The following is a 57,671-nucleotide window of genomic DNA, read 5'->3' on the forward strand; positions in this document are numbered from 1 at the left end:
ATTCGGTCTCGTATCCCTGCACCGTTCCTTCCTGATTCCAGCTCAGCGTATAATGCGTTGCGATCCTGGATTCCATCGGAAGACCGAAGAATGAAAATTCGGTATTCCCCGTATCGGTGAAAGATACAGCCCCGGACGTAAGCGATATGATGCTACTGTCGGTTGCGTTCTTCTTCACATCATACCGGATTTGGCCGATCCAATCCGTATCCAACAGGGATGCGGTATGGATGTCCTTCCAGGTCACTTTGACCTTTCCTGTTGTAGCGTCAATGTCTGCGCTAACCTGGGCTGGACTCAGCTTGTCCCCCGGTATGAGCTCCAGATTCTCCACTTTGGTGGGATCGAATTGGAAATCGATATGACCACTGCGGATTTGGGACGTCTTCACCCCGCCGATATCCAGCGTGTAGCCGCCTCCCGCATAGACCGTGTCCGGTGTATCGTACACTACCCTGGCCGCACCTGTATTTACGGTGAAGTTCCATTCCTCAGTCGTTTGGTTACCCGAGAGATCACGGACGGTGACCTTCGCCTGATGGACACCATCGGCAAGCGGAACGTTTGGCGTGTAATGAATTCTTCCTTCCGGCGGATACAAGGTATGCTGTACCAGACTGCCGTCCAGATAAAACCGGATTTTGTCCGGATCAATCAGGGTGGTTCCCGGATGTGCAACAGGATCATAACCTGCATCCTCGGCATACACGGTAATGGTCGGTGTATTCACTTTGATCTCCGCACCGTTAACGGGCGAGAAATTCTTCAGAACCGGCGGCTCGATATCGTCATGGGCCGGACCGTATAATGCACGAATTTCGTCCACGTAGATAGCTCCGGCGTCTTTTTTCGTTGCCTGCGTTTCCATGTAACGAACCGGCATGTCCATCACCAGTGGAAGAGTTCTTCCTTTGGGAACGGACGCTTCGAGATACTTCCATCCCTTGAAATTAACGCCGACCGTCTGATCGGTAAAATCGAGCGGGATCGCGCCTTTGCTGTCACGAATCTGGGCACGGAGCCAGTGCGCGTTGCCGTCTCCATACACCCACATGCTGATCTTCTCCGGATAGCCCGGAATTTCGATATTGTCTGCTGTACCATTTGTCTGGAGATAAGCGCCGGAGGTGCCGGTCATCCCTGTAAAATCATACTCCAGCTTCAATGCACCATTACCGGAACGAATATAGGTCTCATCGGTTTCAATGGATACCTTGGTTGATTTGATCTGCGCGCCGGAGCTTGGTTTATAACGGCTTAAGCCGTTCTCGAAATCCTCAAGCATCACCGGTGGAAGTCCTACGTTTACTTCGATTGAGGTCTCAATTTGACCGTACTTCACGAAGATTTTGCCACTGACGTCCTGCTTGTCCGTGGCGGTAAACGTTCCGTTTCCGTCAATCGTCCCGATATCGCCTTCGGTACGCCACTCCAAACGGCTATTGTCGGCCTGTACCACTTGACCATTACGAAGCGCCGAGACCTTGAGCGTCTCGGTCGAGCCGGAAGAGAAGGTCTTCACCGCGTCAGAGAATTTGAGCTCGGTCAGCTCATCCACGATTTCCAATCCGGCTGTTCCGGTCAGATTGCCGGATTGTACAGATACCTCGGTCACTCCCGATTGGTTGCCTGCCGTAAATTTACCACTGGCGTCGATGGACCCGTAGGCAGGGTCAACACTCCATATCGCGGTCTCCGTCATCTGGGACGGATGCAGATTCTGATCCACGGCTGCCGTCTTAAAGGCAGCAGAGGAACCTGTCAGCACTCGCTCCAGCGTCGGAGCCACAACAAGTTTGTTCGCAGCTCCCTCGGGTGCTGTGTTCACCAGCAGAATCCCGTTGGCTGTCTTGCGCTCCCCGCCGTCCGATGGCGAGTTGAGCACTTTGCGCGCCGTTTCCCCCGGCAGGCGGGCAACGAAGGTAGCCGAACCGCCTCCGTCCAGGTTCAATGCGTTAACCACGCCGAGCTCCTGCAGCATTTCACCGAGCTCGATGTAGTTAAGCCCTTCGCTAAAGCCCGGCTGGCGGCCATCAACCTCGAACAGCACAACAGAGCCATCGGCTTTAGTGCCAACCACCGTTCTCGGATGTACGGCCGGATCGGTATGCTGCTGGACTACGCCATCCTGCACCAGCATCACCGTTCCGCCGATTGCCATCGTGACGTCCTGCCACTCGTTATCCAGCTGAAAACTTGCGCTTAATTCATCCCCCACCTTCAGCCCGGCGAGTTTGTTCCGCTGCGAGCCCGAAGCGGACAGAACCACTTGATCCGGACCTATCGGCGAATTTCCCTGATCCTTAAGAATAGAAGCCACCTTCATAGTCAAGGACTCGCCGCTGGCAACTCTGCCGCTCACGATATCCAGAATAACCTCGTCTCCAAGGTTATTGGTCATTGTTGTGGCATTAAATTTTTCGGTATAGAGAACAAGTGCATCCGCGCCTCTTAAACGGTTGATGGAGGATAAGCTGCTTACGGTTCCGCCAATCGTCACGTTTTTCGTTAATTTCGGACTGCCATACAGGCTGGTCCCGTCCTTCTTGATCCCAAAGGCGTTCCTCCCGCCAGGCGGGTCTGTCAGAAGCTCCCCGTCACCCATGAACAATCCGAGCGGAATGCCCGTGGACATATCGTAGAAATCTCCGTTCACCGCCGCGATGACGCGGTTGTCCTTCTGGTCTGCATCGGATGCCATTTTGCTGACACCCTGCATGCCATAAACCTTGCCGTCCGTCAGGCCAGGCTGAAGCTCCAGATTCCCTTGCGATGGATTAAACTCCACCATGTGAACCTTCTGCTCGCCGCTGCCCTTTTGCATATTCGCCCATGTATATGTAGCGCCTGGCCCGATCTCCATCTGCCGCATATCTATAACCGATGGGGCGGTGGCTGCCGGATCAGCTGCAGCAGCTTGTCCTGCGGGAAACAGCAAAGACAGAAACATCACTCCGCTCAGCAGTGACGATATTTTCTTTTTACTCCTTAACATGTACATCAATTCCTCCTTCTCTATGCTTGGACTCCTGTTCTTCCCCGGTGTATATCTGTCCGCGAACGAAAGACCTACTCGGGAGTATAACGCTGGCTTGTTAATTCCACCTCCATTCTGTATTAAGACGAAGTTAACTCTGCCGCAGGGGGCTTTACATTCAGTCATTAGCTGGAAGGGCTGCAAAAAAGTATGCTGCCAATCCGTATCCACCGCCTCCTGTGCCCAAAACAACTTGTCTTTTCTCCCTTCATCATATTGAAATTTTATTTCAAATTACAATACATTAAGTAAAACTTTATTTTATTTTTTGGAGCAGGAATTCCCGGTCGGGTGGCGTAAAAGCAGTTTTTGTCGAATACGAGGAATGAAAAAAAGCCTTGTCGCCAGTTTCCGACATTTTTTCGCGGAGGCTTTTTTGAGTGCGCATAAAAAAACAACCGCAGCTAATAGCCGCAGTTGTTTTTGAGAATCCCTATTATTTTTTGCTGACGTTGCCGTTGGCATCAATCTTCGCGTTGTAGGACAATTTATTCAGCTTCGCAATGATGTTCTTATTGTAGGTCTTGTCCATCAGGTTCGGTTGACCATTGATAATCTTCACTGGCGTGATCCGGCTCGTGATCTTGGAGCCCTGAATCTCGAAATGCACCATCATCGACAGCAGTGTCTTATCCCCGCCCCGGGTCGAGCGGTTAAACACAAAGTTTCCGAGCGAATAATAAATCGGTTTGTTCTTGTAATACTCTATGCCCATCAATGTGTGGCTGTGCGATCCAACGATGATGTCAGCACCCGCGTCGATCATCTGCTTCGCCATCGTGCGAGCGTATTCTTCCGGATAGTCGGCAAACTCCTGATTCCAGTGGATATACACAATCGTAAAATCGTTGTTTTTCGCGGACTTCTTGATGTGCGTCAGCATCGGCTCCATTGTGTAGGCGGAAGCGGCACCCGGGTGGTTCTTGCCTGCGATCCAGGAATTGCCCGAGAGTACCCGGCTCACCCCGAGCACCGCGACTTTTTTCCCGTCAATGTTCTGCACGTAAGGCTTGAAGGCCTCATCCAGATTGTGCCCGGCTCCCGTGTAGCCGATCTTCTGGCGTTTCAGATGTGTGATGGTATCAAGCATTGCCTGCTGTCCATAGTCGAGAATGTGGTTGTTGGCGAGTGTTACGCCGTCGATGCCCGCATAGGCCAGGCCTTGGAGTGTTTCCGGCTTCGAACGGAAGGCAAAGGTTTTATCTGCTGCCTTGCCCCGAATGGAGACCGGTGTCTCCAGATTGGCGAATGCCATGTCAGCCTTTTTCAATATGGGAGCTACCTTCTTGAACGGATATAAATTACCGAACCGCTCAATCTGGTTACCTACATAACCGTCTAATAGAATGTCACCTGCAAACACAAGACTGATCGGTTTGTCCTTTGATTTATTCGCTTGCGTGGTATTCCCCGATTTATTCTTGGCTTCCTGTGCCTTGCTCTGACTCTCCTTCCCGTTTGCATCCGCTGCTGAAACCATGCTGACCGGGAGAATCATAACGAGAACCAGAATGAGGCAAAATAATCTTTTCATACCGTGCCGCCTTTCAATAAGAGATTCTAAGAAGCTAGCAATTCACCTTCATTATCCTATCATATATTGATATAAAAGGGTAATTTTATAAAATAACCCATTTAATAGATAGAATGTAATTGACTCCTGAATGCAGATTCATATTCTTAGTAATACTACCCAATGAATGAAAATCTATCATTTTCTATTCATAGACTTAGACTTGAAAAGCACGCAAAAAGTTTCAAACTTTGCAAATCATATTGAAAACATTATGAATACCTTATATATTTAGACTTATCGTAATGGATTGGAATGATTTGATTGCGTTTTGTAATAAAATACTGAGAAATCCCTTACATATAAGTAAAGCTAAAGGAGCTGCATTCGATGGATATTCATTCTAACGGGGAGAATTCTCCTCCCGTGATTGACGATACAGACCGCAGGATCATGGCGATTCTTGGCAAGAACGGTCGAATCTCGTACACAGATCTGGCCAAGGAAATCGGATTATCCCGTGTCGCCGTTCAGGCCAGGGTCAGTGCCCTGATGGACGACGGCATTATTGAACGGTTCGCGGCGGTCATTAATCCGGAAAAGGTGGGGATTTCGGTGTCTGCTTTTTTCAACGTGGAGGTCGAGCCCAAATATCTGCAGCAAGTGGCGGACACGCTGGAGAACGAGCCGTATGTAACGAGCCTCTATCATATGACCGGGCCCAGCAAACTGCATATGCACGGACTGTTTACCAATCATAAGGAAATGGAAATGTTTTTAAATGAGAAACTCTACCCGCTTCCCGGCATTACGAGTGTAGACACCCAAATCTTGATCAAGCGGTATAAAAGCCGCATGGGCATCAGGCTCTAACTCCCACAACAGAAAGGACTCATACCTTTGAGCAGTAAACATAGCAACCCCTACATGGAATTAACGTTCGGCATGGTCCGAACCGGAATACTCGGCTACGGCGGTGGTCCTTCCGTTATTCCGCTGATACGGCACGAAGCCGTTGTACGCTATCACTGGCTGAGCGACGATGAATTCGGGGAGGTGCTCGCGCTCGCCAACGCGCTTCCGGGCCCGATCGCCACGAAGATGGCAGCCTATCTCGGCTACCGGGAAAAAGGAGCCCTCGGCGCGGTTGTCGCCGTTCTTGCGCACATCCTCCCAACCTGTATCGCGATGATTGCCCTGCTGTCTGCCGTCACCTTCCTCAGCAGCTCCAAAGTGGTCGCCGGCATGATTGCAGGCGTGACGCCGGTCATTGCCGTCATGCTGGGAACGATGGCTTACGAGTTTGGCGAGAAGGCCGTGAAGGGCCTCGGCATTTATGCCGGAATCGGATTTTTTGCCGTATCGTTTCTCCTGCTGGAGAGTTTCCAGATTCATCCGGCCATTGTGATTATATTGTTCCTCGCTTACGGCACGGTGCATTTCAAAACCGTATCCAAATTGAAAAAACAAAGACGGGACAAGGAGGGATCCGCTTAATGGAAGAATGGCTGCAGCTGCTGATCAGTTTTTTCATTGCTAACGTGCTCGGTTATGGCGGCGGTCCCGCTTCCATCCCGCTCATGTACAAGGAGATCGTCACCAACCACGGCTGGCTGACCGATCCGGAGTTCTCCAACATGCTTGCGCTTGGCAATGCACTCCCCGGTCCGATCGCCACCAAAATCGCCGCTTTTGTCGGGTATGACGTATACGGCTGGATGGGCATGTCCCTTGCCCTCGCGGCTACGGTTATTCCTTCCGCCGTCGCCCTCATTTGGCTGCTGAATCTGCTGCAAAAATACCGCACGTCACCGGTCGTCAAAGGCATGACCCTCCTGGTCCAGCCAGTCATCGCCATCATGATGCTAACCCTGACCTGGCAGATGGGCAAAAGCTCCGTCATCTCCATCGGCCTCCTGCAGTCGCTCGGCATCGCCGCCGTCGCCTTCTGGGCCATGAACATCCGCAAAATCCACCCGGCCTTGGTGATCCTGGCCGCGTTTGCCTACGGGGGGTTAGTGTTGTCGCGGGTGGTGTGAGGGGCTTGATTCATTGCAAACCATATACTGCAAACAAATATACTTCATAGAACGCAACCAATATAATTCTTAGGGTGCTTAACAAAAAAGACTACGATATAACGTAGTCTTTAATGCAAGCCAGCAGCTTTTTCGAAGGGATAAATTGGGTTAACCGGGAAAAACTATCCTAAACAAATAGTGCTGGAGTGATGAGTGATTGTATAACATGAAGAAAGTAATGTCGGCACTATTATGTGCCATATTTTTGTTTGGATTACCGCACGGGGCATCGGCAGATGATCATGGAACTGCTGCCATGCAGGCGGCTGTAACTGAACAGCCAGTCGAACGCCAGGCATTGCAAACTCAAGCTTTGCAACAGCTCAGCAAGGACACGGATTTTGTAGTTTATGCTCCACAACTGCCGCACACCGATTGGAAACTGGAGATTCCAGTTCCTTATCCGCACCTTCCCGGGAACAAAATAATCACTTTCACCCGGTTTAGCTACTTTGACATGTCCGGAGACATTTATTTAATGGGAGTTGAACAGCATAAAGCCCGCGGTTACAAGACTACTCGGTCCATTACAAGCATCGATATTAAAAACAAGACCACTAAAACCAAACAGGTAGAATATGAATTTAAATTCGATCTGAGTGGCGAACCGGTTACATGGAACGATATCGAAGGGAGATTTAAGTCGTGGGCATCCAGTCAACAGAATGGCGGCTTTCTGACATGGATTCAAGGCGATACTTACATTGAAATGAGTAGCGTTGTGTTTACTAGGGAGCAAATGATTGAAGTAGCAAAATCAATGAAACCAGTTCAACAATAGGTCAGTCGTACTTTAAAAATGCACTTCCACAGAGTTATTGTTGTTTTTAAAGTTCCTAGTTCCCAGACCACGACGTGGTCCGCAGCTATTTAAAAGAGCGAGTTGAAGGTAAATAACCCTCGACACTCGCTCTTTTCATTTTTGTTGAGCTAATCCACTTATGGTGATTATGGAAGTTGCCTCCCGTACCGGACACAGGATACCTTATTTCTCGAAAAACAGTACTTTTGAGAGGGTGAACGGACCCATAGGACCTTATTTACTGTCTTACTTAGTATTTGTACCCGTAATCCGTGCATTAGCGGATCTGGTGTCCGGAACATTGTAAAAAAACGACTTATAATACGAAATAACGGATCTACAGTCCGATGCAAGCCGGCGGGTGACTTGAGTGACCTATTCCTCTACTACATCCCTACCTACTTCTCCACTACTTTCTTTACTACTTTCTCCACTTCGTTACCCACCAACTACTTTCCTCCCCATCACCACACCAACCTTACCCTCATGAACCTCCACCTTGTATTTCTTCACCCGAATGCGGTCGCTGAACAGCGACTTGCCTGTCTGCAGGTCGAACTCCCAGCCGTGCCAGGGGCAGCGGACAATTTCGCCTGCCCGACCGTATTCGTAGTCGTACACCTCCGAGGGAAGCGTCGTCCCGGAGACGAGCCCCGCACAGATCGGCGCCCCTTGATGCGGGCAGTAATTGAGAATCGCGTGGTATTCGCCATTGATCCGGTAAATGCCGATTTCGCGTCCTTCAATATTTACGACCGCATGCCCATCATCCGGAATATCCCCCTCCGCCAGCACGTAATGTATTCCCATTCTGCACCTCCTTGCCATTAACCGCTATTCGTTGAATTTCTTGCTCAATTAATTAGATATCTCATCACAATCATTGGCTCTAATGCTCAATTAGTTGGATATTTCATCGCAATCATTGGATCTCGTCGCTATTCGTCGGGTAAGTTCGTTATTCTCCTCGTGCGCTAGTTGAATGAGTCTGTCTTCCACCTCATGCACAATTAGTTGAATGAGTCCGTCCTCTACCTCGTACATAGTTACCTGGATGCGTAGTGTCCTCCACCTCATGCTCTATTGGTTGGATGCCGTAGTCTTCAACCTCGTGCCTTCTTCATCCATCCTCTCAATCCAGCCGGTACAGCTGCTTCGCATTCTCGTAAAAGATCTTCCGCCGCGCCTCGGGCTTCAGGCCCCGTAAAATATGCCCCGGCGAGTCGAAGTCCCAGTGCGGGTAATCGCTGGAATACAGCAGCATGTTCTCGGCATCGATCATATTGAAGAGATCGATGAGATGCTGCGGATTATCCGGCTCCTCAATCGGCTGCGTGGATAAGAAGCAGTGATCCCGGATGTATTCGCTTGGCATTCTCGTAAGCCAGGGCACAGTTGCGCGCAGCGCTTTATAATTTTTATCCAGCCGCCACATCAGGCCCGGCAGCCAGGCCACACCGCCTTCAACCAGAACCACCTTAAGGTTCGGGTACTTCACGAACACGCCCTCGCAGACCATGCTCACCAGATGGGCCATAAACATCTGGGAAAGGCAGGTGTGCCACTCAATGTAGCGTGCCGGGTAGCCGGCCGCGGTGGGAGCCGTCGAGCTCCCGCCGCCTTCCGCTCCCGGATGGAGCGCGACCGGAAGACCATGGCGCTCCGCCGCTTCGTAAATCGGATGATAGTGGCGCTGCCCGAGCGGCGAACGCGCCGCGCTGGAGATCATGACCTCCACGATATCCGGATGGCCGCCGATCCGGTCAATCTCGCGTGCCGCCAGCAGCGGATCCTGGGTGGCTACCGCCATCGCGCCCTTGAAGGCTTTATGTTTGCCGAGCCACTCGGCTATCAAATAATCGTTATAGGCCGAGCATATGGCCGCTGCGAAATCCGGGTCATGTGTCGACGAGATGTTGTAGACGACCCCCGTCAGTACAGCGTAATCCAGGTTGTAGCCTTCGATTAGCTGTTTAATCATATAGTCAGGGTCGGAGCCGGCTTTGCCTCCCCCCGGAGGGATCGAATCTTTTTTCATCACGCCGATCGGCGAATAGTAACCGGACCCGGCATAACCGATGCCGGATGCCGCTACCCGCGAACGCCAGGGCTCCTGCAAATACGGAAGCAGCGCCCGATCGTCCTGTTCGTTATGAACGTCGACATCGATAATTTGGTAGTCGTCCATTGCCTGATTCCTCCACTCTATCGCAGATTACTTGTCGCCGTATGTGCGTGTATACGCCGTGTTATACATAGCAAGGAGTTCGTCGGAACCAAGTTTCTTGGCCTGATCGATAAATTGCTGGTACGTCGTATCGTTAATTGGTGTTTTGCCGGTTACGAACTCCGTCACCTTCTGTTCCAGGAATTTGTTCAGATTGTTGAGTTTTGATTTTTCCAGTTCCAGCTCCTCTTCCGTCTTGACAATCTGCTTCGGTGCCGGGACGATATACTGCTCATACCTTGCGTTGATATCCTTGCTCTTCTCGCTCAAACCGCGCTCCCACACTTCACGGGATTTGGCGTTATTCAAGGTGATAAGGTCATACCATACGCCCCAATCCTTACGCAGGGCATTAAACGGAGATTCGCCGAACTCCTTGTTGTATACCGCCTTGCCGTCCTCCATCGTGTACGATTTGCCTTCAATGCCTAAGGACAGGTAGTTCGTTCCCTCTTCGCTGACCAAATAATCAAGGAATTGAACCGCGCGCTCCTTATCCTTGACTTTCGCCGAAATGGCTCTGCCGACAGTACCTACGACCGGACGGGAGAACTGGTAGTTCTTGATCCCTTCAGCGGCAAAAGAAGGAATGGCATCCAGCTCATATTCGGCAGTACCGGCACCGCGCGCCTTCGCTACAAGCGACTCCAGATCCGCCTTCCAGAAAAACGTAACCAGCGATTTGCCGGTTAATATTCGCTCCTCCCACTGCGCTTGCGTCAGCAGCGAGAATTCCGGATCCAGCAATTTTTCCGCGTACAGCTTGTTCAGAAATACCAGCATATCCTGATAATTCTCATGGTATGGAGCGAACGCGTATTGATCCGTTGTCGGATCGAGATTATAAAAGCCGCTGATGCCGGTGAATATGCGCCCGAATGTCGTATACAGTCCCGTATCCCCAACGATAGCGTTTGAGATGAGCGGATAGGAATCCGGAACCTTTTCCTTCAATATTTTCAGATACTGATAAAATTCATCCACCGTGGTGGGCGCCTGAATCCCGTACTGATCCATAATGTCCTTGCGGGCATACCAGATGAAGTTAAATCCCTTGCCTTCCGCATCCCCTTCCAGGACGGGTACCGTGTACAGCCCTCCATCCGTGCCCGTTGCCAGCGCTTTGGCTTCAGGATATTTCTCGTAAAATGCTTTGAGATTAGGTGCCCGATCCAAATAATCATTCAGGTTTAAGAATACCTTCTCCGGTCCATGCTCCCTGCCATCCTGCGTCGGTACCTGGATAAAATCCGTAGCGGTGTTCGTCGCAATCATGATCTGCCTTTTCTCCTCAAGTCCTTCCTGGCTTACGATTTGAAACTTCACTTTCACGCCCGTCTTGGCTTCAATCTCTTTGAAAATCTCCCAGTCATCCCGAACCTTCCCCTCCACCCGATCGTATACCAGCCATGAGAAGGTAACCGGTTTGTCAGGACTTAACGTCCCCGAGTCATCTTTGCTGCCACTGGTGCACCCCGTAACAAGCATCACACCAAGCAGCAGGATGGCAATCGCCGTTCTGAACCCCTTTCGCTGCATTTCCTAACCTCCTTTTATAATGACAACGTATAGAGATGGATTTTCATAAAATCCACAGCTACCCCTTAATGCCTCCAATCATCGTGCCCTGTACAAAATATTTCTGGATAAACGGATAGACGCACAGAATCGGCAGTGTGCCAATCATGATCATGGCGTATTTCAGCGTTTCCAGATGAGTCAGATCCCCTTCGCCCTGCACATTCGTACCGGCGATCAGGATATTGCGCATCATGATTTGCAGCGGGTACATATCCCGGTCATTCAGATAGATCAAAGCGCTGAAGAAGGAGTTCCATTGATTCACGGCCGTGAACAGACCGATCGTGACCATCACCGGTACGGATAACGGCAGTACGATCCGCACGAGAATCTGCAGGGACCCGCATCCGTCGATGGCAGCCGCGTCCTCCAGCTCCTCCGGCAAGGCCTCGAAGAATGTCCGCATAATAAACAGGTACCAGGTGCTGATCAGCGACGGAAGCACAATGGCCCATATCGTATCCAGCATCCCCAGCTTCTGAACGATCAGGAACGTCGGAATCATGCCCCCGCTGAACAGAAGCGTGAAGGCGGCCAGCAGCAAAATTACCCTTCGGCCGGGCAGCCACCGCTTCGCAAGCGGATATGCCATCGCGGAGGTCACAATCAGCGTCAGTACCGTCTGCACGAAGGTGTAACGAATGGTATTCCAATAACTCACCCAGAGATCGGGGTTATAGACAAGCTGCTCGTACGCGACCAGCGTAATCTTCTTCGGCCAGAGCAGCACGGCTCCACTCGCAACCAGGGCATTATTGCTGATGGAAGCCGAGAATACGTACACCATGGGGTAGGCCATTACAATAATCAGCACAATCATGAACAATACATTGAGTACATCAAACAGCTTCGAGGCTAAGCTTTCCTGCTTTTTCATCACGCACCTCCCTTACCACAGGCTGGTCTCCGAATATTTGCGTACCATCCGATTGGCCGCTACGACCAGAATGAAGCCAATCGCCGATTGGAACAGGCCCACCGCGGTTGCGAAGCTAAAATCGGCGTCGAGAATGCCCCGCCGGTACACAAAGGTGTTAATGACATCCGCCGTTTCGTAATTCATCGTGTTGTAGAGCAGCAATATTTTCTCAAAACTCGCCTCCATGAAATTGCCGAGCGACAGCACGAACAAAATAATCATGACCGGCACCATGCCGATGAATGTAATATGCCGGGCCTGCTGCCACCGGTTCGCTCCATCCATCCTGGCCGCTTCGTACAGTGTCGGATCAATCCCCGCAATGGCAGCCAAATAGAGAATCGTGCCCCATCCCACCTTCTGCCATATCTCGGAGCCCACATAAACTGTCCGGAACCACTCCGGCATGCCCAGAAACATGATCGGCTCGATGCCAAACGTCTTGACGAGCAGATGGTTAACCACGCCAGTTGTCGGGGACAGGAAGGTGACCAGAATGCCCGCAATCACAACGGTGGACAGGAAATGCGGCATATAGCTGATGTTCTGCACAAACCGTTTGAACCATTTCCCCTTCAGCTCATGAAACAGAACCGCCAGTATAATCGGCGCCGGAAAGTGAAAGAGAAGATCGTACACATTCAGCATGATGGTATTGCGAATCAGCTTCCATGCATCGGGGGTAACATAGAAAAATTCAATCAAATGCTTGAATCCAACAAACTTGCTTCCCAATATGCCCCTGCCGATCGAATAGTCCTGGAAGGCGATGATGATGCCGTACATCGGCGCGTACTTGAATATCAAGTAATACAAAATGCCAGGCAGCATCAGCAAGTAGAGCGCTTTATGTTTTTTCAGAACATAGCCGATTCGTGTTAGCTGCGCCAATAATCCCCACCTCCGATTGAAAGCATTTACATTCGTGTGTTGTTGTCCCCACTATACGAGCCGTGTTTCTCCCGCGTCTAGCATGCATCTTTTCCTCGAGACACTCGTTTTGCAGCGCCCATGGCGCAAGGCTTCCCGCTTGGTTCCATGCAAAAAAAGAGACTTCAGAAAATAATGCAGTCTCTTCTCTCCTATTGGTGGGAGCTCCGATATTTGGCCGGTGTGATGCCTTCGTATCGGCGGAAAGCCCGAATAAATGAATTCCTGCCCCAATATCCCACCTTCTCGGCAATTTCGTCGATTTTCAAATCGGTTTCGAGCAAAAACTGCTTGGCCTTCATCAGCCGGTATTTGGCAATATACTCCACGTATTTCTCGCCGATTTCATCCTTGAAGGTACGGCTGAAATGTCCGCTGGACATATTCATCAGCCCGGCAAAATACTCGATCGACAGCTCTTGATCATAATGCTCATGGATGTATTCCACGACCTCCATGAACTGTTGACTTCGGCTGCTTGATACCGGCTTCCGGAACAAAAACCCGTGAATATCCTGAAAGCAGTGCGTCAGCTCGTCCCATGTCATGCACCGATTCAATCGTTCGAATAGACAGGCATAATAAGGGACGTTCAATTCGCTCCGCTCCGATTCTACCGCTCGGATCCAGGTATTCAGCACATCTGCCAGCAAATATTTCATCTGCACAGCTGCCGCGTCCTTGCGCTTTCCCTCCTCCAGCAGAGTATTCACGGATTGGAGCAGCTTATCGTACTCCCTGGTTTTATACTGATTGTGAATCCGCTGGACCTCCTGCACGGACAGAAAAGGGTCCCATTGCTGCGTCTCCCGACAAGGCTGGCTGCTGCAAATTTCAACGGCAGAGTGCAGTCCCCGATACTTCAGCATGGCCAAGGCATGCTCATAGGACTGGTGCAGCTCTTCCATGGCGTGAACGGTTCTGCCGATTCCGATCGTCGCTCTGTAATAAGTGCTGTACTCCAGGAATATGCGGCGAATCTGCTCCGCCATCCTTACCGGATGGTCCTCCAACTGCGGATCAAACTGAACGATGCAGGCCAGTAAATCCGGCCTTGTCTGGCAAATCCATACCATACCGGGTGCAAGTCGGTGAATCTTCTCCTTGAGTTCTGTCAGCAGAAAAGTCTTGGTCGATTCCGACGTGGACTCGTAAATCGACGGGTCCATGTGGAATGAGATGCACAGGACGGCTCTTGCCGCAGCTTCGCTATACGAGAATTCAATCTCCTTCGCATAATACTCAATGGATAACGCGTCACGATACTGACCCAACAGTATTTTCGTGAAGAACTGCTCCTGCACGATGGGAAGCATCCCGCTCACCATCTGAAACAGCTCTTTATTCTCCGTCATGATGAACTGGGAATAGCGTTTAATGACATCGAACTCATTCCCTTCGTGGCGGATGGCCTTCCCCGAGAAGTGATGCGATCTCAGCCCTTCCTTGATTTCCCGAATCGGCTGATATAAGCGGCGGCTTAAATAATACGAAATCAGAGCGCCGACAATCAGGAAAAAGACAAGGAACAACCAGCTGATAAAGCGGGTAATATGCACCGGCTTCATTAAGGTGCCTAAATCGATCATGCTGATATAATGCCAGGACTCGTCGAAGCTTGAGGTCATGAAAGACATCCCGAGCTTGTCCGATATCGTAAATTGCGGGGCTATGCCCTCTGTGCGTATTCGCTGCTGCAGTGCATCCTGATCCTGCCCGGTCAAGCCGGTTTGGGATAACACTCTTCCCGTATGATCCACAATGGCTGTGCCCGTGACCCAGCTCTCCGGAACATGAATCTGCTCCTGAAGCTTGTCTCGTTTCACTTCGACCAGGAGATATACTTCAGGAGCGGCGGTGTTGAAGGGGTAGCTCATGGAAGCCGTTAGTGAGGCAGGGGAATCCAAGAAATCCATCATTTTCTTGCCGGATAATTCGGCTTCAAGCTGAGGACGACGGTTCAGGTCCGAGGGATAGCGGGAATGGAAGTAATACGCTTTATTCGTGTAGGTCTCGGCATCAATCATAAGGTCCTGGTGTACAAAATAATAATAAGCCTTATCGACCAAATCATCCGATTCCAGCTGCTGCAGCTGCTCCCGCAGCGAATGAAGCAGTTCCGGAAGCTGCTGACCATCCGGCGACGAAGACATCGGTGCAAGTAGCACGCTCCGCAATCTCGATGTGCTGAGGATATTGATCATGCTGGTCTTCAAGGACTGAAGCTCGGTATCCGTCTGCTCGGAGAATCGGCTCATCATGATGCTGTTGAAGCGCTCGGCATCCTTCTCAATAATTCGAACGACAAGCACCTGCGCGAGAACCGATGCCGCAATAACGGGAATGAGAATGAGGAGAAAATAGTTGGCGAACAACCTCCAATAAAGGGTCTGTCTTCTGGGAGGTGAAGAATAGGTGTCCCCAGGCCCAGCCGTTTGGACAGGCGGTGTCCTTCGTTTCATGATTGTCCCCCCTTTGCATTTCTAAATCGCAAGTCCAGCGGGCTTGCAGTTACGTTTACTATATTTTGATGTAAGTTATAATATTCGCCGCAGGAATCTAGGGAGGGAGGCTAACAGTAGATGGATACGTTGGATTGATCGATAAAATCTGAGAATAAAAAATATCTTCATTATGCTAAGCAGGGGCAGACCGCTTTCCTCCCAATCCATCTTGGAATTATTTCACAGCAAATTCTAATTTGCCTCTAACCCTCCTCTCGTTTTTCTGTTCTACAGTTAGAACATCAACAGACAACAGGAGGATATGATATGAAAATCGTTATGATTCCGTCAGGGTTTAAGGAATGCCTGGATGCGGAAGAAGTCGGTGAAGCGATGCGAATGGGCGTTCATCGTCTGAATTTGGATGCCAGCATCACCGTCATTCCGATGATTGATGGCGGCGAGGGCTTTGCCAAGAGCATCGTAAATATAAAGCATGGACGTCTGTATCACAAGGAAGTTACGGGTCCCGTTGGTCAACCCATTACGAGTTATTTCGGTGTTTACACGGAAAACAACAAGAAAACAGCGGTCATCGAGATGGCCGCAGTCGCTGGCTTAAAGCTAGTTCCAAGGGAGCAGCGGAACCCGCTGTGGACAACGACATATGGTGTGGGAGAGCTGATCCTGGGGGCACTCGACTTTGGAGTGGATCATATTCTGATTGGATGCGGCGATTCCGGCACTTCCGACGGCGGTGCAGGGATGGCGCAGGCGCTAGGAGCTGTTTTTACAGATGAAGCCGGGCAGCCGGTCTATATTCGAGGCGGCGGCGATTTGGCTAAAGTACGATCCATCGATCTGGCTGACTTGGACCCCAGACTCACGGATGTACACATTGACGTAGCCTGTAATTGGCACAATGTGCTGTGCGGACGGGACGGCGTTGCCCATGTTTTTGGTCCGCAGAAGGGAGCCACTGCTGAAGAAGTGGAGCACTTGGCAAGTGCATTCCAGCACTATGCCCATCTGATACACAACCAGCTTGGCGTGGATATCGCCTTGGCTCCCGGAAGCGGAGCATCCGGAGGTTTAGGCGCGGGCTTGGTTGCTTTTGCCAACGCGAAACTTCATCCCCGTTACGAGGTGATTATGCAATACATAAATATCGAGCAGCATATCCTGGAAGCCGATGTGGTGTTAACGGCCGAGGGCTGCCTGGATTACCAGACCCCCAACGGAAAAATTCCTTCGGAGGTTGCGCGAATAGCCAAATCCAAAGGAATCCCCGTGATTGCCATTACAGGAACCATTGGAGAAAATGCTGCCATTAATTATGAGAATGGAATCGACGCCTATGCAAGCATTATTCAGACGCCGGCCTCACTGGATCAAGCGATCTTAAACGCATCGCCGTGGATCGCAGACAGTACCGAAGCTGCTCTCCGGCATGTGCGTATCGGGTATCAGATCGCCCACCGTACGCTCAACGAAGGATATCGGCCATTATGAAGCCTGAATACATGCCATCCGCAGACCAGCCGCTGAACAAGGCTGGCCCCGGAGCGCCGTCTATCCGGCCTGCAAAAGGGTTATGGATGCTATCCGGTCTTGCAGGCTGCAGCATTTGGATCGCTTCAGTTGAACATTTATCGTATTCCGGTAAAATCGCCTTCATTTTTTTTATCATCGCCATGGCTTTATGGATTTTCACCAAGATGCCGGCGGGATGGATTGCGCTGGGGGCTCTTGTCTGCATCGTTGCCTTGAAGGGCGCCCCTCCTTCATTGCTTTACGAATCCATTGCCGAAGAAATCGTCTGGCTGATGATCGGTTCGTTTATCATCGGCGAAAGCGTCAAGACCAGCGGTCTGGCCGCTCGCTTCACTCGCTTTATGCTGCTGCGCGCACGCAAGCCCGAACATTTTTTATGGTGGCTCGCGTTCGTGATTCAGCCTTTGACTTTCTTTATACCGTCTACCTCCGGACGAGCCGCCCTGACACTTCCCATTGTGAGAGAACTGCACGCTTTATTGAAGAATGATCAGCAGAAAAAATCGGTTGCCATGCTTCTTCCCGTGATGATATTACTCGCTTCGTCTGCAACGGTCATCGGGGCCGGTTCTCACATCATTGGGATCGGGCTGTTAAACGGGGCAACAGGGGCGGACATCTCCTATGTAACATGGGTGATATGGGGAGCGCCTTTTGCGCTTGTCATGTGCGGGTTGGCTCTATTATGCGTAAAAATAATGTTTTGGAAGGATGAACCGCAAAGCAATATCATCCCTTCCGGATATCAGTATTCAGAGAAGCTTCCCCTGTCTGGCCGTGAGAAGAAAACCCTCGGCTTGATTGCCGGGATGGTTGTCCTGTGGATGACCGAAGGATGGCATGGCTATGACATTGCGTTCATTACGATGGCCGGTGCCGTGCTGCTCATGCTGCCTTCCATCGGGATTATGGAATGGAAGCAGGGGATGAAGAGCGTTTCCTGGAATTTGATCATGTTTGTGGCAGCTGCCACTGCTCTAGGAAAAGCCCTTGTTGAGAATGGCGTGGTGGATTGGCTCCAGCAGATTGTGTTCAGCGAGCTTCGTGTTCTGGAAACCGCCCCTCCCTTCATAACGCTGCTGATCATCATTCTGGTATCCGTTACTTCGCACCTGTACATCACATCCCATACCACAAGGGCCGTGGTGATGATCCCGGCATTTATCGTGCTGGGCCAGACGCTTCAGCTTGATGCTTCCGCCGTCGTTTTCTTGACACTGGTGGGCATGAATTACTGCATCACATTTCCGGTAAGCTCAAAAGCGTTGCTCTTGTATTACGAGGATGAGTCAGTCTCTTATCCCGCCAAGGACCTGGTCAAGCTCAGCATGGTATGTATGCCTCTATATGTGGGTGTCATGCTGTTATTTTACTACACATATTGGCAGTGGACAGGGTTAAGGCTGTGAAGGGTTATGTTTAATAAAGCCTCGAGTTTGGCAGAACAAAGAACGATGCTCCATGAAAAAACCTCCGGATCAAATGTTTCCATTCGAACCGGAGGTCCTCTAATTCATTATCATTCCAACCTATTCGTACTCAAACACCGCATCCGGCGTCAGCGTTACATTTGGAGCATAACTCGGCATCTGACCGGTCTCCTGCAAGTATTGCTCAACAATCCGGTTAGCATCAACCAGGGAGGTCAGCATCCAATCCTCATAGAGCTTGCCAAATTTCTTGAGAAGCCATTCTGACGTATATTCATTGGACAATGTAAACAGGGAATAGATCTCACGCACGGTATTGGTACGCTTGCGGCCATTATCATCCGTCCAGGTAACCTTTTTATTCAAGTCTACCTTGCGGATATCTTCTGTTTTGGTAGCCAGGATGCCATTCTTGTATTGAAAATAAATCCGCAAGGATTTTTCGTATTCATGGCCTTTAAGCAGTTTCCACCCAGCCATACTCCCGCTTGCATTGACTGCAGACATTTTGCTTTTACCAGAAGTTCCTCCTGAACTGGAGTTCTGCGCCTTCTTCTGCTCGCCCTTCACAACAAATTGTGCTGATCCCAGGGCGACGGTCATTTGCTGCTTGGATGCATCCCACTTTAGCTTTGCACCCAGCGCTGCGGTTAACAGGTCCGCTGACACCAGTGTCTCCCCCTTATTCTGGATCGGAGCTCCTTTCATGTTTACGGTTTTACCGTTGATCTTCGCCTGTTTACTACCGGCCTTAACAGTTATCTCCGTCTCCCCTATGGTAATATCAAAGGTCTTGGAAGCTGCCTGATACTGAACCGTGCCTCCCAAAGCTTCAAATACCCGCTTCAGCGGCAAATAAGTAATACCCTTCTCCTGCTTGGCGTTCTCGAGCGGCTTGCCAAGTCCCGAAACGATCTTGACCGATTGCTTCTTGCCGGTAATATCCACCGTCAGAGTGGCTTCACCCACACCTAGGATTTTGTAGGCTCCCTTCTCTACCGCTTTGATGATGTGCGGCTTATCTACAGACAAAGCGATCATATTGCCCGGAATCTTGTGTTTCTCTCCATTACCATACTGAAATTCAACAGTTGGAGTAATGGAGCTTCCTACCTTCGGCTTACTATTCGATACTTTTAGCGTAACGCTGGTAATGCTTGGAACTGGCACATCGTATTGTTGTCCGTTATCATACTCTATCCATGTGCCATCCATTAATTGTGCGAAAAAGCTTTTGGAACCTCCAATTCCCACAATCTGTTGAACCCCGCTGATCCCGTTCAACGGGTTCATTTCGAATGTTTGAGTGAACACATCCAATTTGGCATTCCACACAGTCCCATCCTTTTTCACAATAATCAACTTCTGTTCTTTACCAAAAGAAATGTCAGCTGCATCTTGAATCAGTTTTTGTGACAGGTAGGTTGTGCTGCCATTAATGCGAAGTGTACTGAACAGTACGAGCCTTCCGTCATTATATAAAATAGCGGCATAGTCGCCGGCCACTTTAATTTTGCGAATGGAGTTCACATCCGTCACTTGACCCAGGGCCACGGGCTCCGGCGTATAGGCGCTATTGTGATACAATACTGTCCCCGACTGGGTAACACCACCGATAATACCCTTATTCTCATCAAATATGGAAATCCCCTCAAAGCCCTTTACGGCTTGCGGTTTGGAACTATCCAGGCGGTTAACGTTGCCATCAGAGGTCAGCCAGTAGCCTTGTCCAACCTGCTTTACGTTACTCTGGCCCGCCACATTCTGAAAACCGGATTCTCCCCACATGACCAGTCCACCAGCATTGTTCACACCGAATCCGTACTCGCTTGATCCCGCAATCTGTTTCAGGTCCCCACCCATAGGAAGCGGGATTTTGGTCATTGGAAGACGGGTATAAGTAACCCAAGCTGTACCATCCTCCATTAAGGGTGTGCCATCAGGCAGCAGCATCGCAATCTTAGAGCTTGCCTTGCCCGACTCGCCATAAGCAGCTCCGGCAGCTGTCGGGACTATCATACACACCGCTAACAGCAGCATTAACATTTTTTTTAACATGCATGAACCTCATCTCTCTTAGAATGTATCACTTTCAAATCTAGTAATTTTGAACCAGGAATATTATACCATTCAATAGAATGAAACCATATTAAAATTTGGCAGCGTTGCTGATGGTGGCGGTGGTAACAGGGTAGCGTAGTGGTGATGGTGACATGGTGGTAGGTAGCGATTGTGATGGTGATGCTGCACGGTTACGTGGTGGCTGGGGGCACAGTCGTATGGCGGTGCTGGGGGCACGGTTGCGTGGTGGCAGTGGGGGCATGGTCGCATGGCGGTCCTGGGGCACCGTTGCGTGGCGGCGGTGGGGGCATGGTCGCATGGCGGTCCTGGGGGCACGGTTGCGTGGCGGCGGTGGGGGCATGGTCGCATGGCGGTCCTGGGGCACGGTTGCGTGGCAGCGGTGGGGGCGTAGCGGTGAGGGGAGGGTAACGGTGGTGGTGACAAGGTGGCGGTAGTGGTGGTGGTGTGACATGGTAGCGATGTGGCAATGGTGACGTAGTGGTGGTGGTGCTGCCGCTCTTGGGGCTAACGGACAGAGGATACGTTATTTAGCTGGAAAAGTGTTGTTTTTGAGACTAACGGACATGAGATGCGTTATTTGTGATATGAGTCAGCAATTTGTTTGTTTTATGAGGTAATAAGGGATCCTGAGTCCGTTAGATTCAAAAAAAGGGACTAAAAGAGGCAAATAACGGATCTGGAGTCCGTTAAGATGTCGGAACAGCGGCAAGAACCAGGGTTACTCGCGTAATAGTGGTGTTGGGGACCAACCCCAGAATCTTTGTACACGGGGCTTGCAATCACCACGGCAGCAGCACCTTCAACAGCCGTGATCCGGATTTCCGCAACCGATACATCCAAAAGCCCCAGTCACTTGATGCAGACACCAACCGTTGGGAGGGCGCCCCATCCTTTCATCGGTCTCCACAACTAACAGCCACTCCTTCTCAGGAACGAGCAGCAACTCCCTTGCTGTACCGGTTCTGAGGGCACGGGCAATCCAAGATTGATGTGCCAAATCGCAGAAAAAACGTCCCTAAAGCCTGTCTCCAGACTTTAAGGACGCCTCCCTATAACTCACTCAGTTCATACGCTCAAACACTTTGAAACTCCTGTCTTCTTGCAGAGCTACCAACATATCATCATTCACGATATAGATCTCCGTGCCTTCTTGAAGTTCATTCGACGATAGGTTCGTATCCGGGTATTGATCCGGCTCAAGCTGCTTCTGAATCCTACCCGCCAAGGTCAAATCTGCATCGGCAAAAACTTCCGCAGATTCGATGCCCTTTCCGATATACTCTTCATCGTTATAATTTAACACAGACGCATAACTCACTGACTGCTTGCTCCCGCAGCCCAAACACAGGATTAACAATAAACTGATGACAGGAATCCCTGCTAACTTTAGCCTGTTGCCCACTAGTCCTCCTCCTTTATAGCCTTTGCATTACCGTTTTTCTATAAAAAAGAGATTACAGCAGCTCATCCAGACGCGCCTCTAATTCTGCCCTATCATAACGAATGAATGCCCCATTCACCGTTCCAACCAGCACCTCATGCTCCGTTATGTTCAGCGCGCCATTTCTTGCATACTGCTCACGCAGGTCAACGTTGCCGGTGATCACATGCTGCAACCTTCCCAAGCTCTTGCCGGTCTCCTTGTTCAGCACCACCAGATCACTGCCAAGGCTTATAAGCAGGTAACGGTCCAATATTCCATAACTGCTGCCAACCAGATGGGATACATCTTCTTTTGCTTGCAACGAATGATCCATCTTCCAAATCACGCTGCCGGTCTTCTGATTCACAGCGGCCGGGATGCCGTTCAAGGTTAGATAGACTCTCTCGCCCTCAATAATTCCGCGGGAGGCCCTTCCCTTCAGCGTCCAGACTTCCTTCCCTTCAACGCTGTCATACAGCACGGTTTCGTAAGCGGTCGCCCCGCTGAAATACTTCCCGTTCAGCGCACGCTGCACCAGCAGATACCGCTCATCCAGCACCTCAAACCGTTCCATTTCGGAGGCTGGATAAACGCCCTCCCGCTCACCGGTCCTCGTATTGAACAGAACCCACTGGCTGCCCAGCAGCATCCATCTTGTCGTAAGGTCCGCTGGCGCTATCGGATCATAACGATATCCTCCCGTAAAATACGAATCCCAGGTCGGATCGTCCATTGTCCTTTTCCCAACGTTGACATACCATACGGCTTTGCCGGTTACAGGATCATACCCTTCAAGCACTCCGTTCTGTTCGATGAGTATGTACGGATCATCCCCCTGGCTTAACAGACGGTGGTCGCCAGTCAGCGTCTTTTTCCAGCGCAGCTTGCCGGTTTCCTGATCCAGCACACTCAGCAGACTCCGGGTTTCATGCAAATTAAGCGGTTCATCCAGAACAATCGCGTCTTGCACAGCCGTCATGGTCAGGCCAAATTCATTCTTCGGCTTAACCTCCCACAGCACTTTACCATCCGATAGCCGGATATGACGCACCCTGGCCTGATAATTTTTGATGACGGGATTGTAGGCCGAGAACATCGTGACATGCTCGCGATCCTTATCTATTACGGCCGTATACCAGCCAAAACCTGCATCCTCCTGCCACAGTTTCTTGCCTGTGCTTCGATCGATGGCATACAGGGATGAATGATCGTGCATGCCGCTATAACCGCCGTCATCTCCCTTGAGGAGCAATACGTCTTCATTGGCCTCCAGCAGGAACGTATAATTCAGATTGCCCTGATTTCTCCAGGCGGGGTCAGCCTCTATCGTATTCAGCGGCGGTACAGCGGCAAAATGATAGGTAAACTCGTAGTCATCACCAGCACCTCTACGCTCAAACACTCCCGTTGCAGGCATTGTCCATTCGCTAGCCACCAGCTTTCCGGCAGGTGAGAAGGTGGCTGTATAATGTACATCCCGCAGCTCATACCTCCAGGTTTCACCCAGGATCATCGGTTTACTGGAGCTCTGCTCCTGATTCCGTGAGGTCTCCCTCACCTGCGGTTCTCCGAGCAGTTTTTTCACATAAGAAGAGCTGGTTCCTTTCTTGAAAAGAAACTCCGTCAAGTTGCGCACCACATCGGTCGATAATTCAGACTCCCCATCCAACAGTCCGTCGGGCAACGTCTGTTTGCTTGCTATGTCCTTTCCTTGCACCCACATCATCGCCGGGCGATAGATCTGGTAATCATCCTTCCACTTGGCAGGAGGGATCATAACACCGTACCAGTCCTTCCACTGTGCGACCGCAACGAGTGACATTCCCGCAGCTGTTACCGGCCATCTGACCCCGCTCCCGGGAGCCAGGTATAGACTGCCGCCACTGCGCAATTGAAGCGAAAGCGGGGATATTTCTTGGCTTAGTGCTGCCTCCTTGGTCGCATACCATGTCGGGAGCCACAAGTCTCCTCGGGAATCGGATTGGATATAGGCCATATCCCCCTTCACGGAGCTGATCCGGAGCGCTTCTCCCTTGGCTCCATAATAACTTGCCTTAAGATCTGTCAGATGGCTGTTCTTGGTAAGCGCACTAGGAAAAAGGGCGGTCTTCTGCCGGATCGTGACCGTTTGACCTGCTTTAATAACGTCTGCGGCACCAGCAACGACAACACGAGCGCTCTCCTCCGTCCGCTGAGCCGGAACCCAAATGAGCGATATACTGACGGCTGTCGCTATGCCGATGAACCATCGCTTTCGGATCGATACACGTGAACTCACAGGAACCATCCTCTCCAATACAAGCGTATATATGGTAAACGCTATTATAAGACAATATGTTCCATAATCCAAAGAAAAAGCTCCCTTTCGCGAAGGGAGCTTTTTCTAGTTTCTCTCGTTGTTGCGTAAATAAAGTAATCCTCTCACCGGATACGGCGTGGTATTTTCAACGGAACACGACTTGCCGGCTTTCCCTTCATCGTCGTATTTCCAATCTCTTGCCCGAGTCATATAGTAAACGGCCCTGCGGCACCTGCTCCCCCGTCATTTGCCTTGTACGATGGGTCACCCCATCCCACACTTCACCCCATAACTTCTCTATAAAAGATGCAGAAGAGGCAGGCGAATCCTTATGCATTTCTGCTGTTGATCCCTTAAGGCTTTTGCCGCTTGGAGTTAACGCCTCTCTGTAAGACATCCGGTCCCCTCCGCATCCCGATACAAACAAGACCATAACAATCAGACCCATTGCCAACCATACCATCGTAAATCCAGCGTTCTGCTTCGCATGCTGCAACAAACTCATCTTCGCTGCCTCCTTATGTACTTCCTGAAGGAAAGTATAAGGAACATATCTTATCAACCAGGCTTCCAAATCCTTAACGATTGCTTAAATTAAACTGAACAATTACATCGGGCATGCGATTACCAGCGTGAAAACTTTCTTATCTTATTTGTCAACAAAAAACGCTCCCTTCAAAGGGAGCGCTCCGTCAAGTACCCGCCAGCCTGTTTAGCATCCATCATATGACTTTAGGGAAACGGGTTTCGAAGGTCGTTCTCCGCTCATCGCTCCGCACCCGGATTTCGCCGCCCTGGACCTCCACAATGCTCTTCGTAATCGCCAGTCCCAAACCGGTGCCGCCCGTCTGCTTCGAACGAGAGCCTTCCACACGGTAGAAGCGGTCGAATATGAAGGGCAGATCCCGCTCGGGAATCGGATCGCCATAGTTGGTGAAGCTGATGCTCACCTGATCCCGATCGCTTCGGACGGCGATGTCGATGATTTTGCCGGATTCTCCGTACCGGATCGCATTGGATATCAGATTCTCATAGGCACGGACAAGCTGCGCGCCGTCTGCCATGATGATGAGGTCTTCCTCTGCCGTTAGGTTGCATTCCATCCCGGATTTCTCCAGAGTCGGTACCGATTCCTCGATAAGCTGCCTGATGAACCGGACCATATCGATCTTCCGGATGTCCAGCGGGAGCCCATTATTAATCCGTGTATATTCAAACAGATCATCAATTAGCCTTTTCAGATTTTGGGCTTTCTCATAAGCGATATTTACGTAATATCGCAGCTCCACCTCATCCTGATATCGATCCTCCTCAATCACCTCAAGGAATCCCAGTATCGAGGTAAGCGGAGTTCGCAGGTCATGAGAAACCCCTGTAATCAGATCATTCTTGGTCTTCTCGGCGTAGCGCTCCTCCAGAATGGATTGATGCAGCTGCCTGCTCATCTGATTGATGCTCTCGGCTACCTCGCCCAGCTGACTGCCGGAATAAACCGGAATTTCGGTATCGAAATTCCCTTTGGCAATTTCACGAAGCCCGTGCGTAATTTCCTCCAGGTAAGCGTTCAACTGCTCAGTCATGTGATTAATGCTGGAAGCAACGCTGCCTAATTCATCCTGGGTTTTGAGCTCGATTTTGGAATCGAATCGACCGGCTGTAATTTCCTGAAGTCCTGTCTGGATCTTCTGCAGATCTAACACGAACCATCTTGTGGTCATATAATAGCTGGCAAAAAAGAGAATGATGCCCGTGAGCATCATGACTGGCTCCGAGCCAATGTTATTGATGAGCCAGGCAAGCGGCGAATTGATCGCCGGTATGCTGAGGATCAGCGTGCCTAATGAATAGAGAATAATAAGCAGGGCAGCCGTAATGCCGATGCTGCTGAGCAGCATGAGCATCATCTTCAGGCGGATGCTATGGAGCTTCATTACTTTCAAGTCTGTCACCTCTGCTTAAGTTTACTCTATCTTGTACCCGATTCCCCATACGGTTTTTATATACTCCGGCTGCTGCGGATCCTTCTCGATCTTCTCACGCAGCTTGCGAATATGGACCATGACCGTATTTTTCGATTCCATGAACGGCTCATTCCACACCTCGGTATAAATCTTGTCCATGCTCAGCACCAGCCCGCGGTTAATAGCCAGCATATGCAGCAGGGCAAACTCGCGCGGTGTCAGCTTGATCTCCTCGCCCGCCACCGTGACCCGGTGTGAAGCCACGTTGACAATCAGCTCATCGATCTGAATCTCGTTCTCGTTTCGTACCGATCTGCTGTTCAGGTGTTTGTATCTGCGCAGCTGCGATTTGATTCTGGCAATCAATTCGAGCGGACTGAACGGTTTGGTCACATAATCATCCGCGCCGATGCTGAGTCCTGCGATTTTATCAATCTCCTGGCTCTTGGCGGACAGCATGATGATTGGCGTGTTATTCTCCTCCCGGATCTTCATGCAAGCCTCTATCCCATCCATCTGCGGCATCATGACATCGAGGATGATCAAATCCACCTTCTGCGTTTTCAAAATCTCCAACGCTTCCAGTCCATGAGAGGCCGTGAGCAGCTTATAGCCTTCATTTCTCACGTAAATCTCCATTAATTTAATAATTTCGGTTTCATCGTCTACCATTAGTATCGTAACTAAAGACATGGCTCCTCCTTGATATGCAACTGACAGGAGAACGTCTACCAGACGCAAGCCTGTGCAGTCGAACCGCGCTGCGCGGCAGTTTCTATCCTGATGTTAGACAGCCATGCTCTCGCTTGGCATACGTCCTGGCTGCTACGAAGCGAACTATGAACCAGAGAGCGGCGCGGTAGGTTGATCGGCAGGCTTGACGAATTTCTTCGATTTCGGAATATTGCCGAATATTACCCAGGAGCCTGGTATATAGCGCACCGTAAGCTCGACAACGATCCATGAGCACCCTAATGCGGCTGCAAAACCCCCGGCATACCACAGATGGGTAATAATCGAGCTCCCCGTGGCAAGCGGGAATTCACGGTAGATGAGCAGGAAGAACGGATGAATTAAATAGATTCCAAAAGAAATGGCCCCCAGTCTCTCCAGCGCAGGTGTCCAGCCACGAACCCCGATCCGATAAAATAGAATAGCAAGCTGGAGCAGCACCAGCGCCCCCAAATAGGTATGTGCATTCCACATCAACTCGTACAGCGTAGAATTATAACTCGTTCCGTGCAGACGATTGTTGTAATAAATGTAGACATGACCAAGACCCGCAGCAGCCCACATTACCCACAGCATCACCCAAGCCGTAACGCGGTATGGCGTAACATTTGCACGGCTGATTACAATCCAGGCTTTCAGTTTCGGATAATAGATGCCGATAAAAGCTCCCAGCATGAAATAGGCCATGTAGGACAACGCCCAGCTTCCCTTATTCGGTACCTGCCAATAATACTTATTCATAAGTATAAACGTCCACTGGATGACCAGTCCAATCGGTATCGCCCATTTCGCAAGCGACGGCAGTTTCTTGAACAACCACAGCGCAAGCGGAAACAGCACGTAAAACTGAATGCTGATAAAGACAAAATATAGATGCGTATAGGCTTTGCCGGTCAGCAGCTTCTGGACAAAACTCTCCATCGTGTCGCCAAACGGTCTGCCTTGATAATACAGGTAGTGAAGCAGCACGAAGTAGAACACCGAAAAGAGCGTGTAAGGAATGATAATATATAACAGTCTTTTTTTGTAAAACCCGCCAATCAGCTTCTTCGTCGTGGGACGATCATAGTAATTGTAGAAGAGGACCAGACTGCTCAAAAATATAAACGTAGGCGTTCCGTACTTCATAAAGATATTCATGAAATTGTAGATAAAAAAATACTTGGACTCCGTCATGGCGGACACCGCATACGACGTAGAGTGAACGGACAGGACGCCGAGAATGGCAAATGCGCGTACCAGCTGCAGTTCGGGAAGACGCTCCCTTGGCAATACATTCGTTTTGTTCATAGAATTACCCTCTCATCTGAAGTCCGGTTATTTTCGTGTGTTAGACGAAACGGATTCATAAAGTATATAGGACAGTTCTTAACGCTATACTTCCAAATCCTTAACAATTACTTAAGATTCTGGTCCCTTCTCCTAACATAATTCTTCTTGATTGCATGAAGTCCTTGGACTTACAATTAAATTATCTTTCCAATCGGGGTAAAAATGGGAATATGGAAGGTGGTTCATATATATGAATTCACAGGAATACAAGCAATTTTATGATACCGTAGGAGCCTTGAACGGCTGGGACTTCAGCCAGATCAGATGTTCTTCAGAAGGCGTGGAATGGGATTTCTATGATCAGGTCAGTCGATTATGCACAGCTTCCGATGTTCTGCTTGATATCGGTACTGGCGGCGGAGAGAGCCTGTTGTCTACCGCCTCCCACGCAGCATTGCTGGTTGGGATCGATCTTTCCCACACCATGGTTGAAACCGCCCGGCGGAATATGCAGCGGACCGCGATTTCCAATGTACGCTTTGCACAGATGGAAGCTGAGTCACTCTCATTCCCTTCGGAATTTTTCAATATCATCTCATGTCGGCATTCCCCTTTCCACGCATCCGAAACTGCCAGAGTCCTGACGGAGGATGGCGTATTTCTGACGCAGCAGGTTCGCGAGTGTGATAAAGCCAATCTGGTACAGGCCTTTGGAAGAGGACAATCCCTTCGTCCGGACGGCAGCCTGAAGGAACAGTATACGAAGGAACTCCAGCTTGCCGGATTTCGCAATATTCATTATGCCGAGTATGATGCAGTCGAGTACTACGAGCGCGAGGAGGACCTGATCTTTCTGCTGAAGCACACACCCATCATTCCTCGATTCGGTCAGGAGAAAGATGATTTCCGTATCCTTCAGCAGTTTATCAGCGACCATCGCACCGATCGGGGAATTCGGACGAATGCCGCGCGGTTTATGATGATAGCCCGAAGATAAGAGAAGTCGAACCACTATCTTTTATCCTCCGGATATCCATACCCCATATCAGCCTGCCATTAAACACAAAGAGCGCACAAGGGACAAGGCCCTTGTGCGCTCTTTTTTTGAAGGAGAAATTCCCTATTATCTCAGCATGATTGAACCGCCATCTACCATCAGTGTTTGACCCGTCACGTAGTCGGAATCGGAGCTTGCCAAAAAAACGGCCACGCGTCCGATATCCTGCTCGGGATCCCCCATTTTTTTCAGCGGAATTTTATCGACCATGCCTTGGTATTCTTCCGGGAATGCCTTGCTCCACTGCTCAACGCCCGGCGTCAGTGCAATGGGACTGATCAGATTGACGTTGATGCCGTCGGCTCCCCATTCGTTGGCGGCCACGCGGGACAGCCCGCGAATGGCTTCTTTTGCTGCGGCATAGGAGGCTTGGTTCACCATGCCCGACAGACCGGCACCGGATGCAAAATTAATCACTTTGCCCCGAGTTGCCTTCAGATGAGGATAACACGTCTGCATAAAATAAAACGTCGGATAAAAACCGGTATCAAACGACAACGCCATCACGTCATCGGTTGTATCCACGATAGGTACCTGCTTGGATACATGTGCATTGTTAACGAGAACGTCGAGTTTGCCATAAGTTTTCATAACATCATCAACAATACTCTGAATCGAGGATTTATGGGTAATATCACCGTTGATAAACATCGAATCACTGAACTCTTTCAGTCTTTTCTCCGTTTCACGCCCTTTCTCCTCATTCACGTCCACAATCACAACCTTAGCGCCTTCCTTAGCCATGGCAAGAGCCATGCCGCTGCCGATGCCTCCGGCACCACCTGTAATTATAGCTACTTTATCCTTGAGTCTCATGCTGTATGCGCCTTCTTTCATCAAAATGATAGCCTCACTATCAACGATAGAGCATTTCGTGGAGAATTTCAAATTGCACCTATATTATCCCGCTGAAATATGGAAGCATATTTCTTATGCATCAAAAAAAAGCAAGCCTCTCACCAGGAGAAGCTTGCTGTCCATATTCGGATATGGTCATCACCGATCAGTGAATCTTATCGCTATTAACCGTTGACCAGCAGCTCTTTCAACTGCTTGATCTGTTTACGCTCTCCCGCAAGCACCAATGTCGATCCCGCTGTCAGGATATCGTCCGGACCCGGATTGATTCTCTGCTCTTTCTTGTTCACAATCGCTAATACATTAGCACCTGTACGTTGACGAACCTGTAGCCCCGCAATGGATTGTCCCACGCATTTGTAATGCGGCTCAATTCGTGCCCATTCGATGATCAGATCCTCCAGTGTCACCTCAATGGTCTCCAATGCTTTCGGTTTATACGTCATGCCGCCAATAATCCCGGCGATTTGTCTAGCCTCGTCATCTTCTAAGGTAATCTGGGAGATGCTCTCCTCAGGATTGTCATCTTCAAAGTGGTACAGCTCTCTTCGGCCGTCGTCATGTATAACAACAACCAGCTTATCCCCTGATCTCGCCTGAATAAGGAACTTCTTCCCGATACCCGGCAGATCAGATTCGCGAATAATACTCATGTGTAAATCCTCCGTTCTGGGTTAATTCAATCTCTAGATTATATAGATTAGTTGGGAGAAAGTAAATCATCTCGGTCGTCCTTATGCTTTCCTTTTTTTCACTTTCTCCACAGGATCGGTCCATTTGAATAATTGATTCATTCCACGGTACACGCGTTTTGATTCTTTCGCTAGAAGAGGCCCAAGAATCGCGAGAATCAGAACATAGAGCGCAGAGAATGGTTTCAGCATTGCGGACAGTCCGCCCGCGAGTCCCAGATTGGCAACGATAATCGTAAACTCGCCCCGTGCCATAATAGTCAACCCGATGTTAAGCGACGACTTATGCGACAGTCCAGCCTTGCGTCCCGCGATCATACCAGCAACGAGGTTGCCGATAATGGTCAGCACCACGGCGCCAAGTGCCAGCCATAACGCATTTCCCAGGGTGGTCGGATCGATACCAAGACCAAAACTGAAGAAGAATATTGCCCCAAAAAAATCACGGAAAGGAATAACCAGCTGCTCAATCCGCTCGCTATGCTCCGTCTCGGATAGAGCTAGTCCAAACAACAGCGCGCCGATCGCTTCGGCTACGTGCAGGGTCTCTGAGAACCCGGCAATAAAGAACATCGTTGAGAAAACAACAATAATGAAAATCTCGCTGGACGTAATATTCAGCAATTTGTTAAGTATAGGCGGGCCTTTTCTCGCAATGACAAAGAACAACAGCATGTAGCCAATGGAAATACAAACCGAGATGATCGTTGCTCCTACCGATGTCGCCCCGCCTAACAGCAGTCCAGACATGATCGACAAGAACACGGCAAGGAAAATATCATCGAACAAAATCATACCGAGAATAAGCTCCGTCTCCGCATTACCGGTGCGTCGCAGATCTACCAGTACCTTAGCCACAATCGCACTGGAAGAAACAGACAACATTCCTGCGATGATCAACGTCTCATACAGTGGCATATTGATCAGGAATCCGTAAGCAAGACCCAGTACAAAGTTCAATACTACATATACGGTTCCGCCTACCACAATGTTTCGTCCAGATTTGATCAATTTTTGAACGGAGAATTCAAGGCCGAGATAAAATAGCAAGAATAGGATACCCATCTGCCCCAGAAAATCAATGATTCCCTGGCTCTCGATAAACTTAAAATCCAGAATACCTATCGTTGGTGCATGTGGCCCTACAAGCATCCCCAGTACAATCAAGAATGGTATAATTGAGAACTTGAGTTTTCCGGCAATCGCAGAGGCTATAGCAACCAGAATCAGAGCAGTTCCAACCTCAAACATCATATGATCCATAGAAGACCTCCTCCTCCTCAAATTTTATTACTGGCAATCATTTCTATTATACATAAAAATGCATACATTTACAAAAATGCATCCATATTCTTTGGTTGACTCCGATTTAGATCATTATGTTCGAGCTCATAATAAATCTCATTATTTGATTAGTTATTTCATTGTTTCCATTAAATATAAATTCTATCCGAAAATCACAAACAATCCTGCAATAATGAATAAATATACATTATTATGCATGATACAACAGGTAAAAAAATCCATGTATCTACACTTAGCCACGCATCTCTACAACCGATATCCTTTTCGAACAGAAAAAAAAGAGCCTCATGGCTAGTGCCACGGGGCTTCTGTCATTTTCGTATTTATTTAAACCAGCCTTTTTCCTTAAAGCGGGTAATCGCCTCAATCCGGTTGCTGACGCCAAGTTTATCCAGAATAACGGAAATATAATTACGAACCGTCCCTGTTGTAATGAATAGCTGGGTGGCGATTTCTTTGGTGTTCTTGCCGTCTGCAATGAGACTGAGAACTTCCTTTTCCCGTTCCGTCAGCGGATTCTCTTCACCGGAATAGGCTTCGTCCACCAGTTCCGAGGCATATATCCGTCTGCCTGCCATAATGCTGCGAATGGATGCAGCCAATTCCTCGCTCGGGCTGTCTTTAAGCAGATACGCGTTAGCACCTGCCTTCACGGCACGCTCGAAATACCCGGGCCGGGCAAAGGTAGTCAAGATCATAACCTTACAGCCATAACCCTTCAACTCTTCGGCCGCCTCAAGCCCGTTCATCATGGGCATCTCAATGTCCATGATACAGATGTCCGGTCTATGAAGTTTGACGAGCTTTACGGCATCCTTCCCATTGCCCGCCGTTCCAACCACCTGCATATCTTCCTCCAGATCAAGCAGTGAGGCCAGAGCTCCAAGCAGCAGCCGCTGATCTTCGGCAATGACAATTCTGATCATATTCCCGCCTCCTTATCCGGCAGTCTGAGCACAGTAGGTACTCGAAGGACAAGCGTTGTACCCTCGCCAGAAGTGAACTCCATGCTTCCATTCACGAACTCAAGCCGCTCTCTCATGCCTCGCAGCCCATTACCGCGATTCTTCGTATCCGTCACAAATCCCGTTCCATTATCCTTCACCCTCGCAACCAGATCGCTTTCGGTGGATTCAATCGCAATGGAGCAGGTCGTTGCATTGCTATGTTTGACTATATTATTCACGGCCTCTTTCAGGCACATGCTGATTACATTCTCATTCATTAACGAAAGATTATCCGGCTCCAGCGTTCCCTCAAAGGTCAGCTCGATCTGAGCCGCCTTTAATATTTGCCGAATGCGGAAGAACTCATCCGTAAGCCGGGTGCCCCGCATCCGCGTCACCATCTCGCGCACTTCTTTCAGTGCGGTTCTGGCCGTCTGGCGAACATCGTCGATCTCGGCTTGGGCTCTTGCCGTATCTTGTGTCATCAATTTGCCGGCCAAATCACTTTTAAGACCGATGAGAGACAGCTTTTGTCCCAGTGTATCATGCAAATCGCGGGCAATCCGCTGGCGCTCCTCCAGCTTGACGAGTTCAGAGATCCGTTTGTTCGCATCCTCCAATTGGCCCTGGAGTTGATCATTCTTATTTCGGTTATAGTTGGTCACGGGAAGCAGAATTACGCCTACCACACTGACCAGAACAAACGGCAGCTGTGTTATAAAGAACGGATTCCGCGTTAATAATCCATAATTGACCGTAATGACTGTCGTTATCAGATGAACGGTATACAGCGTGAAAAAACCGGCCTTATTCCTGATATTCCCGATAAAAAATGCGAGAAACAACGAGAAATAGATGTAACTGAAAACCACAGACATCGTGATTGATATCAGAATCTGCAGACTCGTCCAGAAATATACAACCCAGCCTTTCGACAGAAAGGACAAGACATAGAAGGCAAAAAACATCACAATCATCAGAATACCGATGACAATCTGATAGGTAGACGTCGACCGGAAGATGAAATAAAACGGAAGGATGTAGAAGACAACCCATACATACGGGCTTAACCCCGTGCTTTTATGAAATATCTGATACCATTTCTGCATGGGGTCCCACCTTCCGTCGGTTCAAGCTGATGAATTACTCGCCCTGCACTCTGGGTCTCGGGCTTGCCAGGTTCTTTTCGGCTTTCTCCAATACTGATTCTTTTGACGTACGCAGCGATCGCCGTGCATCCTTAAATGTTACAAACAGTTTTTTCTCTTCGTCCCATAAACGGAAGCGAATGGACTTCAAGCTGGTTTTCAGCGTAATCGTTGTTGCTTTTTGAAGAGGAGGTGCTGCTTCATGCGCCTTCTCAAGGTTATAGTTAGGAACCTTCGGACTAAGATGATGAACATGATGGAAGCCGATGTTGCCCGTGATCCACTGCAGAACCTTCGGCAGTTTGTAATAAGAGCTGCCTTCAACGGCTGCGTTGATATAACTCCATTCTTCATCATGCTCATAGTACGTCTCCTCGAATTGGTGCTGTACATAGAACAGCCATATCCCCAGCATACCCGATACCATGAATATCGGAGCTTGAACGAGCAGGAATGCCTGCCATCCAATCGCCCAGCATAGCACTGCATACAAAGCCACAATCGAAATATTCGTTATATAGTTGCTGATCTTCTCCTTACGTCTCGCACCTTTACGGTTAAAACGATAGGAAACCAGAAAAATAGCGATGGGACCAAGGACAAACATGACGATCGGGTTACGGTAAACCCGGTAGTACAGACGCTGCCAAAAGGATGCCGCTCCATACTCTTCAACGGTTAGTACCCACATATCGCCGATTCCCCGCTTATCGAGGTTGCTGCTCGTAGCATGATGAATGGCATGCGTGTTTTTCCACTGCTCATAAGGACACAGCGTAATAACGCCCGTAATCGTGCCAAGGATTCTGTTCGCCCGGCGATTCTTGAAGAAAGACCCGTGAGTGCAGTCATGGAATATGATAAACGTCCGAACAACAAACCCCGAAGCAATAACGGCTATGGGAATGGTAAGCCAGTAAGATACAGATAAGCTTAGATAGGCGGCATACCATAGCAGTATTAAGGGAACCAGTGTATTAAGAAGCTGACCTATACTCGCCTTTGTGTCAATTTCCTCATAAGGGGCAACGTTCTTTTTCAAGCTGGACAGTTTGTTATCGGGCTTAGCCATAGTTGTCTTCCTCCTCGTAATGAAGCGCAAGGACGTTATGATCTCATTACGCACTTGTCTAACCTAATTATAAATAGTTTGTCATGTGCGTCGTAGTCATAAACGTCATTTCGGGAGTATGACAAATATCATATACCTGCCCGGGAGTCCGCCGGGAACCTCAAGCCGATCTGGCGTCTGGCTTCCTGCATGATTTCAGCGGTAATGAGAGAGTTGGCATGCGTATTAGTTGCACTTTCCCGTTCACCGCATTTTAATAAATCAATGAATTCCTGAGCTTCATAATACATGGATTCATGGGTTTGCAGTTGGGTTACGTTCTCAATCGTGCCGTCTCTATAGTGGATCTTCACATCATACGGCTGATTGATCTTATCGATGATCATTGTTCCATTCTCGCCCTGGATCTCGGCAGGAGCATAGGAATCACTGATCTTGGAATGCATGATGACGGCTTCCATTTCCGGATATGATAACAACAGACTCCCCTCCCCATCAACCCCGGTGGATAACATAAAGCCTGAAGCTTTCACGGAGTCCGGTTTACCGAACAGGGTAACCAGAGGGTACAGGCAATAGATGCCCAGATCCATCAGTGAGCCGTTGGAATACTCGGGATTGAATGCATTGAGAACCGTGCCCTGCTTATAAGCATCATAACGGGAGGAATATTGGCAGTAGCTTGCGAAGTAACGCCGAATGGGGCCCAGCTTGTACAGGTTGTCCCTTACGATTTTGAAGTTCGGCATTAATGTCGACTTCAAGGCTTCCATAAGCAGCACGTTATTGTTCTTGGCAGCTTCAATCATCGCAGACACTTCAACCGCATTGGAGGCCATCGGCTTCTCACAGAGGACATGCTTCCCATGGTTCATGCATTGTACAGCCTGCTCTGCGTGATAGGCATTCGGACTCGCAATGTACACAGCGTCAATCTCATCATCCTGCAGCATCGTCTCGAGACAAGTGTATACTTTTGGATCTGCATACTTTGCCGCGAATACCTTGCCCTTCTCTTCCGCTCGAGAATACACGGCGGCAAGAATAAACTCCTCGGTCTCCAGAGCCGCTTGAATAAACCGCTCGGTAATCCAGTTTGTGCCGATGATGGCAAAACGGATGGTCATCCTTAATCCCTTCCCCTCTTATCTTCATAATTGATTTCGTTACTCGTTTACACCCATCCTTCAAATGCAGCAATCTTCTCTCGTGCCGAATCCGGAATCGGCGTGCTCTTGCCTGTCGCCGTATCAATGAGCACAATGGTTCCGCGTCCGGCAGCCTTTAAGGCACCGTCCACCACAATCGCATACTGCACATCCATCGAGGAACGCCCGATCTCTGACACCCGGACATGAAGCTTGAGCGGGTCCTTCAAATACAGCTGTGCCAGATACTGACACTCCAGATCCGCAACAACCGATACGGTCTTGTCACTGAATAAATCCTCGGTTAATCCCAAATTCTCGAAATACTCAATGCGTCCCTGTTCAAAATACATGAAATAACTGACGTTATTCACATGACCCAGCATGTCAGTCTCGCAGTACCTTATCTTTATCGGAATTTCAAAGTGGAAAGTGTCCAGCCAAGTCTGAGGATCCGGTTGGATAAAGGTTGTTTTTTTCATGATGAGTCCCCTTTCTCTTTATAAGAGGCGAATGTATGTACAATTTAAAATCAGCCTTCTACAAGGATAATGAAAAAAAGTTACGTACGTCAACTAAATAGCCAAATCATGGATAACATACCGGATTTATAGGAAAAAGACCATCCACTCTGGCAGCAGGATCACTGGAGGGAAGGTCTTTAGAAAGTATACATGTGTATGTGATGTAAGTGAAGCCTCAACCTTGCTGTTCCAGCTTCCAAGCGCGGCGGTTGCCTACAATGGCTGTATCAATGCCTCTTCTTATAGTAAGTCAAGGCAAGCGCCAACGCCAAAACGGAGCCCTTCACGATATCCATTGCATAATAAGGAACGGACAGCATGATCAGGCCATTTTGCAAAATACCGATCAGCACCGCGCCCACAAAGGTCCCCAGTGCATTCGGTTTGCCCGCTCCAAACACCGAGTATCCGATGAAGGTCGCAGCGACTGCATCCATCAGATAAGGTCCGCCGGAATTGACCTCGGCTGTCATCACTCGGGCACCGAGTATAATCCCGCCGATCGCAGCGAACAGGGCCGAAACCAGGTACGCAGCCAGACGATATTTACTCACTGGAATTCCGGATAAAGCCGCCGCTTCGCGGTTGCCGCCGATCATGTACATATACCGCCCATGTTTGGTATAGGTCAGGAATAGGTGAACCACGATGACAACCAGCACCATAATAACAATGATCCAGGGAACTTGCCCGATCTTCTCGAACACCGCCGGAATTTTGCCGGTAGCAAAGTCCCCGCTGGGCAGAATCATATTCTGGGAGATCGTAGCGCCGCGGGTATACGTAAGAGCAACCCCTTGGAATATAAACATCGTCGCTAAGGTCATCAGCATATCATCGATCTTGAAGTTGATGACCAGGAAGGCATTGATCAGCCCTACAGCGAGACAGAACAGCAGTGTCAGGCCAATGCCGATGCCTATATTTTGCCCATGCCAGACGAACATGGATATGACCAGTGCATTCGCCAGGGAGGCCGTCGAGCCGACGGACAAGTCGAAGCCGCCTACGGCCAGCGAAACCGTCAAGCCCACGGCAATAATCGTAACAATCGAAATCGAACGGAGAATGTTAATGATATTGCTAGTATTCAAAAAGTTGTCGGCCACCGTGCCGAAGACGAGAATAAGCACAAATACCGTAATCAGTGTGCCGTATTTATATAGAAAATCAAATGCGAAGCTAGCCGCCGGCTTCTCCTTAACAGGTCTTGCTGTATTCATGTCAACCCGCCTCCTGTGCAATAAAGCAATATTTCCTCTTCATGGGATGACCGCGTCGTCAGCTCTTTAGTGATACTGCCGTCATACATCACATACACCCGATCAGTGATGCCAACGATTTCGGACAGCTCGCTTGAGGCGTACAGCACGCATTTCCCCCGCTTGGCAAGCTCGGCCACGAGATTGAATATATCTCGCTTCGCGCCAACGTCGACCCCCTTGGTCGGCTCATCAAAAATATACACATCCGCATCGACCAGCAGCCACTTTCCAATCGCCACCTTCTGCTGGTTGCCCCCGGACAGATTTCTCACCCGCGCCTTCTCGCTCGGGGTCTTGATCCCGAGACGCTCAATCATCTCTCGCGCCGCTTGTTTCTCCTTGCCAAAGCTCAGCCAGGACCCCCATTTGGAAAAATGGGACAGCACCGCGGCCGTTAAATTAACGGACACCGGCTCTTCAACGAACACGCCCTCGCGGCGGCGCTCCTCGGGCACCAGGGCAATGCCATACCGCACAGCGTCATGCGGCGAGCGGATGCGAAGCTTGCTGCCGCCCAGCCTGATCTCGCCGGTCGAAGTATCGGATGCTCCGAATATTGCCCGGCACAGCTCCGTTTTCCCGGCGCCCACCAGTCCCGCCAGACCGACAATTTCCCCTTGGCGGATATGGAGATTCACGCCGTTGATTTTGCCGCTGTCCAGCATGTTGTTCACCTCAAACCAGGTGGGACCGATTTCTCGCTCGATGCGGGGGAATTGCTGGTCCATCTTGGCACCCAGCATGTATTCCACCACCTTCGGCTGGTCGATATTCGCGATGCGATCGCTTTTCACCAGCTGGCCATCCCGCATAATCGTAATCTCGTCGCAGATTTCATAAAGCTCCGGCAGCCGGTGTGATATGAAAATAATGCTGACTCCATCCTCCTTCAGCTTGCGCACCAGCTTGAACAGCTGCTCGGTTTCGCTGTGGCTGAGCGGAGCTGTCGGCTCGTCGAGCACCAGAATCCGGCACTGCTTGGAGACGGCTCTTGCGATCAGGACCATCTGCTTCTCGGCCAGCGTCAGCTCCGAAATCAGCTTTTTGCCGGAGACCCGTATATTCATGCGCGCCAGGATGGATTCGGCTTCCTGATAGAGTTCCTTCCAGCGGATCAGGTGCCTTCTTCCCATATCATGAACCGTCCGGTCCAGCATGATGTTCTCCCCGACGGTCAGGTTCGGAATGAGTGCCGTATCCACCTCTTGATACACGATCTGAATGCCGAGATCCTTCGCTTCCTTCGGCGAACGAATCTGTACCTCGCGTCCATCCAGCCAGATTTCTCCCTCGTAGTGGTTGTACGCTCCCGATAGGATCTTCATCAGAGTCGATTTCCCCGCTCCATTCGCACCGATCAACGCATGGGCAGTCCCTGCGGTCGTCTGAAAGTCAACATCGGTCAACGCCTTAACGCCTGGAAAAGAAATCGAGATGTGCTTCATTTGAAGTAAGGGGGCCTCAGTCGACAGAGTGGTCGAAGTGACGGCTGTTGTCTCCATAACGCTTCGCAAGTGTATTCTTCCCTTCAAATAGGATAGGGCGCCCTTATCGATAACCGACAAGAGCGCCTGTAGGAATAATGCTGTTTATTTGCCGTTGGCAGCTTTCAGTGCCTTCATCCAGTCCTCTTCGAACTCGGTGCTCGTTCCCCAGCTAGGGATGATATCAGCCAGGTTCACCATGTTAACCGCTTCGGTTGAACCCTCAAGGCCGGAACGCTCAATCAATACAGGCTCCAGGTTGTAAACAGCAGGTGTTTCCTCTCCGGCAATTTTCTTGGCAAGCAAACGGACATTGATTGCACCGATCATTTTCGGATCTACGGCAGCCGTAGCCACCCATGGGCTGTCCTTCTTCTGAATCAGCTCCAGGTCCGCATTGGACACGTCGATGCCGTAAATCTTAACCTCGGTACGTCCGGCTTCCTCCAGCGCTCTGGCCGCGCCGATCGCAAACGCATCCCACGTTGCAAAGATCGCGTCGAGCTCACCTTTCGGATATTTCGTCAGGATGGCGGATACCGCATTTTGCGTTTCCAGGGAAGTCTGGTCGCTCGCTACGCCGAAGCGCTCCACTTCCTTAATGCCCGGGTTGTTCTTCAACGTTTCCTGATAGACTGCATTACGGCGTACCATCGGCGGGAATCCATCTACCCACAGGTATGCAATGTTAGCATCCGGTCCTTGCTCCTCAACCAGCTTGTCCAGCGCAAGCTTCGCGAGCTGCTCATCGTCTTGCGAGGTCTGCGTAACCCCTGCAATGTCTCCGATCTCCGGCAGGGAGTCGAAGGTGACAACCGGAATCCCTTTATCCGTGATCTTCTTCACATCTTGAACCGATGCAGGATCGTCTCCATGCGATATAATAAATCCATCGTAATCACTGTCAATGGCCTGCGCGATGGCATCATGGAATTTGGCGGAGTCCCCGTTCGCCGAGAAGGTATCTACCTTAAAGCCGAGAGCCTCGCCTTCCTGCTTCGCACCAGCCAAAAATTGTGCCGTATGATCATCGCCCCCGATCTTGCGAACCACCATCAGCTTCACCGGATCCTTCTCGGCAATGCCTGCCGGCAGGTTCTCGACCTTGTCGGCCAGATTGCCTGCTCCCTTACCACTGCCGCTGCCTGATTCGGCACATCCGGTTAAGACAATCATAAACGCGAGCACCAGCGCCGTTAATTTCCTTACATGTTTACTGCCTTTCATGTTCTCTCTCCCCCTGTTTTCCGTAAAAAGGACTATTAATACAAGTAATCCTATAGGATTTAAACAAAGGCGTCAACTATTATTTTTTCGCTTTAATGCATTACACCATGCAGGCAAAAAAAATGAAAGTTATTTCTAACTCTCGGGCAGGCCTCCTTCGGGAAGCTTGCATTTTCTCAACGTCATTCCTTTGTTTATATATGTATCGGTAGCTGCAAGCCTGCATTTCAGAGCTGTATGTCATTCTTATGAAAAAAGAGAGCTGCGGGCTGCATACATTTCATGCCCGAGCTCTTTTTAGTGGACAAGCTGTTTAAGTGCATATTACACCTACAGGGTGTATGCCTTAATCCAAACGAACGCCCATCGTTTCGAGCCAAGCCTTCGCAATCAGGCCGTGCCCGGCAGGTGACGGATGCACGCCGTCCGGAGCCCAGAAGGCCGCTTCGCGGCGCACCGACGCTGCAGCGAACAAGCCGTCCAGCGGCACCAGCAGCGCACCGTATTCAACTGCCAATTCGCGTACCGCCGTAATTTTCGGATCCAGATCCTCGCGCCAAACTCTGCGATCCTCCGGATGCGGCAGCACAAACGGTTCTACGAGAACCAGCTTGGCGTCCAGCGCCTCTTTGGTGCGTTTGATCAATTTACGGTACCCGGACTTGAAATCCTCGGTGCTTGTCGGATCTCCGCTATCATACCGGCGCCAGGTGTCATTGATTCCGATATAGATGGATACCCAGTCGGGCCTCAGGTCCAGGCAATCCTCCTGCCATCTGCCATTCAGATCGATGACCCGGTTTCCGCTGATCCCTCTATTCAAAAAGGTTACATTCAACTCCGGAAATTTCATGCCAAACAACGAGTCGATCAATAGCGGATAGCCGTTGCCCAAGCTGCCGGAGAAGTTCCGGTCACGTCCGCAATCCGTAATGCTGTCCCCTTGAAATAATACAACATCCCCTTGCTGCAAACGATTCATTGCATTTCCTCCTCATCCGTATGGTGCTATTGTACGTACAATTGGAAACTCGTTACGCTCATTTCTCGTGAGAACGCTTCCTAGGATTACATATTTGCCATACAGGGCTCAATTCCTTTTAATGAATCATGCAAATCATCGATTTATGAGTGAATTTTTGGACTGCCCCGTTGAATCAGGAAGACGTCTATCGACGTACCTTCCTCAGAAGACAGACCGCATCTATATAAGTTGAACTAAAGATTCTCAGCCCGAGCATCACTACGAATACGGATTATTCTTCCGATCGCTGTTGCCCCCAGATTTCTATCAATCCATTAAAAATGGTTGAAATCCGGGTGCAGTATATGCTTCCGATGCGAGCTTTCCTTTGGAAAGCTTTCGGGCGACCGCTACCGCTCCTCCAGAATAATTCCGCCTTCTCCGTTGAGGTTCTTCTTTTCATTAGTTCAATCTATCCAGCCGAAGTTATTAGCGAAAGTTTTTTGCGAGATCAAGGCGGTAAACTTCTGAACTTCATACTCCTTATTCAACAAAAAACCTGCCCCGACTCCGGTCGGGACAGGTTCTATTATTGTACGATCAGGCTCCGGTTGGCATGGCCACCCAGTGGCCTTTCGATACCTCCACCAGCTCCGAATGCTCCAGATTATACTTGTCCTCACCGGTGCGTTCATCCAGCAGCACCCGTTTCTTCTGGGACTCAATCTTCGGATCGGGAACCGGAATGGCCGCCAGCAGAGACTTTGTATAATCATGCTGCGGATTGGAGTACAGCTCCTCGCTTTCTGCGAGCTCCACGATTTTGCCCATATACATAACAGCAACGCGGTCACTGATGTGCTTGACCATCGACAGGTCATGTGCAATAAACAGATACGTCAATCCAAGTCGGTGCTGTAGTTCCTCCAGCAGCTTTACGATCTGCGACTGGATCGATACATCGAGCGCGGAAAGCGGCTCATCACACACGATGAATTTCGGCTCTACCGCAAGCGCGCGCGCAATCCCGATCCGCTGGCGTTGACCGCCGGAGAATTCATGCGGATAGCGTGTGGCATAGGCCGGATCCAATCCGACCATATCGAGCAGCTCCTCGACCCGTTTCTTTCGCTCCTGCTTGCTGCCGGTCAGCTTGTGAACGTCCAGCGCTTCGCCGATGATGTCCACAACCTTCAATCTTGGGTTCAGTGAAGCATACGGATCCTGGAATATCATCTGCATATGGCGACGCATCGCCTTCATTTCCGAAGGAGAGAGACGATTAACGGACATGCCTTGATACAGCACTTCTCCCCCTGTCGGCTGATGAAGGCGAAGAATAGCTCGTCCTGTCGTCGATTTCCCACTGCCGGACTCTCCAACTACCCCGAGGGTCTCGCCGGCCTGAATGTGAAAGCTGATATCATTCACCGCTTTGAGGACATTGCCTTTGCCCATATCAAAATACTGCTTCAAGGATTTAACCTCCAAAAGAGGTCCCTTATAGTCCGTGCTCGGCACGATGATCGGCGCCGGCTTCGCTTTCTTCTTCTCGTCCAGACGCGGAAGCGCATTTAACAGCTTCAAGGTGTAGGGATGCTGCGGATTCTCGAAGATTTCCTCCGTCGTTCCCGTCTCTACTATAACGCCGTCCTTCATTACCGCCACGCGATCACACATGCCCGCTACGACGCCGAGGTCATGCGTGATCAATATAATGGAAGATCCGAACCTCTCCTGCATATCCTTCATCAGATTGAGGATCTGTGCCTGTATCGTCACATCAAGTGCCGTTGTAGGCTCATCGGCAATCAGCAGTGCAGGTCTGCACGCAAGCGCAATCGCGATCATGACCCGCTGGCGCATGCCGCCCGAGAATTCGTGCGGGTATTGATTGTAGCGCGCTTCGCTGTTCGGAATGCCAACCAGCTTCAGCATATCAAGCGCTTGCTTCTTCGCCTCGTGCTTGGACAGCTTCTGGTGTTTAACCAGGCTTTCCGATATTTGTTCGCCGATTCGGATAGTCGGATTAAGCGACGTCATCGGATCCTGAAATATCATCCCGATGTCCCGACCGCGAATACTCTCCATTTCCTTCTCTGTTTTCTCGGCCAGATTCTGGCCCAGGAACCGGATCTCTCCATCCTTCATATAAGAAGGAGGGGACGGCAGCAGCCGCATGATCGAGCGTGCCGTGACGCTTTTGCCGCTCCCGGATTCACCAACGATTCCGAGCGTTTCGCCTTTTTTCACCTCAAAGCTCACCCCGCGCACTGCGTGGAATTCTGAATCGCGGGATTGAAAGGCTACACTCAAATTTTTAACCTGCAATATCGGTTCCAACTCTGCTCACCTGCCATTATGCGTTTATGTTAAAAAGGTAATATCCTCTGCAACTCTTATAATCTATTGACTTTTAAAATAGGCTAAAATAAAATATACTATATCACTCGGAATAATGCAATTTGGAACAAGGAGGAAAGGCACCTTATGGGGGGGACAGAAGCAGCAAGACCAAACAGACTCATAAGTTCAATAAGCAGCACCTACAGTAAGATCCTTCTGAATCCTTCTTATAGATACTTACTATTATTATTGGGAGCGCCCGTGAATCTCGTGGTCTTCCTATTTTATTTGGTTCAGAGGAAGAAGGATGACTACGCTGCGGCTGAGAACCGCATACGCAGCGAGATGCTGGCTGCCGGATATTTGGAAGCACTACGCACCGAAATTATGGAGCAGCAGAAGCGCAAGCATGGCTTCTTCAAGCAAAAGGTCAATGAAGGGCAGCTTCGGCAGGAAGTTGACAAGATCGTTCAAGCCAGGTTCCAGGAAGTCCTCAAGGAAAGAACCGGCAAGGAACTGAAGCTGAACCAGCAGAAGCGTTTGACCATGGCCGATACATTTGGTTCTCTTATCGAGAATCCGTTGTTTTTCATTATATCACTAATTCCGGGCCTGCTGATGTACATCCTTATTTTTTTGTACAGCAATCCCTACCTGAAATATATTCTGGAGAGACTCGTCATGACGGTCTTCGTGATCTTCGGCGTGGCGGTGCTCGTCTTTACGATCCTCCACTTGTCGCCGTTCAACCCGGCAGCCAACATTTTGGGGGAGACGGCAACACCGGAGCAGATCGCAGCTTTTAACAAAATGCACGGTCTGGACCAAGGGTACTTGACGCAGCTGTGGAACAATATTAAGGGAATCGCCTATTTCGATCTTGGGAAATCCTTCTCTGGCAACGAAGAGATCACCTCAAGCATCGCCAGGAAGTTCCCGATCACGCTGACACTCACGGTTATCTCCCTGATCATTGCGATTGCGATCGCATTGCCAATCGGGATTATCTCGGCTACGAGACCGAATTCGTTTTTTGACTATACCTTTATGTTTGTGGCTCTGCTCGGACTGTCCATTCCGAACTTCTGGCAGGGATTGATCTTTATCCTGAATTTCTCGATCAAGCTGCAATGGCTGCCTGCCACCTTTAATCCGGAGAACTGGCTGTCCATGATTATGCCGGTCATCGTGCTCGGGACGGGACTCACCGCTTCGGTAGCCAGAATGACGCGGTCTTCGACGCTGGAAGTCATTAATGAAGATTATATGATCACAGCCAGGGCGAAGGGGCTCGGCAAGCGCACCATTCTAATGAAGCATGCTGTCCGCAACGCCATTATTCCTATCATTACCGTCATCGGACTTCAGTTCGGTGGGATGCTCGGCGGTTCAGCCGTAACGGAGAAGGTCTTTAACATCAGCGGTATCGGCAGTTACATTGTGGATAAACAGTTTATCCCCGATATCCCGGCCATTATGGGCGGCGTGGTTTACACAGCCATTACCATTTCACTGGTGAATGTCATTATTGATATCTTGTACGCGTTCTTTGATCCACGGATCAGGTCCAAGATGAAACAATACTAAAGCAGGTGTACTCATGATCAAGAAGCTTCTTTCTAAACAAGAAACCAAACACCAGCTGAAATCCTCACACGAGTACAGTCAAGCCAGCTTCACATGGGTTATATCTTTGACCTTAACGGTGATCCTGCTGCTGAACAGCTTTGATTTCACTGGGGGAACCATCAAACCGTGGGTGTTCACCGCCTTTGCAGTGTACGCACTCTTTACCATCATTCAGATTATCATTACGCTGCTGATCCGAAGAGATCTTCGAAGCCAGGGAGAAATCCGGCGCTCCACGAGGATTCTGGGTTACATCCAGCTGCTGAGCATCGTCACAGGAAACCTGTTTACCGTTACTTTCGGTTTCAATCTGATCAAGAAACAGAAGCCGCCTGAATATACGATTGCCGTCTATATGCTGTTAACCCAGCTGTTTGTCATCGCTGTATCGGCGCTGAATCTATTTAAGCCTTATGTCTCAAATACATTCCTGCCAGCGATGGCAACACTTCTGATCATGGCCATCATTCAGCTGGTCGCTCTTATATTGGTTGCCAGATATGTAAAAACGAACTACGCTCATCCCAGAATGATCTGGCTTGCCTTTCCGATCATTCTGACTGCAGTAACGGGCAATATATTTGCCCTGGTGCTCGGCATTAATCTGCTAGCCAAAATCCGCAAGAACGGCAATCCGGCGATGACCCGCTGGGGCGACGTATGGGTGAAGCTTACAGCTAACCAGACGGCCATGTCTGGACTGTTCTTTGTTGTCTTCCTGTTCTGTCTATCGGTAAGCAGCCTGTTCACCTTCGATTACAGTATTGCGATTGATAACAACTACAGTGCCATTCTGCAGCCGCCAAGCCTTGCTTATCCATTCGGTACGGACAACTTCGGCCGGGATTTGTTCTCCCGCATCGTATTCGGAGCCCGGATTTCGCTGATTGTCGGATTTGCCTCAACGGCGATCCCCGTTATCATCGGCGGCGTTCTGGGTGCCATCTCCGGCTATTATGGCCGTCATACCGATAACATTATCATGCGATTGCTGGATGTGTTGTACGCAATACCGGGCATCCTGCTTGCCATTGCGATCATTGCTGCATTCGGAGCCAACACCGTCAATCTCATTCTGGCACTCAGCGTAGGCGCTATACCGACATATGCAAGAACAATGAGGGCGAATGTGCTCCTTGTCTCCACCTTTGAATATGTTGATGCAGCCAGAGCCTTCGGCTCCAGCAATTTTTCGATTATATTCAAGCATATCGTTCCTAACTCGCTCGCTCCCATGATTGTCAAATCCACATTGACTATCGGTGCAGCCGTCATCTCGACGAGCAGCTTGAGTTATCTGGGTCTCGGCGTTGAGCCGCACATTCCGGAATGGGGGAATATCCTCAAGATCGGAAGCACGTACCTTGAGACGCATTCCTACCTGGCCATTTATCCGGGCCTTGCCATCATTGCACTGGTGCTGTCCTTCAACTTCCTTGGGGACGGACTGCGGGATGCGCTTGATCCTAAGCTGGATTAAACCTCCAGCAAGTAAAGCACACTAACTTTGGTTTCAATAATATTTTATATATATTTTTACAACTCAGGAGGGTATCCACAATGAAAAAGAGTTCCTTGCTGTTACTGGTCCTCTCGCTAGTCATCGTACTGGCCGGATGCAACGTAACAACCAAAGATGATGCACAGCAAAATCAGCAAGAACCATCCGATACAGCAGCAGATACATCCGCTGTGAATATTGAACTTCTTGGCATGAGCTCCGGCGAATCGGATATCAACATCATTCGCGACCAGCTTACAAAGAACGGCTTCAACGTGAAGCTGAATCTGCAGCCGGACTACGGCAGCTACAAAGCTCAACAGGATGCCGGTAATTATGATGTCGCACTGTCCAGCTGGACGACCGTGACAGGCAACCCTGACTATGCTGTTCGTTCCCTGTTCAAAACCGGCGGCGACTACAGCATTATGTCCGACGAAGAAGTGGACAAGCTGATCGACCAAGCAGCAACACAAACGCCTGAAGACGCTGCTGAGACCTACAAACAACTGGAACAACGTCTTGTTACAGACAAAGCTTACATCGCTCCGCTGTACATTTCCCTGAAGAGCCAAGCGTTCAACAAGGATGTGCTGGACGAAAACTCTGTCCGTCTCTCGAAATCCCGCTCCCTTCCTTGGGAAGCTGTTGATTTCAAAGATCAATCCAAGCGCGCTTCGCAGCCGCTGATTCTGTCCCAATCGATCTCGGAACTGACTTCGCTTGATCCGATCAAGGGTAATGACGGTTCCATCAACATTATCAATACCAACATGAATGTACGTCTGATCAACCTGACCGATGATGACAAGATCACGTCCGAAGGTTCGCTGTCTTACAACCATGCCATCGGTGAAGGCAATTCGGAGTACTACTTCATTCTTAGAGATGACATTAACTTTGCCAAAATCACGAACAAAAAAGCCGAAGATTCCGGCGAACGCGTAGGCGCAGACGACGTTATCTTCTCCATGAACAGAGCCAAAGACAAAAATTCAGTACCTGATCATCGTACCTACACGCTTCACGAGCACATCAACACCGTTGAAGCTGTAACGGATATGAGCGTTCTTGAGAACACGAAAGTATCCGGAAGCGGCGACAGTGTTAAGAATGCTCTTGAAGCAGGCTTGGATACCAAAATCACTTCCCTGGTCAATGACAAGAACCAAGCAAGCACGAAAGACGGTAAATACCAGGTTATCAAATTGACTACTACAGAGCCGTTCCCGCAAGTACTGAACTACCTGGCTCACCAATCTGCGGGGATCGTATCGAAGAAACAAGTCGAATCGATCAACACATATGACGTTGAGAAGTTCGATGTGAACAAAGACATCCCATATGGTGACCAGAACACGGTAACCGAAGGCGACAAGTACAACAATACGCTGTATGCAAGCGGTCCTTACATCTTGTCTTCCAAAACGGATTATGAAGCGACCTTCTTCAAAAACCCTGGTTACATGAAGGGTACAGAGCACGAGCCGAAAATCGAGCAAGTGAAAATGCGCTTCATCAAGGATGCGGACAGCACACTCTCCGCTCTGCGCAGCGGCGAAATTCACCTGTACTACGGCGTGCCTGAAACAAAATACGATGTGGTTAAAGGCGACAGCAAGCTGAAACTGCAAACCATTGAGAGCAACGCGGTATCCTACTTGCTGTTCAACACGAAGAACCGTGATGTGGCAACAAGCGATGATCTGAGAAGAGCGGTGCTCTACTCGATCAACCAGGATGAGATTTTGACTTACTACAACAACAACAAAATCAAAGCCTACTCCACCGTCAGCCCGATTGTCAAAACCGGCAACGAGCTGGTAGCCGACCCGGCGAAGGTGAAGGAATTCTTGAGCGCATATAAAGCGAGCAAGTAAAAAAGAGGACGACATTAGCGAAAAGCTGATGTCGTTTTTTTTGATGTGAGGTTATATGCGCCCCTTAACTTCTGATTCCCTTAGCATCGCTATATTCGTGGGTAGATCTTTGCATCGCTCCGTCTGTTTTTTTGTATCGCTCCGCATGCGGATGATTCTTCCGATCTCTGTTGCCCCCAGATTTCTATGAATGAATGGGCTGATGTAGAAATCCGGGTGCGGTTTACGCTTACGATGCAGCTTTCTTTCAGAAAGCTTTCAGGAGACCGCTGTCGCTTCTCCAGAATCATTCCGCCTTCTCCGCTGGAGCAATCCTTTTAGGTAGTGCGCCACGGCTCTCTTTTTTGCACCTTAGACAAACTACGAAAGTCGCGTGATTAGCTATGATGCGCAGCTGACGTCGTCCCTTTTTTATATACGCTTGATATCGTCTACAAGCTCGGGCAAGCCTTCAAGGAAATAGTGATCGTCACCCTCGTATGCCCGCCGGCCTGGGAAAGCTGCTTCGCGTAGTGCTGAGCGTGCGCGAAAGGCACCACGGGATCGTGGCGGGAGTGGTACAGGTATAAGCTGGATATGCGAGGCAGCAGGGTAAGCAAAAGAATCCGGCCTGGATTGGATCCATTTTTGATCTGCGTCATGGGCCGTTATAGAATCTTTTACCTAATGTCCAGCGATAAAACGCAGCGCAGCATGCTGATCGAACTCCTTAATCTGTATGGCTTTCAGGCGGATTCCTCCTTCCTCGCGAAAGTGGACTCTGCCGAGAAGAACAAGAAGGTTATCGAGCTTAAGGTAAGCGGCAAGACACTAGTCATCGACCCGCTCGTGGCAAGACCTACCGGACATGTCCAAATCTATTACAAGTGGTGGAATGGGACCCGGGCATAACCACAACGGGAATATCATATTGATGGTCACTCCACTGGAATGAGAAGAATCCCTAACGGTTTACCGTTAGGGATTCTTGCATTGTTTCCTTTTGGACGCTCAGCTTCTAGCCTTTTACTTCTACTTCTGTTGAGATATTCCAGTTAATGCCGTATTTGTCCGCAACGATGCCATAGGCCGGGCTCCAGAAGGTCTCCTGAAGAGGCATGACAACCTGTCCGCCCTCCCGGAGTGCTTCATATACTCGTGTCGCCTGTTCCGCTGCATCCGTCATAATGCAGATCTGAACCTGATTGCTGGATTGAACCGGTTGTCCAGGAAACGTATCTGATAACATCAGGATCGTATCCCCAACCTGAAGCGTAGCGTGAGATACGCGATCCCGTGCATTCTCCGGCAGCGGAAAGTCCGGGTTAGCCGGCATTTCACCAAAGGTTTGAAGCATAATTACATGGGCATCCAAAGCCTTCTCATAGAATTGAACGGCTTCCTTAGCATTCCCGTCCATATAGAGATACGGATTCATTCGAAGTGTCATACGACTAGTCAACTCCTTTTTCTTATAATAGGCATCTACTCACATTATCTCCCAAAGGAGCACAATAGCAAAACATAAATTCCCGAATCTAACTACCAGAACCTCTGGTTCTTCTTCCAGCCATAGAGAACAGTCAAATCCACGGTTATCCCCATCTCTTCATTCAGCGTCTGCCCAATGACTTCCGGGGAACCCCCCCAGGATAACGGCGTCATGTGGATCAAGTGTCTCATCTGCCCGGAATCCAAATCGACGCGATACTGAATCCGCTCGGAATCCATCCGGTCAAAGTGACGGCCAAACAGCTTCATCGTGCTGTCATTGGAGTAACTCGCTCTGCTCGTCTGTCTGTAGAACATCTCTCGCAGTTCCTGCAAATAACCGCTTCCCGGAATCACCTTCACTACCATTCCATCATCTGCAAGCATTCGACCGAACTCGGCGTAGTTGGAGGGAGACAATATATTCATAATAAAATCGAACTGCTTGTCCGCGAACGGGCTATTCGCCAGATCTGCCGTACACCAGATATGTCCGGGTGCATTTCTTGCGGCCATCATGATGCCTTCTTTGGCAATATCCATGCCAACGCCAAGCACGTTTTGCTCCAGCTGCCGCTTCCCAAGTTTGTTCGTTATACCAGTTAGATGGGAACCCTCTCCACAGCCTGCATCCAGTATCTTCAGCTCCGTTCCTTCTGATTTCTCTGCTTGAAGGATCCGATCCGTAATCCGCTCCATCATCGGGTCAAAAAAACCGCTGTTGTTTATCCGTTTTCGGGATTCGAACAGGGCCTTATCATATTTTGTTGTGACTGCATGGGAGAGCAAGTTCACATGCCCTTGCTTGGATATATCATAACAATGGCCCTTCTCGCACACTACACTTGCCAATCGTTCAACTTTCATGGAACAGCCGCAGATCGTGCATTTGAACATCTGCTCATGAATCGACAGCAGTTTCGCTTTTTGCAACAACTTTTCATTTTTGGACACAGCCCAATCATCCTTTCCATTCGTTATGACGAAATGAAAAAGGCACAGATAAATAAACTCTAGCCATCACTCTTTTTAAAAATGGCCGAGCTTATACGATCTGTACCTCACATTAACGTAAACGAATGTAATGGATCATGGCATCGAACACGCTCCTATCCTCTATTTTGCGTGGGTGATATGCGCCCAATAACCATTTTAACATGAGGACAAAGGATGTAAACCCGCTGCTCACTGTTCCTCTACATAGCAAAATATATCAAGAAAAAGGCCAGCCGCTACGGTAACATGCATGGATAAGATATACTTCTTTTTTTTGTTCATGTTAATTATTTTAATCATAATGACATATATATATTGCAAAATGACGTAAATACCATTACAATTCAGGTATTCAGGAAATTTCAGGTACTTACTCTTTAGAGAGACGGAAGGGATTGATGGATATGAAATGGTTTAAGAGAAACGCTGTTGAGGATGAGCGCATCGTCAATATGAAGAACAAATTATACAAAGAGGTATACACCTTGATCATGGTCATCTGCAGTATTTCTGTCATTATCAAGTCTTTTATGCTGACCACAACGGAATCCGTTCTGCTGGAAATGTTGATCATTATTGGAGGAAGCTTATATTTCGGCATCCGAAGCGTGACGCTGGGAATCTACTCCGATGAGGTAGAGATTCACGACCAGAAGAGCAAGGTTTCGTTCAGTAAGCGTACTGCGATCTCGGGTCTTGTTATCGGTGTCGTACTCGCTCTTTTTTTCGGTATCCGAAGTGCGGTCTTGTACGGGAATGGCAACAGTTTAACCGAATGGAAGTATTTCTTCATCGTTTTCCTTGTTTCGCTGATCATCTATCTCCCGCTCTTTGTTGTCATGAATTCTGCGATCCACTACGGTGCCAACAAGGTCAGCCGAAGAATGTCACAGAACGATGAGTTTGATTCGTAGAAAGGTATCAAGGTGAATTGGCATGAAAAATATCAAACTGAAAATGGCAAGGGTCCAAAAGGATCTTTCACAGGAAGAATTAGCCCAGATTGTCGGCGTCTCGAGACAGACCATCGGATTGATCGAGCTTGGCAAATATAATCCTTCCCTCAGCTTGTGCGTGGCCATTTGCAAGGCTCTCTCGCGTACTCTCAATGATCTGTTCTGGGATGAAGACTAGACTGGCAAGGCGTTTATTTGGGACCAACAGACCGTATTCGTGACCATATTAAGGAGGGGATGCCAAGATCAATTACCATACCCAGGGCACAGAAACATCCTGACGAGTTTTTTTTACTATGTATGTTCAACAATTAAGTACCGTTCATTTAATCCAGATCATCCTATAAGGAGTGACTTCATCTATCATGCCATTACATAAAACAAGCAAAGCATTCACCTTGTGCCTGCTCACCGCCTCCATCCTGGGCACATCCCTGATCCCTGACGGAAAAGCGTACGCTTCTCCCCCGGATGCCATCCAAGGACAGGTTACAGAAGTTAAGACTGCCCGAACATCGGATGAAAAAATAGCCGAGTGGGGGAACTGGGCCAAGGACCACGCATACCGCTTGGATACGATACAGCCCGCGGGTACGAACAACGGAACCACTCCGTTCAAGGATCTGGCCATGCTGAAGCCTTTGCTGCACGACAAACGCTTTGTATTCCTGGGGGAGAGTTCCCACGGCGTTGCCGAGTTCAATCTTGCAAAAACCCGATTGATTCAGTTCCTTCATCAAGAGATGGGATACCATGTGCTGGCTTTTGAGAGCGGTCTCGGAAATACCTCTCTCGCATACGGCAAAGCTGGACAACAGAGCGCAGAGCAAACCATGAAAGATTCCATCTTCGGCGTCTGGTGGTCCAAGGAAATCATGCCATTGTTCGAATATATCAAAACCTCCCGAAAGAGCGAGCAGCCGCTCGTATTGACAGGTTTTGATATACAGTTGCAAAATCCTTTGTTTGACGGAGCGTGGCTGAAGGATAAGGTTATGGCTGGGCGTCTTGCGGAAGCGGAGCAGAAACTCTCCGGCTACTCCGCTGGTACAGATCTTGCAGCTTACCGCCAAGAGAAGAGGCAGCTCATTCAAGTTTACAAGGACGCTCTGAAATCCTTGAAAACAGAGGCTAACGAGGCTCATCTGAAGCTGCTTTATCCGGATAACCCTAAGCTGTCCGCGCTGCTGGAGAGAAGCTTAAACGACCGGATTCGGGTTGCTGAGGAGTATGTGGAAATCTCCATCGAGTCTACGCTTGGCATGGAAAGCGGCGACTATACCCCGTTCCTTAAATCGATGGAATGGCGAGATCAAGCGATGTTGGATAACCTCATGTGGCTGGCTACCGAAGTGTACCCTACCGAGAAATTCATCGTCTGGGGACATAACGATCACATCCGTAAGGCTCAGACCGAAGTGATGGGCTCTCCGTATCCGGTTGCATTAATGGGAGAACAACTATCCGATGAGATGAAAAAATACAGTTATGTCCTTGGACTGTACCCGGCCAGCGGGCAAACCGCGGATAACATGGGCAATGTGCATGACGTTCTGCCGGCAGAGCCTGGTTCCATGGAATCCATTCTGTCAGCTGCAGGCGCACCATATACCTTTATAGATCTGCGTTACAGAAACCATGAGTCCGGAAACTCATGGATGTTCGAACCGCGGTTTGCCTACAGCTGGGGCATGATTCCAGAGAGCTTCGTGCCCCGTGATCAATACGACGGCATTCTGCTTATTGATAACGTGAAGCCGCCGGAGTATATAAGATCATCCGCTTCGTCGAAGTCTTCCGCACCTGCTGAGGATTAATATGCAATCACCCTTATTATTCTAGTTATCACTGGTGTTAAACCATTGCGTGCAATATCCCCCAACTGTCCTTTTTCCACAGGGTTCAAAGAGATCCATGACTCTGGAAACAGGACAGACGAGGGGATGTTTTTGCGTTATTTTATTGTATCGTAATGTTTCCCGAGCCGGTTTTGATCTTCACTTTATAGGTGCCATCTCCTGATCGGCCCTCGGTCTTGCGATTGCTTTCACTTCTGTCCTCCAAAGGGAGAGAGACAGACCGGCGTCCGCTCCCCGATTGCAAGAGCCATTCGGCATTCGGGGTTTCTTCTCCCAGCTTCAGGTTGACGTTTCCGCTTTTGACCGTCACATCCACATCATGATCGATACTCGTAAAGGCCAGCGAGATGTTACCACTCCTTCCTTTTAATTGCAGGCTCTGGCTTTGCAATCCGGTACCTGTTACATTGCCGGAAGAGCCCTCTATCTGAACTTTACCTGCATAATCCTGCGGAATTCGAACCTTTAGCTGCGGCATCCTGCCGATATTCAACATGCGGGTGATGTCATTGTCTAAATGGATCTTTACTTGGTTGTCGGCCTGATCCACAACGGCCTTCGCGGGTTTGTTATGGCTGAGCAGCAAAACTTCCAATGCTTCCACGTCCGCTGTCTCCACATGCAAGCTTGTGCTGCCATGCTCAATCTCTACTACTTCAATTTGCTGTAGAGATACAATCTGGGTATCTTCACTTGCACCGTTTGAACTGCATGCACTGAGCAGAAACAAACTCAGGACCCCTAATATCGCAACTGTATATCGTTTCATCTCTATCTCCACCCCTTATCAACGTTGATGCCATTATATTAGGTGACGTTACGTCATCTTCAAGCATTTTTTTCTTCCCTTCAAAAAACACAAAAAAAAACACCGCCTCATAGCGGTGTCTCCTCCTGTGCAAGAATGGAGCTTATTCGGGTCAGCGGCTTGTCTAATATAAATCGAACATATTCACTTCATAACCCTGGGCCTTGAGATAATTGAACATCTGAGCCCGGTGGTGCTGGGCATGCGTAACGATTTCAATCAGCCACTTGGCTTGCGTGGAGCCATGCTCCAAGTAGAAGGGCTTGGTTTTTTTCTGCATAAACTCTTCATCTGTCAACCCGCTCATATACGACTTTACATCCGCAAGTCCCCTGTTCATCCAAGCCATAAGCTTGTCCTTGTCCCCGCCGTCGGCAGCAATACTCGCTTCAAGCTCTCGAATCTGCTCTTCACTATTCTCCTGCAAAATCAATAAATCGGCAGCAGGCACGGATACGAGATGGTGCACCAGTTCTTGAAGCGACCTCATATTATGAGCCGGCTTGTAATCCCAATCCTCTGCCGAAATTTTGGCAATCAGATTGGAGGTTGTCTTCACGATGTGCTCCAGTTCCTCGAACAGCAGCTGCTTCATTTCCTTTAAATCACTCATTGTCTTCACTCCTCTTTCTTATTTGGGGTTAGGGGAACATCTAGGTTCTAACATGAGTATAGAGTATAATAGTGACAACTATTGTCATAGTCATCAAAGTATACGGAGCTGATATTATGTCCAAATCCAAACGTCTCATGGAACTGATGATGACCGTAAACCGGATGCGGAAATTTACCGTGCGACAGCTGGCTGATCAATTCGATGTGTCTCCCCGTACGATACTGCGAGATCTTCAGGAACTGAGCGAGCTTGGAGTGCCGCTGTATTCGGAGGTAGGTCCGCACGGCGGGTACCAGGTGTTGAAGGAGCGGATCCTTCCTCCGATTGCTTTCAGCGAGGAAGAAGCCGTTGCGATGTTTTTTGCCAGTCACGCCTTGCGCCACTATCTATTTCTTCCCTTCGAGGCCGAGTCTTCTACCGCACTTCAGAAATTTTATTATTATATGCCGGGTGACGTCCGGGACCGCATTGACCAGATGAAGAACCGGGTGGATTTTCTAACGCACACAAGACAGCAGAAAGCCGAATATCTTGGAGTTCTGCTGGAAGCATCCGTGGATCAGCGGGTGGTTACGATGCAATATGAAACGAAAAACGGCTATTCGGAGCGAACCATCCAGCCCGTAGGCATCTATGCCAGCAACGGCTTCTGGTATTGCCCCGCATATTGTTTTCTACGCAGGGACTTTCGTCTGTTCCGTTGTGACCGAATGCAATCCGTCGCTAATGATTCAACCGGAATCGAGCCGCTCGACCACCGTCATATCCACCTTGGAAACTGGGAGGAACATGGGTCAGAGAAGCCTGTGTATATCCGGATGATTGTCGATCTGAGCAGGGAAGGCGTTCGGCGCTGCGAGTCCGAATTATGGCATGTTCCTCATATGGATATAACGCCGGATGGAAGCGGACAGCTTAACCAGAACGTCCCCAGCAGCGAGCTTATGTATTTTGCCAAATTTTTTATCGGCTTAGGGAATGAAGCTACCGTGAAGGAGCCGAGTGAACTGGTGGAGTGCATGAAGGGGATATTGAACGAGATTATGGCGAAGTATGACTAGAGGAATGGATGAATGTTGATAAACCAGCCTCATAAATGAAAAAAACGGCAGCAGCTTGTTCACCATCCATCCCAAGGTTCTGCAGAAGCCGCTACCGGCAGAGTCTGCCTATGCTTAGACTGTTGACTCTTCGTCTATTCAACACGGTGAAGCGCAGCAAGCGCGGACTCACGGTCCTTGAGAAAAGTGTTCATTTCTTACGGGCCCATCATTAGATATCCTAAGAAGGTATAGATAAAATAAGATAATAGCGCAAGCACGTTGCAAGCGATTAATAGGAGGTCCCTGTTCGAATCGGTTCTCCCGTAGGAACGTATGGATAATACGATACCGAATGGCGGGATAACGACAGTAGAAACAAGGCCGTAATAGTGAAACCAGTGCCCGTCACGGACAAACAGAACCTCTATGATGAATAAGATAACAGGCAAAATGAATGTACTGGTGGAAACTTTACGTGCAGCGGAAACTTTCCGATTCAGTGTGATAACCTCCTTTTGCTTCGCTGTGATAAGGATTAAACCAAGAGAATATCATATGGCTCTATATGATTCCCTATTCTAAACTATCC

Annotated in this window: 47 protein-coding genes (1 of these 47 cut by a window edge); 15 read left to right on the plus strand and 32 right to left on the minus strand. The window is 49.4% G+C overall.

Features of this window, described 5'->3' with window-relative positions:
• Together WDY75_RS24815 and WDY75_RS24820 are read right to left on the minus strand one after the other, a co-directional pair.
• On the minus strand, positions 1-2,995 hold the 5' end (the start) of the coding sequence (locus WDY75_RS24815) for a phosphodiester glycosidase family protein (RefSeq protein WP_063478764.1). It extends 3,080 nt beyond the left edge of the window; only the first 2,995 of its 6,075 coding nucleotides appear in the window; its start codon is at positions 2,993-2,995; the stop codon falls past the left edge of the window.
• Positions 2,996-3,473: 478 nt separating this feature from the next.
• On the minus strand, positions 3,474-4,571 hold the full coding sequence (locus WDY75_RS24820; protein ID WP_063478763.1) for a CapA family protein: 1,098 nt from the start codon (positions 4,569-4,571) through the stop codon (positions 3,474-3,476).
• A 369-nt stretch (positions 4,572-4,940) separates the two neighbouring features.
• On the opposite strand from WDY75_RS24820, the gene WDY75_RS24825 reads away from it, so the two are divergent.
• The 4 genes from WDY75_RS24825 (at position 4,941) to WDY75_RS24840 (ending at position 7,412) form a co-directional block, all read left to right on the plus strand.
• Positions 4,941-5,423, plus strand: coding sequence for an Lrp/AsnC family transcriptional regulator (locus WDY75_RS24825; protein ID WP_006208546.1), 483 nt, complete (start codon positions 4,941-4,943; stop codon positions 5,421-5,423).
• A gap of 54 nt (positions 5,424-5,477) precedes the next feature.
• Complete coding sequence (locus WDY75_RS24830; protein WP_063479755.1) at positions 5,478-6,047, plus strand: chromate transporter; 570 nt, start codon at positions 5,478-5,480, stop codon at positions 6,045-6,047.
• Complete coding sequence (locus WDY75_RS24835; protein ID WP_063478762.1) at positions 6,047-6,589, plus strand: chromate transporter; 543 nt, start codon at positions 6,047-6,049, stop codon at positions 6,587-6,589. The genes WDY75_RS24830 and WDY75_RS24835 overlap by 1 nt, the downstream gene beginning before the upstream one ends.
• A gap of 208 nt (positions 6,590-6,797) precedes the next feature.
• Positions 6,798-7,412, plus strand: coding sequence for a hypothetical protein (locus WDY75_RS24840; RefSeq protein WP_036641235.1), 615 nt, complete (start codon positions 6,798-6,800; stop codon positions 7,410-7,412).
• A gap of 459 nt (positions 7,413-7,871) precedes the next feature.
• Here WDY75_RS24840 and WDY75_RS24845 read toward each other — a convergent pair whose 3' ends face one another.
• The 6 genes from WDY75_RS24845 to WDY75_RS24870 form a co-directional block, all read right to left on the minus strand.
• On the minus strand, positions 7,872-8,243 hold the full coding sequence (locus tag WDY75_RS24845; protein WP_036641122.1) for a Rieske (2Fe-2S) protein: 372 nt from the start codon (positions 8,241-8,243) through the stop codon (positions 7,872-7,874).
• Between the two features lie 322 nt (positions 8,244-8,565).
• On the minus strand, positions 8,566-9,621 hold the full coding sequence (locus WDY75_RS24850) for an amidohydrolase family protein (RefSeq protein WP_063478761.1): 1,056 nt from the start codon (positions 9,619-9,621) through the stop codon (positions 8,566-8,568).
• Between the two features lie 27 nt (positions 9,622-9,648).
• On the minus strand, positions 9,649-11,199 hold the full coding sequence (locus tag WDY75_RS24855) for an extracellular solute-binding protein (RefSeq protein ID WP_063478760.1): 1,551 nt from the start codon (positions 11,197-11,199) through the stop codon (positions 9,649-9,651).
• Between the two features lie 58 nt (positions 11,200-11,257).
• Positions 11,258-12,118, minus strand: a complete 861-nt coding sequence (locus WDY75_RS24860; RefSeq protein WP_063478759.1) for a carbohydrate ABC transporter permease — start codon at positions 12,116-12,118, stop codon at positions 11,258-11,260.
• Positions 12,119-12,130: 12 nt separating this feature from the next.
• Entirely contained in the window at positions 12,131-13,051 is a 921-nt protein-coding gene (locus WDY75_RS24865) for an ABC transporter permease (protein ID WP_006208539.1), read from the minus strand.
• A gap of 191 nt (positions 13,052-13,242) precedes the next feature.
• A complete protein-coding gene (locus tag WDY75_RS24870; protein ID WP_063478758.1) occupies positions 13,243-15,552 on the minus strand; it encodes a helix-turn-helix domain-containing protein in 2,310 nt (769 codons plus the stop codon).
• Between the two features lie 309 nt (positions 15,553-15,861).
• Between WDY75_RS24870 and WDY75_RS24875 the strand changes: the two genes are divergently transcribed.
• On the plus strand, positions 15,862-17,046 hold the full coding sequence (locus WDY75_RS24875) for a glycerate kinase (RefSeq protein ID WP_036641113.1): 1,185 nt from the start codon (positions 15,862-15,864) through the stop codon (positions 17,044-17,046).
• A complete protein-coding gene (locus WDY75_RS24880; RefSeq protein WP_082834307.1) occupies positions 17,043-18,497 on the plus strand; it encodes an SLC13 family permease in 1,455 nt (484 codons plus the stop codon). Before WDY75_RS24875 ends, WDY75_RS24880 begins: the two co-directional genes overlap by 4 nt.
• Positions 18,498-18,617: 120 nt before the next feature.
• Here WDY75_RS24880 and WDY75_RS24885 read toward each other — a convergent pair whose 3' ends face one another.
• From WDY75_RS24885 to WDY75_RS24915, 7 genes are all read right to left on the minus strand, one after another.
• Positions 18,618-20,576 (minus strand): copper amine oxidase N-terminal domain-containing protein, encoded by a 1,959-nt coding sequence (locus WDY75_RS24885; RefSeq protein ID WP_063478757.1) that lies wholly within the window; start codon positions 20,574-20,576, stop codon positions 18,618-18,620.
• A 1,084-nt stretch (positions 20,577-21,660) separates the two neighbouring features.
• The gene (locus WDY75_RS24890; protein WP_063478755.1) at positions 21,661-22,002 is read right to left on the minus strand and encodes a hypothetical protein; all 342 of its coding nucleotides are present in this window, start codon (positions 22,000-22,002) and stop codon (positions 21,661-21,663) included.
• 52 nt (positions 22,003-22,054) lie between these two features.
• Positions 22,055-24,301: a PQQ-binding-like beta-propeller repeat protein gene (locus WDY75_RS24895; protein WP_063479753.1), complete on the minus strand. Its 2,247-nt coding sequence runs from the start codon at positions 24,299-24,301 to the stop codon at positions 22,055-22,057.
• A gap of 196 nt (positions 24,302-24,497) precedes the next feature.
• Complete coding sequence (locus WDY75_RS24900) at positions 24,498-24,827, minus strand: hypothetical protein (protein ID WP_006208529.1); 330 nt, start codon at positions 24,825-24,827, stop codon at positions 24,498-24,500.
• A gap of 217 nt (positions 24,828-25,044) precedes the next feature.
• Positions 25,045-26,253, minus strand: coding sequence for a sensor histidine kinase (locus WDY75_RS24905; protein WP_409348339.1), 1,209 nt, complete (start codon positions 26,251-26,253; stop codon positions 25,045-25,047).
• Positions 26,254-26,283: 30 nt separating this feature from the next.
• Entirely contained in the window at positions 26,284-26,976 is a 693-nt protein-coding gene (locus tag WDY75_RS24910) for a response regulator transcription factor (protein WP_006208527.1), read from the minus strand.
• A gap of 144 nt (positions 26,977-27,120) precedes the next feature.
• A complete protein-coding gene (locus WDY75_RS24915) occupies positions 27,121-28,305 on the minus strand; it encodes an acyltransferase (RefSeq protein ID WP_063478753.1) in 1,185 nt (394 codons plus the stop codon).
• Between the two features lie 232 nt (positions 28,306-28,537).
• Between WDY75_RS24915 and WDY75_RS24920 the strand changes: the two genes are divergently transcribed.
• Positions 28,538-29,284, plus strand: coding sequence for a class I SAM-dependent methyltransferase (locus WDY75_RS24920; RefSeq protein ID WP_063478752.1), 747 nt, complete (start codon positions 28,538-28,540; stop codon positions 29,282-29,284).
• 126 nt (positions 29,285-29,410) lie between these two features.
• On the opposite strand, the gene WDY75_RS24925 is transcribed toward WDY75_RS24920, so the two are convergent.
• From WDY75_RS24925 to WDY75_RS24985, 13 genes are all read right to left on the minus strand, one after another.
• Entirely contained in the window at positions 29,411-30,160 is a 750-nt protein-coding gene (locus WDY75_RS24925; protein ID WP_063479752.1) for an SDR family NAD(P)-dependent oxidoreductase, read from the minus strand.
• Positions 30,161-30,366: 206 nt separating this feature from the next.
• Positions 30,367-30,855 carry a cation:proton antiporter regulatory subunit gene (locus WDY75_RS24930; protein WP_006208523.1) on the minus strand — a complete coding sequence of 163 codons (489 nt, stop codon included), beginning with the start codon at positions 30,853-30,855 and terminating at the stop codon, positions 30,367-30,369.
• Positions 30,856-30,936: 81 nt separating this feature from the next.
• Positions 30,937-32,157 (minus strand): cation:proton antiporter, encoded by a 1,221-nt coding sequence (locus tag WDY75_RS24935; RefSeq protein ID WP_036641084.1) that lies wholly within the window; start codon positions 32,155-32,157, stop codon positions 30,937-30,939.
• A 365-nt stretch (positions 32,158-32,522) separates the two neighbouring features.
• A complete protein-coding gene (locus tag WDY75_RS24940) occupies positions 32,523-33,125 on the minus strand; it encodes a response regulator transcription factor (RefSeq protein WP_006208520.1) in 603 nt (200 codons plus the stop codon).
• Positions 33,122-34,255 carry a sensor histidine kinase gene (locus tag WDY75_RS24945; protein ID WP_036641083.1) on the minus strand — a complete coding sequence of 378 codons (1,134 nt, stop codon included), beginning with the start codon at positions 34,253-34,255 and terminating at the stop codon, positions 33,122-33,124. The genes WDY75_RS24940 and WDY75_RS24945 overlap by 4 nt, the downstream gene beginning before the upstream one ends.
• Positions 34,256-34,289: 34 nt before the next feature.
• Positions 34,290-35,366 (minus strand): fatty acid desaturase, encoded by a 1,077-nt coding sequence (locus WDY75_RS24950; RefSeq protein WP_063478751.1) that lies wholly within the window; start codon positions 35,364-35,366, stop codon positions 34,290-34,292.
• A 128-nt stretch (positions 35,367-35,494) separates the two neighbouring features.
• Positions 35,495-36,493, minus strand: a complete 999-nt coding sequence (locus WDY75_RS24955) for a Gfo/Idh/MocA family protein (RefSeq protein WP_063478750.1) — start codon at positions 36,491-36,493, stop codon at positions 35,495-35,497.
• A gap of 47 nt (positions 36,494-36,540) precedes the next feature.
• Positions 36,541-36,996 (minus strand): acyl-CoA thioesterase, encoded by a 456-nt coding sequence (locus WDY75_RS24960; protein ID WP_036641080.1) that lies wholly within the window; start codon positions 36,994-36,996, stop codon positions 36,541-36,543.
• 269 nt (positions 36,997-37,265) lie between these two features.
• Entirely contained in the window at positions 37,266-38,261 is a 996-nt protein-coding gene (locus WDY75_RS24965) for an ABC transporter permease (protein WP_006208514.1), read from the minus strand.
• Positions 38,258-39,748 (minus strand): sugar ABC transporter ATP-binding protein, encoded by a 1,491-nt coding sequence (locus tag WDY75_RS24970; RefSeq protein WP_082834306.1) that lies wholly within the window; start codon positions 39,746-39,748, stop codon positions 38,258-38,260. Before WDY75_RS24970 ends, WDY75_RS24965 begins: the two co-directional genes overlap by 4 nt.
• Positions 39,749-39,892: 144 nt before the next feature.
• A complete protein-coding gene (locus WDY75_RS24975; protein ID WP_006208513.1) occupies positions 39,893-41,014 on the minus strand; it encodes a sugar ABC transporter substrate-binding protein in 1,122 nt (373 codons plus the stop codon).
• 346 nt (positions 41,015-41,360) lie between these two features.
• Positions 41,361-41,996 carry an SGNH/GDSL hydrolase family protein gene (locus WDY75_RS24980; protein WP_063478749.1) on the minus strand — a complete coding sequence of 212 codons (636 nt, stop codon included), beginning with the start codon at positions 41,994-41,996 and terminating at the stop codon, positions 41,361-41,363.
• A gap of 582 nt (positions 41,997-42,578) precedes the next feature.
• Positions 42,579-44,321, minus strand: a complete 1,743-nt coding sequence (locus WDY75_RS24985) for an ABC transporter ATP-binding protein (RefSeq protein ID WP_006208511.1) — start codon at positions 44,319-44,321, stop codon at positions 42,579-42,581.
• A gap of 147 nt (positions 44,322-44,468) precedes the next feature.
• On the opposite strand from WDY75_RS24985, the gene WDY75_RS24990 reads away from it, so the two are divergent.
• The 4 genes from WDY75_RS24990 (at position 44,469) to WDY75_RS25005 (ending at position 50,225) form a co-directional block, all read left to right on the plus strand.
• A complete protein-coding gene (locus tag WDY75_RS24990) occupies positions 44,469-45,911 on the plus strand; it encodes an ABC transporter permease (protein WP_006208510.1) in 1,443 nt (480 codons plus the stop codon).
• Between the two features lie 13 nt (positions 45,912-45,924).
• Positions 45,925-47,433 carry an ABC transporter permease gene (locus tag WDY75_RS24995; protein ID WP_036641076.1) on the plus strand — a complete coding sequence of 503 codons (1,509 nt, stop codon included), beginning with the start codon at positions 45,925-45,927 and terminating at the stop codon, positions 47,431-47,433.
• 80 nt (positions 47,434-47,513) lie between these two features.
• Complete coding sequence (locus tag WDY75_RS25000; protein ID WP_036641075.1) at positions 47,514-49,334, plus strand: ABC transporter substrate-binding protein; 1,821 nt, start codon at positions 47,514-47,516, stop codon at positions 49,332-49,334.
• 666 nt (positions 49,335-50,000) lie between these two features.
• The gene (locus WDY75_RS25005) at positions 50,001-50,225 is read left to right on the plus strand and encodes a hypothetical protein (RefSeq protein ID WP_338841119.1); all 225 of its coding nucleotides are present in this window, start codon (positions 50,001-50,003) and stop codon (positions 50,223-50,225) included.
• Between the two features lie 106 nt (positions 50,226-50,331).
• Here WDY75_RS25005 and WDY75_RS25010 read toward each other — a convergent pair whose 3' ends face one another.
• Positions 50,332-50,763, minus strand: a complete 432-nt coding sequence (locus tag WDY75_RS25010) for a VOC family protein (RefSeq protein WP_036641072.1) — start codon at positions 50,761-50,763, stop codon at positions 50,332-50,334.
• Between the two features lie 92 nt (positions 50,764-50,855).
• Entirely contained in the window at positions 50,856-51,758 is a 903-nt protein-coding gene (locus WDY75_RS25015) for a putative RNA methyltransferase (protein ID WP_082834305.1), read from the minus strand.
• Between the two features lie 446 nt (positions 51,759-52,204).
• Between WDY75_RS25015 and WDY75_RS25020 the strand changes: the two genes are divergently transcribed.
• From WDY75_RS25020 to WDY75_RS25030, 3 genes are all read left to right on the plus strand, one after another.
• Positions 52,205-52,714, plus strand: coding sequence for a DUF6773 family protein (locus WDY75_RS25020; RefSeq protein ID WP_228030064.1), 510 nt, complete (start codon positions 52,205-52,207; stop codon positions 52,712-52,714).
• Between the two features lie 22 nt (positions 52,715-52,736).
• A complete protein-coding gene (locus tag WDY75_RS25025; RefSeq protein WP_036641069.1) occupies positions 52,737-52,934 on the plus strand; it encodes a helix-turn-helix transcriptional regulator in 198 nt (65 codons plus the stop codon).
• Positions 52,935-53,121: 187 nt separating this feature from the next.
• The gene (locus WDY75_RS25030) at positions 53,122-54,573 is read left to right on the plus strand and encodes an erythromycin esterase family protein (protein ID WP_063478746.1); all 1,452 of its coding nucleotides are present in this window, start codon (positions 53,122-53,124) and stop codon (positions 54,571-54,573) included.
• A 142-nt stretch (positions 54,574-54,715) separates the two neighbouring features.
• Here the strand turns inward: WDY75_RS25030 and WDY75_RS25035 are convergent, their stop codons facing one another.
• Entirely contained in the window at positions 54,716-55,384 is a 669-nt protein-coding gene (locus WDY75_RS25035) for a DUF4097 family beta strand repeat-containing protein (RefSeq protein WP_063478745.1), read from the minus strand.
• A 163-nt stretch (positions 55,385-55,547) separates the two neighbouring features.
• The gene (locus WDY75_RS25040) at positions 55,548-56,036 is read right to left on the minus strand and encodes a DinB family protein (RefSeq protein WP_006208500.1); all 489 of its coding nucleotides are present in this window, start codon (positions 56,034-56,036) and stop codon (positions 55,548-55,550) included.
• Between the two features lie 116 nt (positions 56,037-56,152).
• Between WDY75_RS25040 and WDY75_RS25045 the strand changes: the two genes are divergently transcribed.
• A complete protein-coding gene (locus WDY75_RS25045) occupies positions 56,153-57,100 on the plus strand; it encodes a YafY family protein (RefSeq protein ID WP_036641061.1) in 948 nt (315 codons plus the stop codon).
• Positions 57,101-57,671: the final 571 nt, after the last annotated feature.

It is taken from the genome of Paenibacillus glucanolyticus (assembly GCF_037333485.1).
Taxonomy (GTDB): Bacteria; Bacillota; Bacilli; order Paenibacillales; family Paenibacillaceae; genus Paenibacillus_AQ; species Paenibacillus_AQ glucanolyticus.

Coding starts and splice junctions, on each gene's coding strand:
- WDY75_RS24820 (WP_063478763.1), bottom strand. CDS start 4,571: ATGAAAAGATTATTTTGCCTCATTCTGGTTCTCGTTATGATTCTCCCG.
- WDY75_RS24825 (WP_006208546.1), top strand. CDS start 4,941: ATGGATATTCATTCTAACGGGGAGAATTCTCCTCCCGTGATTGACGAT.
- WDY75_RS24830 (WP_063479755.1), top strand. CDS start 5,478: ATGGAATTAACGTTCGGCATGGTCCGAACCGGAATACTCGGCTACGGC.
- WDY75_RS24835 (WP_063478762.1), top strand. CDS start 6,047: ATGGAAGAATGGCTGCAGCTGCTGATCAGTTTTTTCATTGCTAACGTG.
- WDY75_RS24840 (WP_036641235.1), top strand. CDS start 6,798: ATGAAGAAAGTAATGTCGGCACTATTATGTGCCATATTTTTGTTTGGA.
- WDY75_RS24845 (WP_036641122.1), bottom strand. CDS start 8,243: ATGGGAATACATTACGTGCTGGCGGAGGGGGATATTCCGGATGATGGG.
- WDY75_RS24850 (WP_063478761.1), bottom strand. CDS start 9,621: ATGGACGACTACCAAATTATCGATGTCGACGTTCATAACGAACAGGAC.
- WDY75_RS24855 (WP_063478760.1), bottom strand. CDS start 11,199: ATGCAGCGAAAGGGGTTCAGAACGGCGATTGCCATCCTGCTGCTTGGT.
- WDY75_RS24860 (WP_063478759.1), bottom strand. CDS start 12,118: ATGAAAAAGCAGGAAAGCTTAGCCTCGAAGCTGTTTGATGTACTCAAT.
- WDY75_RS24870 (WP_063478758.1), bottom strand. CDS start 15,552: ATGAAACGAAGGACACCGCCTGTCCAAACGGCTGGGCCTGGGGACACC.
- WDY75_RS24875 (WP_036641113.1), top strand. CDS start 15,862: ATGAAAATCGTTATGATTCCGTCAGGGTTTAAGGAATGCCTGGATGCG.
- WDY75_RS24880 (WP_082834307.1), top strand. CDS start 17,043: ATGAAGCCTGAATACATGCCATCCGCAGACCAGCCGCTGAACAAGGCT.
- WDY75_RS24885 (WP_063478757.1), bottom strand. CDS start 20,576: ATGTTAAAAAAAATGTTAATGCTGCTGTTAGCGGTGTGTATGATAGTC.
- WDY75_RS24900 (WP_006208529.1), bottom strand. CDS start 24,827: ATGAGTTTGTTGCAGCATGCGAAGCAGAACGCTGGATTTACGATGGTA.
- WDY75_RS24905 (WP_409348339.1), bottom strand. CDS start 26,253: ATGAAGCTCCATAGCATCCGCCTGAAGATGATGCTCATGCTGCTCAGC.
- WDY75_RS24910 (WP_006208527.1), bottom strand. CDS start 26,976: ATGTCTTTAGTTACGATACTAATGGTAGACGATGAAACCGAAATTATT.
- WDY75_RS24915 (WP_063478753.1), bottom strand. CDS start 28,305: ATGAACAAAACGAATGTATTGCCAAGGGAGCGTCTTCCCGAACTGCAG.
- WDY75_RS24920 (WP_063478752.1), top strand. CDS start 28,538: ATGAATTCACAGGAATACAAGCAATTTTATGATACCGTAGGAGCCTTG.
- WDY75_RS24925 (WP_063479752.1), bottom strand. CDS start 30,160: ATGAGACTCAAGGATAAAGTAGCTATAATTACAGGTGGTGCCGGAGGC.
- WDY75_RS24930 (WP_006208523.1), bottom strand. CDS start 30,855: ATGAGTATTATTCGCGAATCTGATCTGCCGGGTATCGGGAAGAAGTTC.
- WDY75_RS24935 (WP_036641084.1), bottom strand. CDS start 32,157: ATGGATCATATGATGTTTGAGGTTGGAACTGCTCTGATTCTGGTTGCT.
- WDY75_RS24940 (WP_006208520.1), bottom strand. CDS start 33,125: ATGATCAGAATTGTCATTGCCGAAGATCAGCGGCTGCTGCTTGGAGCT.
- WDY75_RS24945 (WP_036641083.1), bottom strand. CDS start 34,255: ATGCAGAAATGGTATCAGATATTTCATAAAAGCACGGGGTTAAGCCCG.
- WDY75_RS24950 (WP_063478751.1), bottom strand. CDS start 35,366: ATGGCTAAGCCCGATAACAAACTGTCCAGCTTGAAAAAGAACGTTGCC.
- WDY75_RS24955 (WP_063478750.1), bottom strand. CDS start 36,493: ATGACCATCCGTTTTGCCATCATCGGCACAAACTGGATTACCGAGCGG.
- WDY75_RS24960 (WP_036641080.1), bottom strand. CDS start 36,996: ATGAAAAAAACAACCTTTATCCAACCGGATCCTCAGACTTGGCTGGAC.
- WDY75_RS24965 (WP_006208514.1), bottom strand. CDS start 38,261: ATGAATACAGCAAGACCTGTTAAGGAGAAGCCGGCGGCTAGCTTCGCA.
- WDY75_RS24970 (WP_082834306.1), bottom strand. CDS start 39,748: ATGAAGCACATCTCGATTTCTTTTCCAGGCGTTAAGGCGTTGACCGAT.
- WDY75_RS24975 (WP_006208513.1), bottom strand. CDS start 41,014: ATGAAAGGCAGTAAACATGTAAGGAAATTAACGGCGCTGGTGCTCGCG.
- WDY75_RS24980 (WP_063478749.1), bottom strand. CDS start 41,996: ATGAATCGTTTGCAGCAAGGGGATGTTGTATTATTTCAAGGGGACAGC.
- WDY75_RS24990 (WP_006208510.1), top strand. CDS start 44,469: ATGGGGGGGACAGAAGCAGCAAGACCAAACAGACTCATAAGTTCAATA.
- WDY75_RS24995 (WP_036641076.1), top strand. CDS start 45,925: ATGATCAAGAAGCTTCTTTCTAAACAAGAAACCAAACACCAGCTGAAA.
- WDY75_RS25000 (WP_036641075.1), top strand. CDS start 47,514: ATGAAAAAGAGTTCCTTGCTGTTACTGGTCCTCTCGCTAGTCATCGTA.
- WDY75_RS25005 (WP_338841119.1), top strand. CDS start 50,001: ATGTCCAGCGATAAAACGCAGCGCAGCATGCTGATCGAACTCCTTAAT.
- WDY75_RS25010 (WP_036641072.1), bottom strand. CDS start 50,763: ATGACACTTCGAATGAATCCGTATCTCTATATGGACGGGAATGCTAAG.
- WDY75_RS25020 (WP_228030064.1), top strand. CDS start 52,205: ATGAAATGGTTTAAGAGAAACGCTGTTGAGGATGAGCGCATCGTCAAT.
- WDY75_RS25025 (WP_036641069.1), top strand. CDS start 52,737: ATGAAAAATATCAAACTGAAAATGGCAAGGGTCCAAAAGGATCTTTCA.
- WDY75_RS25030 (WP_063478746.1), top strand. CDS start 53,122: ATGCCATTACATAAAACAAGCAAAGCATTCACCTTGTGCCTGCTCACC.
- WDY75_RS25035 (WP_063478745.1), bottom strand. CDS start 55,384: ATGAAACGATATACAGTTGCGATATTAGGGGTCCTGAGTTTGTTTCTG.
- WDY75_RS25040 (WP_006208500.1), bottom strand. CDS start 56,036: ATGAGTGATTTAAAGGAAATGAAGCAGCTGCTGTTCGAGGAACTGGAG.
- WDY75_RS25045 (WP_036641061.1), top strand. CDS start 56,153: ATGTCCAAATCCAAACGTCTCATGGAACTGATGATGACCGTAAACCGG.